Raw genomic sequence first — 55,747 nt, 5'->3', positions numbered from 1 at the left:
ATGGGCTGAGGCTGGACGACTATCACTCCTTTTCGACGGAGTTACCGACAGCGGCAATGGCTGCGGTAGAGGCTGCCTGGGGCAGAGCGGAAGATGGGACAGACTTTCGCGAGGCGCCCCCCTCTGTCCTGCCGGACATCTCCCCCACATGGGGGGAGATTTTGCCCGCACCTCCGCTTTCGCCAATTTCCAAGGCTACAGAACGGGCGCCAGCGGTGAAGCTGCCAATCTCCCCCCTCGTGGGGGAGATGTCCGGCAGGACAGAGGGGGGCGCTCAAGCGCCAGCCGCCGCAAGCTTCCCCTTCCGCGCCGCGCATTTCGGCAACATCACCGTGGCCCTCGCTCCCGACCGCGGCCGTTCCGCCGACCGCCGCGCCGACTACCACGATCCGACGCTGCCTCCGCGCCACGCTTTGATCGCCTTCGGCCTATGGCTGCGCAGATCGCTCGGCGTCCATGCCTTGATCCATGTCGGCGCCCACGGCACGCTGGAATGGCTGCCCGGCAAGACGGTGGCGCTCTCGCAAGCCTGTTTTCCCGAGATCGTGACCGGCTGCCTGCCCGTCATCTATCCCTTCATCGTCTCCAACCCCGGCGAAGCGGCGCAGGCCAAACGACGCATTGCCGCGGTCACGCTTGGTCATCTGCCGCCGCCGCTGACAGGCGCCGGACTGGACGAGGGCCAGCACAAGCTCGAGCGGCTGGTCGACGAATATGCCCAGGCCGACGGCCTCGACCGCCGCCGCCGCGACCGTCTCGCCAGGTTGATTGTCGAAACCGCGCAAAAGACCGGTCTCGCCTCCGAAGCCGGCGTCGCCGCGACCGACGCGCCCGATGAAGCGCTGCGCCGCATCGACGCCTGGCTCTGCGACCTCAAGGATTTCGCCATCAAGGATGGGCTGCATGTCTACGGCCGCGTCCCAGGCGACGAGCCGGACCCCATGCGCCGGCAAAGCGCGGAAGCCGAGAAGGCCGGGCTGCTCGCCGCGCTCGATGGCCGCCACGTCAAGGCTGGCCCGGCCGGCGCGCCCGCGCGCGGCCGCTCCGACGTGCTGCCGACAGGCCGTAACCTGTTCACCTCGGACCCGCGCACCATGCCGACGCCGACCGCCTATGATCTCGGCAAGGTGGCTGCCGAGGAAGTGGTGCGCGGCTACATGCAATCGCATGGCGACTGGCCCCGCTCCTTGGTCATCGATCTCTGGGGCTCGGCCTCGCTGCGTACCGGCGGCGAGGAGATTGCGCAAGGCCTGGCGCTGATGGGCTGCCGGCCGCAATGGGATGCTGCCACCGGCCGCATCACCGGCATCGAGGTGCTGCCGCCGGCTACGCTCGGCCGCCCGCGCGTCGACGTCACCTGGCGCATATCAGGCCTGTTCCGCGACATGTTCCCGACCCAGATCGCACTGATCGACGCCGCAGCCAAAGCCGTTGCCGCGCGCGACGAGGACGATTCGGAAAATCCGCTCGCCGCCAGGACCCGCGCCGACGGCAAGGTCAGCCCGCGCATCTTCGGCACCTCGCCCGGCACTTACGGCGCCGGCGTCGAGGAGATTTTGTCCAGCGGCGACTGGGCGGCGCGCGAAGAGATCGGCCGCGCCTATCTCGACGCCACTTCGCATGCCTACGGCGGTGCCGGCGGCGAAGGCGTCTCGGCACCCGGAGCGTTTGAAGGCCGCATCGCCGAGGCCGATCTTCTCGTCCACACTGGCGACGACCCTGGCCGCGACATTCTCGAAGGCTCGGCCGACGTCGCCTTCATCGGCGGCTTTTCGGCCGCCTTGGCCACACTCGGCAGGAACGCCGACGTCATCGTGCTCGACACCACGGATCCGCAAAAGCCGAAATCGCGATCGGTTGGCGAGGCGGTGTCGCGCGTGGTGCGCGCCCGTGCCGTCAACGCCCGCTTCATATCAGGGCAGATGCGCCACGGTCCGCGCGGCGCCTCCGAATTCGCCGAGACGGTCGATCGGCTGGTCGGCTTCGCCGAGACCACCCATGCCATTTCAGGCGCGCTGATCGAGGCGGTGCATGATGCCTATCTCGGCGATGCGGAAGTCCGCGCCTTCATCCTGCGCGAAAATCCCGCCGCCGCCAAAGTCATCGCCGAGCGTTTCCTATCGGCGCGCCGGCGTGGTCTCTGGCATCCCTTGCGCAATTCCATCGACGACGATCTCGCCGCACTGATTGTCGAGGCCAACGCGCTCGGGGTCGCGGCATGAACGCCTTCTCGCGCCGTGGCGCCTGCCCTGCCTTGTCGGCGCCGATGCAGACAGGCGACGGCCTGCTGGTGCGGCTTAATCCGGTCACTGAAGGCTTATCGCCGAAGCTCTTGATCGAGCTGGCCGAATCCGCCCTGCGGCACGGTAACGGCATCATGGAGGTGACGGCGCGCGGCAGCCTGCAGATACGCGGCCTGACGGCGGAAAGCGCTGCCTTGCTGGCGGCGGAGGTGGATGCATTGGGAATCGCGGTGCGCACCGGGGTGCCGATCGAGACCGGCCCGCTGGCCGGCATTGACCCGCAGGAGATCGCCGATCCGAGGCTAATGGCTGGGCGCATTCGGATGGCCGTTGAAGAAGCCGGGCTAGCAACAAGGTTGGGGCCGAAGGTTGCGGTGATCGTCGACGGCGGCGGGCAACTGACGCTGGACGGCGTGGCGGCCGATGTCAGGTTGAAAGTGGTGCGGTCCGATATAGCCAGCCGTTGGCTTGTGTCCGTCGCGGGTGATGGGCAGACCGCGAGGTCGCTCACTGTCGCGGATGAAGATGCGGCGCGCGACATTGCCGTCGCGGCGCTGCGGATGGTTGCCGAGAAAGGCCGCGAGGCGCACACACGGGATTTGTCGGGGCGGCAATTGGCGTCTCTTGCAAGCTGGCACTCTACGGCGCCCCCCTCTGTCCTGTCCGGCAGGACAGAGGGGGGCGCCGTAGAGCATAGTCGCCTGGCGATCGGCCTCTTCAACCTGAACAACGGCCACGCCCTCGGCATCGGCCTCCCCTACGGCAGCATGCCGGCGGACAAAATCATCGGCCTCGCGCAAAGCGCCCTCGCCTTCGACACCACCGAAATCCGCCTCGCCCCCGGCCGCGCCCTGCTGTTCCTAGGTCAGCCGGCGGACACCAGTCAGCCTCTACAGCAAACCGCCACGACCCTCGGCTTCGTCACCTCCGCCACCGACCCCCGCACGCGCATCGCGGCTTGCCCCGGCGCGCCGGCCTGCGCGTCCGGCCGGATCGCGACCCGTGACATCGCCGAGGCGATCGCCGCCGAAAACGCCGACACCCTCGACTTCACCCTGCACATTTCCGGCTGCGCAAAAGGCTGCGCACATCCGGGCCCGGCAGCACTCACAATTGTCGGCGACGAAAACGGAGCCGGACTTGTCGTGAACGCGACGGCAAAGGCTCTTCCTGCCGGCTACAGGCCGGGCTATGACGCCGCGCGCGGCATCAGCCGCGTCGCGGCGATGATCCACAGCGCACGATTTCAAGGCGAAGCCGCCGCCGCTTGCCTGACAAGGCTGGGCACGGCCGGCATCGCCGAGACCTACAAACAGGAATGAGCATGGCCGCCTACGACTACATCCACGACGGCACGGCGATCTACGAGCGCTCCTTCGCCATTATTCGCGCCGAGGCCGATCTCTCGCGCTTCTCGGAGGCCGAGGCCGACGTCGCCATCCGCATGATCCATGCCTGCGGCCAGGTCGAGGCAGCAAGTCATTTCGTTTTCTCCAACGATTTCGTCACCGCCGCCCGCACCGCTTTGGCGGCCGGCGCGCCGATCTTCTGCGACGCTGAAATGGTCTCGCATGGCGTCACCCGAGCCCGGCTGCCGGCCGGCAACGAGGTGATCTGCACCTTGCGCGACCCGCGCACGCACGACATCGCCAGGGAGATCGGCAATACCCGCTCGGCCGCCGCGATCGACCTGTGGGGCGAGCGCATGGCCGGTTCGGTCGTCGCCATCGGCAACGCGCCAACCGCGCTGTTCTATCTCCTCGAGAAGCTGCGCGACGGCGCGCCCAAGCCAGCAGCGATCATCGGCATGCCGGTCGGTTTCGTCGGCGCCGCCGAATCCAAGGATGCGCTGGCCGAGAATTCCTATGGCGTGCCCTACGCCATCGTGCGCGGCAGGCTTGGCGGCAGCGCCATGACCGCCGCCGCGCTCAATTCGCTAGCGAGGCCGGGCCTGTGAACGCGTTTCCCAAAGGCCGTCTCGTCGGCGTCGGCACCGGTCCCGGCGACCCCGAATTGTTGACGCTGAAGGCCGCGCGGACCTTGGCCGAAGCCGATGTCGTGGCCTATTTCGCGAAACGCGGCAACAACAGCAATGCGCGCGCCATCGTCGAGGCGCGCTTCCGGCCCGACATGGTGGAACTGCCGCTGCTCTATCCCGTGACCACCGAGATCGACAAGGATCACGACGATTACCGCTCGCAGATATCAGGGTTCTACGAGGAGTCGGCAGACAGGGTCGCCGAGCACCTCGACGCCGGCAAGATGGTTGCCGTGCTGTCCGAAGGCGATCCGTTGTTCTATGGCTCCTACATGCATCTGCATGTGCGCCTCGCCCATCGTTTCCCGACCGAAGTCATCCCCGGCGTCACCGCCATGTCCGGCTGCTGGTCGCAGACCGGTGTGCCGATCGTCCAGGGTGACGACGTGCTAACCGTACTGCCCGGCACGATGAGCGAGTTTGAATTGACCCGCCGTCTCGCAGACACCGATGCCGCCGTCATCATGAAGGTCGGCCGCAACCTGCCCAAGATCAGGCGCGCGCTGGAAGCGACCGGCAAGCTGACGCGCGCAGTCTATGTCGAGCGCGGCACCATGGCCGGCAGCGTCTCGATGCGGCTTGCCGACAAGCCGGACGACAAGGCGCCCTATTTCGCCATCGTGCTGGTCGCCGGCTGGTCCGGCAGGCCTGGCTTGGCTGGAGCGCAGGCATGAGCGGCCGTCTCACTGTCATCGGTCTCGGACCCGGCAATGCCGACCAGGTCACGCCGCAAGCCAGCCACGCTATCGCCGAGGCAAAATTCTTCTACGGCTACAAGCCTTATCTCGACCGGCTCGAGCTGCGCCCGGACCAGACCCGCGTCGCTTCCGACAACCGTGAGGAACTCGCCCGTTCCAAGGATGCCCTGACCAAGGCCGCCGAGGGCCACGACGTCGCCGTGGTGTCCGGGGGCGATCCCGGCGTGTTTGCCATGGCCGCGGCGGTCTGCGAGGCGATCGAGGCCGGTCCGGCCGAATGGCGTGCGGTCGATGTCGCCGTCGTGCCTGGCGTCACCGCCATGCTGGCGGTCGCTGCCCGCATCGGCGCGCCGCTCGGCCACGATTTTTGTGCCATTTCGCTTTCCGACAATCTGAAGCCATGGGATCTAATCGAACTGCGCCTGCTGGCGGCGGCCGGCGCCGGCTTCGTCATCGCGCTCTACAACCCAATCAGCAAGGCGCGTCCCTGGCAGCTTGGCCGCGCCTTCGAATGCCTGACCGCCATCCTGCCCGGCACGACGCCGGTGATCTTCGGCCGCGCCGCCGGCCGCCCGGACGAACGCATCGAGGTCTATCTGCTGGCCGATGTCGACGCAGAAAAGGCGGACATGGCGACCTGTATCATCATCGGTTCGCCGGAGACCCGGATCATCAAGCGCGGCGACAAGCCGGCGCTGGTCTACACGCCTCGCTCGGCATCGGGCTCGACAAAATGACGCACCATCGCGGCCAGCGCTTCGACGGTTTCAGCAGAAGGCACGTCCGGCAGATCGGGCCTGCGCACCATGATCACCTCGATGCCAAGCATCCGCGCCGCGGCAATCTTCCCGTATGTCGCTGCGCCGCCGCTGTTCTTCGACACCACGACATCGATGCGATGCTTTTCGAGCAGCACGCGCTCGTCGGTCTCGCCAAACGGTCCGCGCGCCAGCAGATAGTCAGCGTCGGGCACAACCAGCTTCGGCTCGACCGGATCGACGCTGCGGATGAGATAGTGGTGCTGGGGTGCGGCCTCGAATGCCGCGACCTCCTGTCGGCCAAGCGCCAGAAACACACGGCGCGGCACATCGCCAAGCGCCCGCGCCGCGCCGGCAACGCTGTCGACCTCAAGCCAGCGGTCGCCTTCGACGGCCTCCCAGCCCGAGCGCCGCAAGGCAAGGATCGGCACGCCGCTCTTGCGCGCGGCCATTGCCGCATTGGCGGAGATTCGCGCCGCGTAGGGATGCGTGGCATCGATCAGCAGGTCGATGGACGTCTGCCTGAGATAGGTGGCCAGACCATCGGCGCCGCCGAACCCTCCACTTCGCACGGGCACGCCCTGCGCGACGGGACTTTCCGTACGGCCGGCCAGCGAAAGCGTGACGAGGAAATCCTCCGCCAGTTTTCCGGCCAATTGGCGCGCTTCTGTTGTGCCGCCGAGGATCAGAATCTTCTTCATGGGCACCATGCTAAACATCGTCGGCGCTGCCCCTCACCCTTACCCTCTCCCCGTGAAGAACGGGAAGAGGGAGGCGTCGGCGCCGAAGCTTCTCCCTTCTCCCCGTCACCATACGGGGAGAAGGTGCCGGCAGGCGGATGAGGGGCGGCGCGACATGTCAAAAAATCAGCCAACGCCAAAATGGCTCACCATCGTCGGCATCGGCGAGGACGGTTTAGCCGGTCTCGGCGACGAGGCCAAGCGGCGGATCGCCGAGGCGGAGTTCATCTTCGGCGGCAAGCGGCATCTGGCGCTCGTCGCTTCCTTCGCCACGGGCAAGCCGCGTCCCTGGCCGGTTCCGTTCGATGCCGGGATGGCCGACGTCCTGGCGCTTGCCGGCAGAAACGTCTGCGTGCTCGCCTCCGGCGACCCGTTCTTCCACGGGGTCGGCGCCACCCTCGCCCGCAAGGTCAACCCGCGCGAGATGCATGTCATCCCAGCGCCGTCGGCGATTTCGCTGGCCGCCGCCCGTCTTGGCTGGGCGCTGCAGGATATCGAGATCATCTCGCTGCACGGTCACCCGATTGACCTGATCCGCCCGCTGCTGCAGCCCAACGCACGCATCCTGGCGCTGACATCGGATGGCGATGCACCTGCTGCAATTGCCCGCCTGCTCACCGAACTCGACTTCGGCGCTTCGCGGTTGACGGTCCTGGAGGCGTTGGGCGGGCCGAAGGAGACATTGCGTTCGGTTCGTGCCGATGCCTTCGATCTGGAAAACATCAATCCGCTCAACGTGCTGGCCATCGAAATCGATTCGGCCCCGCAGGCGCGCGTCCTGCCGCTCACATCAGGCCTTGCCGATCATCTGTTCGAGCATGACGGCCAGATCACCAAGCGTGAAATCCGCGCCGTGACCCTGTCGGCGCTGGCGCCGAGGCGCGGCGAATTGCTGTGGGACGTCGGCGCCGGCTCAGGCTCCGTCGGCATCGAATGGATGCTCGCCCAGCCCTCGATGCGCGCCATCGCCATCGAGGCCGATCCGGCCCGCGCCGCCCGCATCGGCCACAACGCCGTTGCCTGCGGCGTTCCCGGCCTCGTCATCGTGGAAGGCAGCGCGCCCAAGGCGCTTGTAAAACTGGAGACGCCCGATGCCATCTTCATCGGCGGTGGCGGCAGCGACGCCGGCGTCTTGAACGCCGCCATCAAGGCTTTGCGCGCCGGCGGCCGTCTTGTCGCCAACGCGGTGACGCTGGAAATGGAAGCCCTGCTCCTCGCCCAGCACACAAAGCGCGGCGGCGATCTCACACGCATCGCCATCTCCCGCGCTTCGCCGGTCGGCTCAATGCAGGCATGGCGGCCGGCCATGCCTGTCACGCAATGGAGCTGGGTAAAGCCATGATGGTCGCGGGCATCGGCAGCCGAAAGGGCGTCACCGTCCAGGAGGTGCTCGCGGCGATAGAAACCGCGCTCGAAGCGCACGGCCTGGCGATGTCGGCTCTTTCGGCACTGGCCACCGCGGCGCTCAAAAAGGATGAAGACGCGATCGCCGCCGCTGGTCGCAAGCTGAACCTTCCCGTCATCATCGTCGACGAGGCGACCCTTGAGGCCGCCTCGCCGCGGACGCTCAGCAACTCCAGCCTCTCGCGGGACCTCGCCGGCACGCCATCGGTCTCGGAAGCCTCGGCCCTTGCCGTCGCCGGCAAGTGCAGCAGCCTGCTTGGCCCGCGCACCGTGCTCGGTGCGGTCACCTGCGCCATCGCCATCAGCGGAGACGCGCCATGACCGTCCATTTCATCGGCGCCGGCCCAGGTGCCGCCGACCTCATCACGCTGCGTGGCGCAAGGCTCTTGGCGAGTTGCCCGGTCTGCCTTCACGCCGGCTCCATCGTCGCGCCGGAATTGCTGCAGCATTGCGCGCCGGGAACAAGATTGATCGACACCGCGCCGATGTCGCTGGACGAGATCGAGGCTGAATATGTGGCCGCCCACAAAGTCGGCCATGACGTTGCGCGCCTGCACTCCGGCGACCTGTCGGTGTGGAGCGCCGTCGCCGAGCAGATCCGCCGGCTGGAAAAGCATGGCATCCCCTACACGCTGACGCCGGGCGTCCCTTCCTTCGCGGCCGCCGCCGCCGCACTTCGCCGCGAACTGACCATTCCCGAAGTCGCGCAAAGCCTGGTGCTGACCCGCGTTTCGGGGCGTGCGTCGAAAATGCCGCCCGGCGAAACCTTGGCCGGCTTCGGCCGCACCGGCGCCACGCTGGCCATCCATCTTGCCATCCACGCCATCGACCGCGTCGTCGCCGAACTGACGCCGCACTATGGCGGCGATTGCCCGGTCGCGATCGTCTTCCGCGCCTCCTGGCCGGACGAGCGCGTGCTGACCGGCACGTTGGAGACCATCGAGGCGCTACTGGCCGCCGATCCGATGGAGCGTACGGCGCTCATCTTCGTCGGTCGCTCGCTGGCGGCGGAAGGCTTTGGCGAGAGTTCATTGTATGACGCCCATTATCAGCGGCGTTTTCGCGGACGGGACGGATTGTGAGCGGCAGCACTGGAAATAAGGGCGAAAACGCCACGCTCGAACAGGCGCTCGCGCGGCTGAACTTCAAGCCGCGTCCGCTTGAGCCGGGTCATGTCTGGTTGGCCGGCGCCGGCCCCGGCGATCCGGGCTGCCTGACCCTGGAAGTGCTGGCGGCGCTGGCCGAAGCGGATGCGCTGGTCTACGACGCTCTGGTTTCGCCTGATGTCGTCGCGGTTGCCGATAACGCCGAGCTTTTCTTTGCGGGAAAACGCGGCGGCCAACCCTCGATGAAGCAGGACGACATCACCGCTTTGTTGGTGCGGCTGGCGCGCGAAGGCCGCCGCGTCGTCAGGCTGAAGGGCGGCGACCCCTATATTTTTGGCCGTGGCGGCGAAGAGGCGCTGGCGCTGGCGCGCGAAAACATCGCGTTTCGCGTGCTGCCGGGCCTGACATCGGGCCTCAGCGCGCTGGCGGCCACCGGCATCCCGGCCACCATGCGCGGCATCAACAAGGCTGTCATTCTTGCGACCGGCCACGCCGCAGGCACCGACGACGACATCGACTGGGCGGCCATCGCCCGCACCGGCCAGCCCGTGGTGGTCTATATGGGCATGGCCAATCTGCCGCTGATAGCAGCCGCCCTGCTCGACGGCGGACTGGCGCCGTCGACGCCGGCGGCCGTAATCGTTGCTGCGACCACCCCAAAGGAGCGAACCGTCGTCGCCACGCTCGCCACCATTGCCGAGGCAGCGGCGGCCGCCGGGCTCGCCTCGCCGGCATTGATCGTCGTCGGCGGCATCGTCGCCATGCGCGCGGCATTGGCGGCGCAGGCATGACGGCGCGCGCGATCATCATCGGCGCGCCGCGCTCCGGTTCGGGCAAGACAAGCGTCACCATCGGCATCCTGCGCGCGCTCACGCGGCGCGGCCTGAAGGTTCGTGGCGCCAAATCCGGCCCGGACTACATCGACCCCGGCTTCCACACCGCCGCCACCGGGCTATCCGGCGTCAACCTCGACAGTTGGGCGATGTCGCCGTCGCTGCTCAATGCGCTGGCCGCACAGGCAGCCGACGATACCGACTTCGTCATCCTCGAAAGCGCCATGGGCTTGTTCGACGGCATCCCGGCCTCGCCGGGGCGCACCGGTTCCGCCGCCGATCTCGCCCGGCTTTACGGCCTGCCGGTGCTGCTGGTGCTCGACGTGTCCGGCCAGTCGACCACGGCGGCGGCCGTCGCCAAGGGTTTTGCGACTTACGATCCGGACGTGCGCATGGCGGGCGTCGTGCTGAACCGGCTGGGCAGCGAGCGCCACCGGCGGCTCTCCGGCGACGCCATCGAGGCGATCGGCCTGCCCGTCGTCGGCGCCATCCTGCGCGACCCCTCGCTCAATTTGCCCGAACGCCATCTCGGCCTCGTCCAGGCCGGCGAATATGATGACCTGATGGCGCATCTCGACCGGCTCGCCGACATGGCCGAGAAGTCGCTCGACCTCGACGCTGTCATGGCGCTGGCAGCACCCCTCGCCCCGGCGGTTGGCGACTTCGCCGACGCGCTGCGGCCGCCCGGCCAGCGCATCGCACTGGCCGAGGATGCCGCTTTCACCTTCCTCTATCCGCATGTCGCCGCCTGTTGGCGCAAGGCCGGCGCGGAGATCGTTCCGTTCTCGCCGCTCGCAAATGAAGCGCCCGACGAGGATTGCGATGTCTGCTGGCTGCCCGGTGGCTATCCCGAGCTTCACGCCGGCAAACTCGCAGCTGCTACGAATTTCCACGCGGGAATGGCGCGTTTTGCCGCGAAGAAGCCGATCCATGGCGAGTGCGGTGGCTTCATGGTGCTTGGTGAAGCGCTGGAGGATGCCTCCGGCGAAACGCATCGCATGCTCGGCCTGCTCGGCCATTCCACCAGCTTCGCCAGGCGCAAGATGAATCTCGGCTACCGTGAGGCACGGCTGCGCGCCGACTGTCCGCTGGGGCCGCAAGGCGCGCTGATCCGGGGTCACGAATTCCACTATGCGCAGATGACGGCGACCGGCAATGACGAGCCGCTGGCAGACCTCGCCGACGGCCAGGGCAATCCGCTCGGCGCATCCGGCTACCGGCGTGGCCATGTCAGCGGCACCTTCTTCCACGCCATCGCGCGGGCCTAGAACCATGAAGTTCCGAAGAATCACCCTGTCACCTCGGCAAGTCCTCGACGACATCGCCCTTTGCCTGGTCTTCTTCACGCGCCTGCCGCTGCCCGTGTTCGATTTTCGTGGCCGCAGCCTCTCCGCCGCGATCTGGGCCGCTCCTATTGCCGGCCTCGTCGTCGGCTTGATCGGCGCCATCGTCTTTGCCACGGCGGAACGCTTTGGCCTTGCCATAGGACCGTCGGCCGCCCTGGCCCTTGTTGCAACCGTGCTCACCACAGGCTGCCTGCACGAGGATGGGCTCTCCGACGTCGCCGACGGCTTCGGTGGCGGCAAGTCGCGCGGACGCAAGCTCGAGATCATGCGTGACAGCCGCATCGGCGCCTATGGGGCCATGGCACTGGCGCTGTCGCTGCTGATCCGCTGGAGCACGCTTTCGGAACTCCCCGATCCCACGCAAGCCCTCTTCGCCCTGGCGGCGGCGCATGCGGCTTCGCGCGGCGTGCTGGGCGCCTTCATGCATCTCTTGCCGGCGGCGCGGTCCGACGGCCTGTCGGCCGGGGCCGGCGCAGTCTCGCTCGAAATGGCAATTGCCGGCGCCGTGATCGGCGCTATTCCGCTGCTCCTGCTTGGCCCCGGCGGCGCCATCGCCGCGCTCATCCTCCTTGGCCTGCTGTTTGCTGCCTTCCACGCCCTTTGCCTCAACCAGATCGATGGCCAGACCGGCGACACGGTTGGCGCCTTGCAGCAATTGAGCGAAATCGTAGTGCTTCTCGTCGCTTCCGTAGCTCTTTCCTGACCCCCTCGACCTGATTCCCTTCTGGAGACCTTGCCCCCATGCCCTTCAAATCCCTCGATGAACTGCGCGCAGCCTGTCTCGACCTGCCAGCCGGCAGCGAGGCCGCGGCCAATACCGTTGCCCGCCGCCAGGATACACTGACCAAGCCGCAAGGCAGCCTCGGCCGGCTCGAATCGATCGCCGCCTGGCTGGCGCGCTGGCAAGGCCGTGACATGCCGAAGCTCGACCGCGTGAAAGTCTTCGTCTTCGCCGGCAACCACGGCGTCACCGCGCAAGGCGTGTCGGCCTACCCTTCGGAAGTCACCGTGCAGATGGTGGCCAATTTTGCCGGCGGCGGTGCCGCCATCAACCAGCTCGCCCGCATCGCCGGCGCCGAGCTCGACGTCATCCCGCTCGACCTCGACCATCCGACCGGCGACTTCACGCAGACATCCGCGATGGACGAGAAAGCTTTTCTCGCCGCAGTGTCCGCAGGCCATGACGCGGTGACCAAAGACATCGACCTCGTCTGCTTTGGCGAAATGGGCATCGGCAACACCACGCCGGCCGCCGCCATTTCGGCTGCCCTGTTCGGCGGCGGTGCCGAAAAATGGACCGGACGCGGCACCGGCGTCGACGATGCCGGCCTGAAGCGCAAGGTGGTCGCCATCGAAGCCGGCCTGAAGCGCCACGCCGCAGCCCTTGCCGATCCGCTGGCGATCGCAGCCTCCCTTGGCGGGCGCGAACTCGCCGCTATTTTCGGCGCCACGCTCGCCGCGCGGCATCTGGGCATACCCGTGCTGCTCGATGGCTTCGTCTGCACCGCCGCCGCCGCGCCGCTGGCGAAACTGCACCCGACCGGCCTTGCTCATACGATCGCCGCACACGTCTCCGCCGAATCGGGCCATCGCGGCCTGCTCGAAGCGCTCGCCCTGCCGCCGCTGCTCGATCTCGGCATGCGGCTCGGCGAAGGCTCCGGCGCGTGCCTGGCCGTCAACATCGTGCGCTCGGCGCTGGAGTGCCATGCGAGAATGGCGAGCTTTGCCGAGGCGGGAGTGTCGGAGAAGTAATCCGTCAAACTTTCAACGTGATTGAGCCAAAATAATAACGCCGTTTTGATTGTTTCATGAGACCAGTAAATCTCATGTGGAGATCAGACGATGTATTTGAAGGCGATAACTGTCATTGCGCTGCTTTGCGGCACTGTTGCGCCGGCTTTATCGCAGTATGTCGATGAGAATGGCCGCTTCCGGCGCGCCGGCGACGACGGGCTGGCCAAAATCCAATCCAGTCTGACCATGACCCTTCCCGTCAAGGACGACGAGGATGTCGCGGCGCAGCAGCAAACCGCGCTGCGTTCATTCTACAAGGTCGCGGCCGGCAGTTGCGCCATGGTGCTCGATACCGTTGCCGACACATGCGAGGTCACCAGCGTGACCACGAACGTCAACGCCAGGGATCGCAGCATGGGAGGTGCTGCGGGATCGCAGATGACAGTGACCGGGCAGATCGCCATGAAGGTCAAGTTCAAGGCCAGCATCGGCAAACCGGCGCAGTAAGGCACCTGCAGCCCAGCCACCCCACCTGGTTCATCACTGAGGCCTGTTCAAGCGCTCAACGCCGACCAACGTACATATTTCGTCGAGACAACGATCCAAATTCTCGTGAATTTCGGTACCCGTGAACCGAAGGACGGTCCAGCCTTGTCCATATAGCCAGCGATCTCGTTTTGCGTCATGGGCCCAACGCACGGGCAGTGCGGCGTTGCCCGACATCCTCGCGATATGATGCGCCCATGCGCGGACGCCTTGTGTACAAATCCTCATAAATTTTCGGATGCCCCCAAGGGGGGCTCGCGATTTCCTGGCTCGGGCCTACTGAAATTTCGACCGCAAGAAGAAGCGCCGGGCGCCGCTCGCCTTTCTGCAGGCTCCCGCGAACTTACATTAGCAAGAAAGAATATATTAACGGCTGTGATGCAGCCTTGCATACGGGGACGGGAAACACCTCCTCATCGGACGTTCCAAACGCGCGCCCTCAGGCGCCGGGACGCTCGACCAATGCGGAGCAAACGCATGAGTGTCGGAGCAGCTCTCGAACTATTGCTGCGGTTGATTTATAACCGAGCCATGAAGTTGGCGGCGTTGCCGGAGGATGAAAGGGATACACACTACGATCTTATCCGCCGTTCATGCTGCGAAGCAGCCGAGCACATCGGGCAAAACCCCGACAAGGCAGCCATCACGGCAAACGATATGGTTGAGTTTATTCGCGCACTGGTGGGAATCATCGAAGTGGGCCGTGGATCAAACCAAGGGCCAAGCACAGATCGGCCGCCGCCAGCGCGACATTTTGGCAGCCGGGAGAACGGCATGACGCGCATCTAGATCCAGGATGCAATTTCGGTGCTGGCCCAAAATATCTGGACATACCGCGGACACGGACTTCCGCCTGCATCCGCCAGGGTCCCTCACCTCGTCCAACAAATTGATTTTGTTAGAATTTGGTGGGTGCGCACAGGATTGAACTGTGGACCCGCTGATTAAGAGTCAGCTGCTCTACCAACTGAGCTACGCACCCACTCGGCCGGCAAAAACCGGCGTTGGCGGCCATATAGCCGCCGATGCCGATCCTGTCCAGCCCTGCTGGAATCATTTCCCGACAAATCGACCGAGGCCTCTCCCGGTCAAACGAAAAGCTTGCCTTCCGCCACCTTGATCGCATTGCCGCCAATGCGCGCGGACGCCAGTTTTCCACCCTGTACGGTCAGTTCGAGGCGGATGCGCGATGGCCGCCCCATCTCCAGTCCCTGCTCGATCCATAGCTGCGAAACCCCGTCCGTCGGGCCGTCGAAATGCATGATGGCGCCGGCGAAAGCGGCCGCAGCGGAGCCCGTCGCCGGGTCCTCATAGGACGGCGTGCCGGGCACGATCATGCGCACATGAAAAGCGCTTTCGTGATTCACCGTCTCGCGGCAATAGACGTACGGACTGGCGAAGGCCCATTCGGTCTTGCGCGGTGCCAGTTCCGACCACGCCTGGTTGTCCAGCCTGATCCGGCCCGCCGCCTCGAGGTTGGCGACCGGAATGGTCACATAGGGCACGCCCGCCGACCAGAAGGCGACACGGTGATTCTCGAAGCCGATCTCGTGCGGCGCCAGGCCAAGCGCCGCCCCGACCGCCTCCGGATCGGCATCGAGCTTCAACGGCTCCGGCAGTTTCGCCAGGTCGAATTCGGCGAAGGTGGCGCCATCGTGCTTGCTGACCGCGCAACGCACCGGGCCGATGTTTTCTTCCAGCACGAAGATGCCGGCTCCGCCCTCACCGGCCAGTTCCGCCAGCGCGATAGCCGAGCCCACCGTCGGGTGGCCCGCGAATGGCATTTCATAGTCGGGCGTGAAGATGCGGATGCGGTTTCGGTGCTTTGGGTTATCAGGCGGCAGCACGAATACCGATTCGGACAGGTTGAACTCGCGCGCGATGGCCTGCATCGCGGCGGTGTCCAGACCTTTGCAATCCAACACCACCGCCAGCGGGTTGCCGGCCAGTCGCTGGGTCGTAAACACATCGTAAAGCAAGTAATTCCGGGTTTGCATTCCTGCCTCAATCCCAACATGGGCGAAATTTAATTTGATATTTGAACCGGTAAGCCTGATCTGTGCACAGATAGGGACATTACGCATCACAGGGGTCCGACGTGGACCAGATTGTCAATCTGCCAAAGACGGAATCGGATTCCGCCATCGAGACGGCGCTTGGACTCGACAGACAAGGTCTGCGCAAGACGCGCCGGCGTGGCTGGCTCTATGCGTTGCTGGCGCTGATCGTCCTCGTCGCGGCTTTTGCGGGCTATCAATGGTACGCCGGCACGCCGACCAGGATAGACTACACGACAGTGCCGGCGGCCAAGGCCGACCTTACCGTCCAGGTGTCGGCGACGGGCACGCTGCAGCCGCTCACCCAAGTCGACATATCAAGCCAGCTCTCCGGCATCATACGCTCGGTCGCGGTCAATGAGAACCAGCAGGTGAAGAAGGGCGACGTGCTGGCGGCGCTCGACACCGCCAAGCTGCAGGTCCAGATCGAACGAGCCGAAGCGTCCGCGAAAGCCGCGGCTGCCAATGTCGAGGACGCCAAGGTAACGCTGGCCGAGAACGAAAGCGCGCTTGTCCGCGCGGCCGCGTTGACCAAGCGCGGCATGGCCACCGACCAGTCGCTCGAGGCGGCGACCGCGACGCGCGACCGCTCCAGGGCGGCGCTCGACAGCGCCGCGGCCAATCTGGCCATCGCCAATGCCGACCTGAAATCGCAGCAGACCGACCTGGCCAACAGCACCATCTACGCGCCGATCGATGGCATCGTGCTGACCCGTTCGGTCGACCCCGGCCAGACGGTAGCCTCTTCGCTGCAGGCGCCGGTGCTGTTTATCATCGCCGCGGATTTGAGGAACATGGAGCTGGTGGCGGCGGTCGACGAAGCCGACATCGGTGCGGTCAAGTCAGGCCAGCACGCCCGCTTCACCGTCGACGCCTTCCCCGACCGGCCGTTCGATGCCGAAATCCGCGACATCTCCTATGCCTCGGTCACGACGGATGGCGTCGTCACCTACAATGCGCGGCTCGAGGTCGACAACAGCGAACTTCTGCTGCGCCCGGGCATGACCGCTACCGTTTCGGTGGTCACCCGGCAGGCCAAGGATGTGCTCACCGTGCCCGCCGGCGCCTTCCGCTACCGCCCGGCGCAGCAGGCCGCGCGCGGCTGGAGCCTCAGCGACCTGTTCACCGGCCGCATGGGCCGCCCCAACCGCCAGCGCCAGGCGGCGAAGCCACCGACCGATGGTTCTCGCACGCTCTATGTGCTGGAGAACGGCCGGCCGCATCCGGTCAACGTCAAGATCGGCTCGACCGATGGCGAACTGACCGAGATCACCTCCGGCCTGGAGGAAGGCGCGCAGATCATCACCGCCTCGCAATCGCGGAGCTGAGGCCGTGGCCGCGCCCCTCATCACCTTCGACAAGGTCTGGAAGAGCTACGGCCAGGGCGAAGGCAAGGTGCATGCACTGGCCGGCGTCGATCTTGCCATCCGGCGCGGCGAATTCGTCGCCATCATGGGTCCGTCGGGTTCCGGCAAATCGACGGCGATGAACATCATCGGCTGCCTCGACACACCGACGGCCGGAACCTATTCCTTCATGGGCGTCGATGCCGGCCGGCTCGACCGCAACCGCCGCGCCATGCTGCGCAACCTTTATGTCGGCTTCGTCTTCCAGGGCTACAACCTGCTGGCCCGCACCACCGCGGCCGAAAATGTCGAACTGCCGCTGATCTATCGCGGCGTCGCCGCCCGCGAGCGCCGCTACCTTGCCATGCAGGCGCTGGCCCAGGTCGGCCTCGTCGGCCGCGAACACCACACGCCAGCGGAGCTCTCCGGCGGCCAGCAGCAGCGCGTGGCGATAGCGCGCGCCATCGTCACCAGGCCAACGCTGCTCGTCGCCGACGAGCCGACCGGAAATCTCGACACTGCACGCACCCATGAAATCATGGAGTTGCTGACGAAGCTGAACAAGGAGCTTGGCCTGACCATCGCCATGGTCACACACGAGGCCGATGTCGCCGAATATGCCGAGCGCACCATCCGCTTCCTCGACGGCCACGTCGCCTCCGACACCGCGAAACTGGAGACGGCATAACCATGATCTGGGAAACCGTCCGCCTCTCGCTCCGCTCAATCCGCCGCAACGTGCTGCGCTCGTTCCTGACGCTGCTCGGCATCGTCATCGGCGTCGCCGCCGTCATTGCCATGCTGACCATCGGCTCCGGCACCACGCAAAAGGTCAAGGCCGACATTTCCAAGCTCGGCAGCAATCTGCTGGTCGTGCGAGCCGGGCGCCCAGCCGGTCCCGGCGGTCCGGGCGGGCTCGACCAGGCGGTGCGGCCGCTGGCGGAAAAGGACCTGGCGGCGCTGGTCGCGCATCTCACCGGCGCGCGCGCCATTTCGCCGGCCTCGCAAAAGCAGGTCCGCGTCATCTTCGGCACCGAAAGCCTGACTTCAGGCGTTACCGGCACCGACAGCGCCTATCTCGACGCGCGCGACTGGAAGCTGGTGTCCGGCCGTCCGTTCAGCGATTCCGAAACCCGCTCGGGCACCGGCGTGTGCCTGATCGGCGAGACGGTGCGCCAGCAGTTCTTCGGCGCCGGCGATCCCGAGGGCGAGATCATCCGCGTCAACCGTACCTCATGCAAGATCATCGGCCTGCTCGAACCCAAGGGCTATACCGGCTTCGGCCAGGACCAGGACAATGTCGTGCTGATGCCGCTCGCCGCCTATCAGCGCCGCATCGCCGGCAACCGCGATATCGACAACATCTACATCGCCGCCGACGACCGCACGCCGACCACCGAATTGCAGCCGCGCGTCGAGGACATTTTGCGCGATGCGCGCCGCATAACTCCCGACCGCGAGAGCGATTTCGGCATCCGCGACATGACCCAGATCGCCGATGCCATGGCCAGCGCCACCACCACCATGACCGGCATGCTGGGTGCGGTCGCCGGCGTCAGCCTGCTTGTCGGCGGCATCGGCATCATGAACATCATGCTGGTGTCGGTCACCGAGCGCACCCGCGAAATCGGTATCAGGCTCGCCATCGGCGCGCATGAAAAGCACATCCTCATTCAGTTCCTGGTCGAGGCGACCGTGCTGTCGCTGCTCGGCGGCATTATCGGCATCCTGATTGGCCTGGCGCTGGCCGGCCTCGCCTCGATGACTCTGACCATACCCTTCGCGCCAAGCCCGGCAGTCATCCTGCTCGCCGTCGGCTTCTCCGCGCTGATCGGCATGGTGTTCGGCTTCTTCCCGGCCCTGCGCGGCGCCCGCCTCGATCCGATCGACGCGTTAAGGCACGAATAAGCGTCGACACGCCGGCCGGTCTTCTGATCTATTGCTCGCCTACGGCTTAGGATGGAACGCCCGGTTATATCGCTGCTTCCCACGGATTGACGGTGTTCAACCCGGCGGCCGCGAATGGACCGGTGTCGCGTGTGGCGATCGTGAGACCGTGCGCTACGGCAGTGGCCGCGATGTAGCCGTCCGCGTTGCCGATCGCCTTGCCCGCGGCTCTCGCCTGTACCATGAGGTTGGCATAGGCGCGCGACGCATCGAGGTCGAAGGGCAGAATGCGGCCAGCAAACAGCGGCAACGCGTCCTGCTCGAGACGATCCTGCAGGATCGTGCGGCGCTTGCCGGCAGGCATCGCCGCGATGCCGAAACGCAACTCGGCTACGGTGACAGCCGAGAGATACAGGGTTTCGACCGCCTGGGCGTCGATCCACCCGATGACGCGGGGATCGGGTGCAGGTCTCCACGGCTCGGAAATGACATTGGTGTCGATGAGGATCATTCGAATCTCACCGGCCCGCCCGGTGTCTTGTCGCGGAGCTGCTGCAAGGCATCGACGTCCCCATCCGACAATCCGGCCTCGCGGCCGATGGCGGCGAGCAGGGAGCCGAGTTTGACCCGACTGGGTGGCCGCACGGCCGTTTCCAGGATTTCACGCATTTCGGCTTCGGTGCTGCGGCCGTGATGCGCTGCCCGCACTTTCAGGGCGCGGAGCGTTTCCTCTGGCAAATTGCGGATAGTGACAGCACTCATTGATATCATCCAAAGCTACAATGATGTCATTGATAGCAATATCGCAAATCTGCTATCATTACGCAACAGCCCGTATAGCTGTTCATCTGCAAGAGCCGCTCGGACCATCGCGCTGCCGATCCGTGACAACGGCACGGAATTTAATTTCCGTTCGCGAAATGCCACTCGATCAGCGGCTTCATGTGCCGCGATAACCCGTCCGGCAGGTCGCCGGCATGGCGGATGACCACCGGTCCCTCGATCTCCGGATCGGCTTCGGTGGCGACGAAGGCCGAGATTCGGCGCGCAATCTCGTTGGCCGACCCATCGACATGATAACGGCGGAAGATGACGGTGCCGCTTGCCGCCGACAGGGCGTGCCAGCGCACGCCGCGCCTGGCATCCGACAGGTCGAGGCCGGTCTCCTCGCGCACCTCGCGGATCATGTTGAAATCGACATCGACCAGCCCATCACGGAAATCGATCGGCTCGAACGAGCCGGCGGCGAAATAGACGCTGCCGGCACCCACTGTGTGTCGTCCCATGCGGATCGCCACCAGCGCATTGTCCCCGGCCACCAGCATGGCATGGCCATAGGCGTGCTCGGCGCCGGAATTTTCCCGTCGCTTGCGCCAGAGCATGAAGGTCGAGTAGTTGACCGCATGGCAGCGGCCAACGAGGCTGCGGTCGCGATAGGCAAGTTCTGAAAGCAGAACCACCGTGCCATCGAACAGCGCCGGATTGGCCGCTATCTCCTGCCGCCAGTTCTCGGCGATCGCCTCGGCATTATCCACCGCGAAGGGATGCGGTCGGGCATCGAGGCGCACATCGATGGCGTCGACCGGCAGGATGACATTGCGCGGAAGATCAAAACTCATGTCGGCTCAGGCCCTATCCTGCCCACATCCTGCCCATCAGACCATGTCCAGCGTGATCGCCACCGGGCAATGGTCCGAAGCCTTGGGCCGATCCCACCCGGTGCGCGGGAAGCGCTCGACTTCCTGGCCGGTGGGAAAGATCGTGCGCCAGGGTTGGCCGTTGCGGATGATGTCGGGTACCGCGGTGGCGTTCTTCGCCGCCAGCCCCTTCGACAGCAGGATGTAGTCGAGTTGGCACAGATGCCGCTCTTGCGGCCCGCGTGTGTGATAGAAGCTCCATCGGTTCATTTCCGGCCGCCGCTCGACGACGTTTTCGCAGAAGCCGCCCGCTGTCAGCACATTGATGCAGGACAGGTTCTCGTCGACTACCTGGAAACGGTAGCCGTCGATCTCATCGCCGGCGATCTTCACGCGCTGGCGGTAGTCGTTCATGTCGCCGCAGATCGCCCAGCGCTTGTCGGCGGCCACGGTCTTGTCGGCAGTCTCCGCACCGAAACGCTCCTCGATGATGCGCCGCACGGCCTGCGCCTCGGCGATGCGCACCGGCATCGTCGCCTCACGTCCGTCGAGCCCGTTGCGGGCCGACCCCATCGACTTGAAGTGCACGAGATAGAGCGTCAGCGGCACAGCGCCCACGGTGACATCGACTTCCAGGCAGTCGCGCCGGAAGATGCGTTCATTGGCCTGGCTGCCGAGGGCTGCAAGCTCCGGCGTGTGCAACCCGAACTGCTCGTAGGTGACATAGGCGTGGCTGGTCATGCGCACGAATTCGATCGGCTGTCCCTGCGCGGTTTCGTTGCGCATCATCAGGGCGACATCGATGCCGCGCGAATCATTGCCCGATGTTGTGTATTTCTGGCGGTAACCCTGCCCCACCATCTTGAACAGATAGCCATATTCGAAGGCCTTCAGGGCCTCGATGTTGTCGACCTCCTGCATGCAGATGATGTCGGCACGGGTGGCGGCGATGGCCAGCGCCGTCAGCTGGCGCGTATCGTCGGATTGCGCGATGGCACGCGCCTGTTCCAGCATCCTATATTCGGCCTCGCTCTGGATATCGAACAGCGCCAGCGTCCGGTCTTCGTTGAGCTGGTTGCGATAGCCGGAAAAATCGAACCTGTTCATCAGGTTCTCGACATTGAAGGTGGCAAGGCGCAGCGACATGCCCCGACCTTTGCCTGCAAGCGACAGCCAACACAAGAGTCAAGGCGCATGCCCGTCATGGTTGACGGAACCTTTCCGTTCATCTTCCGTTCATAGGAAAAGTCCCATCAATAGGCCTCTTCCCGGGTGTCGGCGTGGGGCCTTTACTCCTTGGAGAGTGAAATGAAACCGCTCTTTTCTTCCTTCCGGTCCGGGCTGATAAGCCTCGGCCTTGTTGCGGGGCTGACGGTGCCGTCGCTCGCCGGCCCGATCCTGCAACCCGATCTCTCGACCGCAACCGCGACGCCCGCGCCGCAGATCATCCCCGTCCGCGACAGCTGGGCCGGCGGTAACGATCGCCCGATCTGGCGCTGGCGCAACGGCGGCGGCGACTTCAGATTCCGCTCCGGCAACTTCAGCGGTCAACGTCATTTTTCCCGTAACTGGAACGGCGGCAACTGGAATGGCAATAACAACTGGCGCTGGCGGCATCATCGTCGAAACTTCGATGATGGTGAGGCAGCCATTTTGGGTCTAGGCCTCGGCCTTGGATTGGGCAGCCTGGCCTATAACAACTATTATGATCCCTATTACTATGACTCCTATCCGCGGTACTATCACCCGCATCGCTACTACCGTGCGGGTCGGCTTTCCAGCGCCCATGTCCAGTGGTGCTATAACAGGTACCGGTCGTATCGAGCCTGGGACAACACGTTCCAGCCCTACAACGGCCCGCGCCAGCAGTGCCGGTCGCCTTACGGTTGAGCTGTAATCGAACCTGGCCATCTGAAATAAAAGCGGCGCCTCGCGGCGCCGTTTTATTGGTCGGGCCTGGATCGTTCAGTTCTTGGCTTTGTCGACCAGCTTGTTCTTGGAAATCCACGGCATCATCGCGCGCAGCTTGGAGCCGACTTCCTCGATCTGGTGGCTGTCGTTCATGCGGCGGATGCCCTTGAAGCGCGACATGCCGGCGCGGTATTCCTGCATCCATTCCGAGGTGAATTTTCCCGTCTGGATGTCCTTCAGCACACGCTTCATCTCGGCCTTGGTCTCGGCGGTGATGATGCGCGGACCCGAGACATATTCGCCCCACTCGGCGGTGTTGGAGATCGAATAGTTCATGTTGGCGATGCCGCCTTCATAGATCAGGTCGACGATCAGCTTGACCTCGTGCAGGCACTCGAAATAGGCCATTTCCGGCGCGTAACCGGCTTCCACCAGCGTCTCGAAGCCGGCGCGGATCAGTTCGACCAGGCCGCCGCACAGAACGACCTGCTCGCCGAACAGGTCGGTCTCGCATTCCTCGCGGAAATTGGTCTCGATGATGCCCGAACGGCCGCCGCCGACGCCGCAGGCGTAGGACAGAGCGAGGTCGAGCGCATTGCCCGAGGCGTCCTGGTTGACGGCGACCAGGCACGGCACGCCGCCACCCTTCTGGTATTCGCCGCGCACCGTGTGGCCCGGGCCCTTCGGCGCGATCATGACGACGTCGACGGTCGACTTCGGCTCGATGAGGCCGAAATGCACATTGAGGCCGTGAGCGAAGGCGATCGCGGCACCGTCGCGGATGTTCGGCGCGATTTCGTTCTTGTAGATGTCGGCCTGCAATTCGTCGGGCGTCGCCATCATCATCAGGTCCGCCCATTTGGCGGCGTCGGCGACGCTCATCACCTTGAGCCCGTCGGCCTCGACCTTCTTGGCGGTCGCCGAGCCGGCCTTGAGGCCGATGGCGATCTCCTTGGCGCCGGAATCCTTGAGGTTGAGCGCATGCGCCCTGCCCTGGCTGCCATAGCCGATGATGGCGACCTTCTTGCCCTTGATCAGGTTGAGATCGGCATCACGATCGTAATAGACACGCATTTTACTTCCTTCCCGTTTTGAAGAGAGCATGATGCCGAAAAGTGTGAAGCGGTTTTCGGACGACATCATGCTCCATCTCTTGATGTAGAGCCGGATTCAGATTTCAGGTCGATTTGACCTGAAATCATCCGGCTCTATGGGCCTTGAGGCCCGGTTTTTGCTCCGAAAAGAGCGAGAAACTGTTGCGTCGCGCGGATGGCATCGCCGCCGATCGCCGCCTCAGTCAATTCCAGCCGGTCACCGAGCAGCAGACGGATCTGCACATCCCGGCCAACCAGCCCGAAAAAGGTACGGAACGCCGTCTCGGCATCCGCAAATTCAACGAGCCCGGCCTGCCGGCCGGCCTCCAGCACCGGCTTCAACCGCTTGGCCAGTGCAAAGCGCCCATTCTCCAGCACGACGGCGCCGAGATTGTCCTTACCCGAACCCGCATGACCGACCGCCACCCTATTGAGCGCGATCGAGGTATCGCTTGAAATGACCTTGAGCCAGTCGCGGGCAAAGCGCTCCAGGCTCGCCGCCAGCGAGACAAGGTCGAGCCCCTTGCCGTCGACCTGCGCCACACGCACCTTGGACGCCTGCCACTGCACGGTCGCGGTCAGCAGGCCGTCGCGGTCACCGAACCATTTGTAGAGCGTTTCCTTCGAACAGCTCGCTCGCCGCGCGACGGCGGCCATGGTCAGGTTGTCGCCGTCCTCGACCAGCAACCGCAAAGCCGCATCCAGGACGGCCTGCTGCCGCTCCGTCAGCGTCTCGCTGTTGTCGATGTCGGGCACGCTGTGCAACACGTTCTTCCCTCGGCACCCGAAGCAGGTCGATGAATATGGCCTGCCGTACCGTACGTTACGGTTCGGCATATTGCGCAATCCGAAGATCGGCGCAAGGGCAAAGAAGAAAATATCTGCCGATGCCCGCGCGGCCGCGCCATGCGCGTGCTCAGTCCGCGGCGGGCGGATGGCGCAGCTGGCCAAGCAGTTCCGAGATCATGCTCAGCTCATCCGATGAAAGCTTGGCACCCACCAGTTCGGCGATCGAACGTCCGTAGACCGCCCACATCCGGCGGCGCGTCTCACGTCCCCTGGCCGTGATGCGGATGGTTTGCCCACGCCCGTCATCGGCCACCGGCAGTTTTTCGACCAGACCGTCGGTCTCGAGCCGGGCCAACAGCCGCGAGATGTTGTATTGCGCAAAAAGGGTGCGCTCGATCAATTGAAACGGGCGCAAGCCGCCCTCGCCGGCCTCGGCAAGCTCGTGCAGCACGTCGTACCATGGAAGCGGCGGCAGGCCGCCCTCCTTCAGAGCCTCCTCGGCGCGTTCCATCAATTGGCGCGAAACCCGCATCAGGCGGGCCCAGACCTTGATTGCATCCGGCGAAGGCATCTCTGTCATGGCTGCACCATAAGAGATAGATGCAATTGCATCAAGCTTGACGATCAATGCAAGCGCATCTACATAGATGCAATTGCATCGATATCGAGAGGCACATCCCCATGCGGCATCCCGACACCCTCAGTCTCGTCAGCCACCCCCTTTGCCCCTATGTCCAGCGTGCGGCGATCTCGTTGGCCGAGAAGGGCGTCCCGTTCGAACGCGTCGACATCGACCTCGCCAACAAGCCGGACTGGTTCAAGGTGATCTCCCCGCTCGGCAAGGTGCCGCTGCTGCGCGTACGGCAAAATGGCGACGAGACGATGATCTTCGAATCCGCGGTCATCCTCGAATTCCTCGAGGAAACACAGGCCAATCCGCTCCACCCGGCCGACCCTTATGCCCGCGCCCGGCACCGCGCCTGGATCGAGTACGGCTCAGCCATCCTCAACGCCATCGGCCGGTTCTATTCAGCGCCGAGCGAGGCCGGCTTCCTCGCCGAGTCCAGTGCGCTGTCGGCGATGTTTGGCCGCCTTGAGGCTGAACTCGCTGACGATACCCTGCGGAGCAGGCCATGGTTCGCTGGCAGCCGCTTTTCACTCGTCGATGCAGTTTACGGTCCGGTCTTTCGCTACCTCGACGCCTTCGACCGCATCGGCGATTTCGGCATCCTGGACGGCAAGCCGCTTGTCCAAGCCTGGCGCGAGGCGTTGAGCGAACGCACCTCGATCAAGGGCGCCGTCGCGCCCGACTATCCGCAGCGCCTGCATGCTTTCCTGCGGGCGAAGGAGTCTTTTCTCTCGAGTCTCATTCGGCAAGGCGATCCGGCCACCGCGCTTCGGCAAGCCCAGCCCGCCTGAACGGATCGATCACCGTGCCGGCCACCATCGAAGCCAGGAACCGCGTCTGCTCAAGCCTGTGTCGAGTCGAAGGCAGTGCGCGCGTCGCGCACCGCGTCGTGGTTGTTTTCAGCCCACTGCAACAGATACTGCAAAGCGTCGAACATCGATCGCCCAAGGTCGGTCAGGCTGTATTCGACACTGGGCGGCTTGGTTGGAAACACTTCGCGATGCACATAGCCGTCGCGCTGCAGATCGTAGAGCGTCTGGGTCAGCATGCGCTGCGAGATATCGGGAACCAGCCGCCGCAGCTCGCCGAAGCGATAGGGCTGCTCGGCAAGGGCCGCCGTCAACAGCGAACTCCATTTGCCATTGAGTCCCTGGATGACGTCGCGGACCGGGCAATCCGCGATGTTTCCGCCGTCGGTCATCGCTTTGTAGACTTCGAGTTTGGATTTCAGATTGACGGTCCGGCTGTCCATGGCTGGTTCCCTGCGTGTGCCTACCTCCCGAAAAACTGCCTTCTTTACGGCGGTGGGTCAATTCCTATTTTAGTGCTGGTCTCTTTTTGAGACCGCCACCCGAACCGCCCTTCCGGCGCAATGTCAGGATCCTCCATGACCGCAACTCTTCTCGTCACCGGCGCGTCCGGCCAGCTCGGCCGCAGCGTCATCAACCATCTTCTGGACACGTTCGAGATACCGGCGGCCCGGATCATCGCCACGACCCGCACGCCCGCCAATCTTGCCGACCTGTCGGCGCGCGGCGTCACCGTTCGCGAGGCCGATTTCGACGATCAGGCCTCGCTTGCCAAAGCCTTCGCCGGCGCCGACCGGGCGCTGATCATTTCGACCAACGAGCTGGCGATCCAGGGAAAGCGCCGCGAACAGCAGCTCGCGGCGGTCGCTGCGGCCAGCAAGGCCGGCGTCGGCCACCTGCTTTACACCTCGCTGCCCAACACGGAGCCGGGTTCACCGGTGCTCTTCGCGCCCGACCATTACGACACCGAACAGGCGATCAAGGCCAGCGGCATCCCCTACACGATCTTCCGCAATGGCTGGTATGACGAGAACCTGTTCATGGCGGTGCCGCAGATCCTCGCCTCGGGCCACTGGTATACGTCCGCGGGCGACGGCGCCATTTCCTATGGCGCGCGTGACGACCTCGCCGCGGCCATTGCGGCGGGGCTGGCTTCGGACGCGACCGAAAGCAAGACCTACACACTGACCGGACCCAGGGCCTATACATCAGCCGAAGTCGCCGCACTCGTTACCGAAGTCACCGGCAAACCGATCCAGGTCATTCAGCTTTCGGACGAGGCCTTGGCCGAGGGGATGAAAGGCGCGGGCCTTCCCGAGCCCATCGCCCGGCTTCTCGTATCCTTCGATGCTGCCACGCGCGCCGGCGACCTTGGCATGGTGACGGACTCCGTCGAAAAGCTTTCCGGTCGGAAGTCGGTACCGCTGAAGCAGTTCCTCGAGGCCAACAAGGCCGCACTGGCAGACTGAAACGCGCGCGGCGGGAAGTCTTTCTCCCGCCGCGCTATTTCGGGGTTTTGACCAACCCAAGCCGGATCAGGCTTTCTCCGGTGGCGGCCAGCGCGTCCTCGCGCGAGCGCGGCGCCCAGCCGAGCATGCGCACGGCCTTGGCGTTGGTGGCGTTCTTGACCTTGCCGAGTTCCGTCACCAATTGCGCGGCTTCCGCGTTGAACAGCCCCACCGCCCGCACAAGCCAATCGGGAAGCTCCCGCGTCGAGACCCGCGAGGCGGCGGCGCCGAGCCGCGTCTTCACAGTCCGCGCGATCGCCCGCACCGTCATGAAATCGCCAGCGACGGCCAGAAACCGCTCGCCCTTGGCGGCGGGATTGGTCATGGCGCGCACGTGCAGGTCGGCCACGTCGCGCGCATCGACCACGCCGAAGGACAGGCGCGGCAATCCCGGCATGGCACCGTTCATCATGCGCTGGACAAATTCGGTGGACGTCGAATGGTCTGATCCGAGGACAGGCCCGAAAATTCCGACCGGATTGACGACCGCCAACTCCAAACTGCCACCCTCGGCGGCGATGAAATCCCAAGCCGCGCGCTCGGCGAGCGTCTTCGACTTCACATAGGCGCTGACCTTGGCCGTTGGATCGGTCCAGCTCTCCTCGGTGAAGGGCCGGCCGTCGGGCGGCATCTTGCCATAGCCGATGGCCGCGAAGGACGACGTCAGCACGACGCGCCTGACGCCGGCGTCTCGTGCAGCCTTGAGCACACGCAAAGCGCCTTCGCGGGCCGGAACGATCAGCTCGTCCTCGTGTTTGGGCACGCCGGGCGGGAACGGTGACGCGACATGCAGGACATAGTCGCAGCCGGCGACGGCGTCGGGCCAGCCAGCGTCGCTCATGAGGTCGGCGATGGCAAAGGAGAGCCTGTCGCCCGGCTCAGCGCCGCCGGCCTTCAGCATGGCGATAACGTCGGCTTCGCGCTTGGCGGAGCGTACCGTCGTGCGCACGCGATAGCCCGCCTTCAACAGGGCAAGGATACAGTGCGCGCCAAGGAAACCCGATCCGCCGGTGACAAGCACCAATTCGCCGCTCATCTCAGCCCTCCCCATTCAGGTCGAGACGATCGAACTCGTCAGATCGCCACCTGTGTGCCGATTTCTACCACACGTCCGGTCGGGATCTGGAAATATTCAGTGGCGTCCGCCGCCGTGCGCGCCAGGCCGATGAACAGCCTGTCCTGCCATACCGGCATGCCGGAATTGGGCGAAGCCTTGAGCGAGCGCCGCGACAGGAAGAAGGACGTCGTCATGATGTCGAACTTCCAGCCCTGCTTGCGGCAGATCGCCAACGCGCGCGGGATGTTAGGCTGTTCCATGTAGCCGAAGGTCAGCGTCACCCGCATGAACAGCTCGTTGACCGTCTCCATCTTGACGCGGTCGCTGTCGGGCACCACCGGCTGAGGGGCGGTCACCACCGAAAGGATGACATTCTGTTCGTGCAGCACCTTGTAGTGCTTGAGGCTGTGCATCAGCGAGGTCGGCGCGCTGAGCGGATCGCTGGTCAGGAACACCGCAGTGCCGGATACCAGCTGCGGCTTTTTCTTCAAAAGGTTGCCGGCGAGGAAATCGAGCGGGATCTCGTTGCGGCGGGTCTTGTCGAACAGATAGCGGCTGCCGCGCACCCAGGTCCACATGCCCAGCACGATGGTGAAGGCCACGACCAGCGACGCCCAGCCGCCTTCGAACACCTTGACGATGTTGGAGGCGAAGAAGCCGATGTCGATGAAGGCGAACAGCACCGTCAGCGGAATCGCCAGCGACAGCTTCCATTTCCAGATACGGGTCATGACGACATAGAGCAGCACCGTCGTCACCAGCATGTTGCCGGTCACCGAGATGCCGTAGGCGGAGGCCAGCTTGCTGGACTCGCCGAAGCCGACCACCAGCATCATCACCACCAGGGCCAGCAGCAGGTTGACGCGCGGCATGTAGATCTGGCCGGACTGCTTTTCCGATGTGTGCAGGATTTCCAGCCGCGGCAGCATGTTGAGCTGCACCGCCTGCCGGGTCAGCGAAAAAGCCCCTGAAATGACCGCCTGGCTGGCAATGACGGTAGCCGCCGTCGCCAGCACCACCATCGGGATCAGCGTCCAACCCCCGTTCATCTCGAAGAACGGATGGCCGACCACGCCGCCATTCGCCAGTATGAAGGCGCCTTGCCCGGCATAATTGAGCAGCAGGCAAGGGAAAACGATCGCCAGCCAGGCAAGCACGATCGGCTTGCGGCCGAAATGGCCGAGATCGGCATAGAGCGCTTCCGCGCCGGTCACGGCAAGGAAGACGGCGCCGACCGTCACGAAGGCGACGTCGGGCGAATTGATCAGGAAAGCGACGATATAGTGCGGGCTGACGGCCCACAGGATTTCCGGATCGACGATGATGTGATTGATGCCGGATAGACCGATGGCCAGGAACCACACCGCGGTCACCGGCCCGAACACCAGCCCAACGCCGCCGGTACCGAAGCGCTGGACGGCAAACACCACGGCGAGGATGACCAGCGTCAATGGCACGACATAGGGCTGGAAAGTGGGGGTGACGACATTCATGCCCTCGACCGCCGAAAGCACCGAAATCGCCGGCGTGATGACCGCGTCACCGAAAAACAGCGAGGCGCCGACGATGCCGATGCCGAGAATCACCGCCGAGCGCTTCGGAAAACTGCCGCGGGCCAGCGCCATCAGCGACAGCACGCCGCCCTCGCCGCGGTTGTCGGCACGCAGCACGAACATGATGTACTTTACCGTGACGGTAATAGTCAGCGACCAGATGATCAGCGACAGCACGCCGAGAATATCGGCACGGGTCGCGACATCGCTGCCGGACGAAGCGTGCAACGCCTCCCGGAGCGCATAGATCGGGCTGGTGCCGATATCGCCATAGACCACGCCGAGTGCGCCCAGCATCAACACCTTGGTGCTGTGCTGCTCGATTTCGGGATGGCTCGATTGGTCGACGGGTTCTGCCTCACTACCAGCATTGGCAAGGGCCATGCACGACACTCCGATAAACGCGCGGTGCTCTACGCTTGCTGCAGTGCAATATCAAGTGCCGTAGCGTTATGGCACTCATGTCGGCAGCGCGCGGCTCTTGCGGGGCGACTTCTCGCGGAGGGCAGACCCGCGGCCCGGCAAGCGCGTGTCTGTTAAATGGCGACCTGCGTGCCGATTTCAACGACGCGGCCGGTGGGTATCTGGAAATACTCCGTCGCATCGGCCGCCGAGCGCGCCAGGCCGATGAACAGCCGGTCCTGCCACACGGGCATGCCGGAATTGGGCGAAGCCTTGAGCGAGCGCCGCGACAGGAAGAAGGACGTCGTCATGATGTCGAACTTCCAGCCCTGCTTGCGACAGATCGCCAACGCGCGCGGGATGTTGGGCTGTTCCATGTAGCCGAAAGTCAGCGTCACCCGCATGAACAGCTCGTTGACCGTCTCCATCTTGACGCGTTCGCTGTCGGGCACGACGGGCTGGGGCGCCGTCACCACCGAGAGGATGACGTTCTGCTCGTGCAGCACCTTGTAGTGCTTGAGGCTGTGCATCAGCGCGGTCGGCGCGCTGAGCGGATCGCTGGTCAGGAATACGGCGGTGCCCGAGACCAGCTGCGGCTTTTTCTTCAAAAGGTTGCCGGCGAGGAAATCGAGCGGGATCTCGTTGCGGCGGGTCTTGTCGAAGAGATAGCGGCTGCCGCGTATCCACGTCCACATGATCAGCCCCATCAGGCAGGCAACGGTGATCGAGACCCAGCCGCCTTCCACGATCTTCACGACATTGGCCAGGAAGAAGCCGCTGTCGATGATGCCGAACAGCAAGGTCAGCGCCAGGGCGAGCGCCAGCCTCCATTTCCACATCTTGCGCATCACCACGAACAGCAGGATCGTCGTCATCAGCATTTCGCCGGTCACCGAGATGCCGTAGGCGGATGCCAGCGAACTCGAACTGCCGAAACCGACCACCAGCAGCATCACCCCCAACGCGATGAGCAGATTGACGCGCGGCATATAGATCTGCCCGGACTGCATTTCCGAGGTATGCTGGACCTCGATACGTGGCAGAAGGTTGAGCTGCACCGCCTGCCGGGTCAGCGAAAAAGCACCCGAAATGACCGCCTGGCTGGCAATGACCGTCGCGGCCGTTGCAAGTCCCACCATCGGCATCAGCGCCCAGTCGGGCAGCATCTGGAAGAATGGATTGGTCGGTTTTCCGTCATTGGCGAGCACAAAGGCGCCCTGCCCGAAATAGTTGAGCAGCAGGCAGGGGAAAACCACGGAAAACCATGCCAGCACGATCGGCTTGCGTCCGAAATGGCCGAGATCCACGTAGAGCGCCTCGGCCCCGGTTACAGCCAGGAACACAGCGCCGACAGTGACGAAGGCGGCGGTGGGTGTGCTGGCCAGATAGGCGACCGCGTAATAGGGATTGATGGCCAGCAGGATCGATGGATCATCCATCAAGTGCCAGAGGCCCGCGACACCGATGGCCAGGAACCACAGCGCCGTCACCGGCCCGAACACCGCCGCCACCTTTCCCGTGCCGAAGCGCTGCACGGAAAACAGGATGGCAAGGATGACCAGCGTGATCGGCACCACATAGGCGTCCAGCTTCGGGGTCACCACCGTCAGGCCTTCGACCGCCGACAGCACCGAGATGGCCGGCGTTATGATCGAATCGCCGAAAAACAGCGCCGCGCCGCAAAGACCGATCACGAGGATCAGCCGGGCGCCCTTGGGATAGGCGCTGCGTGCCAACGACATCAGCGACAGCGTGCCGCCTTCGCCCTTGTTGTCGGCGCGAAGCACGAAGGCGACGTATTTGATGGTTACGATGATCGTCAGCGCCCAGACGATAAGCGACAGCACGCCAAGCACGTGAACGCGCGTATCGATGCCGGCTGAGGCGTGAAGCGCCTCGCGAAAAGCGTAAATCGGACTTGTGCCTATATCGCCATAGACGACACCGAGCGCGCCCAGCATCAGGACCTTGGTACTGTGCTGCTCGACCTCCGAATGGCTCGACTGCTCGACGGTTTCAGCCTCGCTCCCGCTATTGGCAAGGGCCATCGACCACTCTCCGAAAAGCGCGCGTTGCTCTATGCATGCTGCGATACGATATCAAGTGCACGCGATGGCTGCCATACCAATACGAAGCATTACCCCTACCAGCCGCAAGCGCTGAGAAACCGACCCACTGTGCCGGCCATGCCATACTCCAACGCGTCGGCTGTCAACCCATGTCCGATCGACACTTCGGCCAATGCCGGAATGCGCCTTGCCAGATCAGGCAGATTGGCCACCGTCAGATCGTGCCCGGCATTGACCTGGAGGCCGGCGGCAAATGCCGCGTCAGCGGTTCTCCCCAACCTTTCCAATTCCTTGGCCGCTTTAGCGAAATCGGAATGGTAGCTGCCATAGGGGCCGGTATAGAGTTCGATACGATCGGCGCCCGTGTCGCGCGCGGCCCCTATGCCGGCGGGATCCGCGTCGGAAAACAGCGAGACCCTGAAACCGCCCTTCTTCAGACGCTTGACGATCGGCGTCAGGAACGCCGCATCGGCAACGAAGTTCCAGCCATGGTCGGAGGTTGCCTGCGCGGGATCGTCAGGCACCAGCGTCACCTGTTCGGGCTGGTGCTTTTCCACGAGCGCCAGGAAATCCTCGCTTGGGTAGCCCTCGATATTGAATTCCGCCTGCGGGAACTCATCGTCGATCAGCGCCCTGATCTCGGGCAGGTCGGAATGCCGGGTGTGACGTTCGTCGGGGCGCGGATGCACCGTCAGCCCATGCGCTCCGGCGGCAAGGGCAAGGCGGCCGACACCGATCACGCTTGGCCATGGCAGGTCGCGCCGGTTACGCAGCATGGCGATGGCGTTGAGGTTGACAGAAAGCTTGGCGGGCATGATTTGGCGTCCGTGAAACAGGCGATCGAGGCGCGCCACGCTCATTCGTTTCGGCGCGACGCATTTTGAAACGGCGCATCTATAGCGTCTTTGACGGGAACAGATAGGGCCTTTCCGGTGTTCCAGAAGACCAACATATTCCGCGAAAGGGAGGTTCCACCTTGAATTTCCTCCAATCCGTGCCGGCGATTCGCCGCATCGACACCAGCCGCGACGACCTCTTTGCCATCGATGTGGTCGGCCATGTCTCGGCTGCGGATGCCGAGAACCTGTTCGGCCTGCTGGAGGCGGCCTATTTGCTCCATCAGAGAATCGACGTGGCCGTGCGCATAATCGATCACGAGGGCGTCGACTGGGCGGATATCTCCGATGAGACCATCAAGAAGGGTGCCGTCCAGGCATTGGAACATATTGGCCGTTGCGCGGCGATCGGCGCCCCTGACTGGACGTCGAACGCGCGACGCGCCTTGCCCGATTCGTCGCCCGTCGAATTCAGGTATTTCAAGCTCGAGGACGAAGCTGCTGCCTGGGAATGGCTCGGCGCGCAGCCGACGAGTGAGGAGGCCACACCCGCTCCAGAAAAACAATGAAACGCGGTTTCCGTCTCCCCGCTTCTATCTGACGATGGTCAGTCGTTCTGCGGCCCGGGTGATGGCCGTGTAAAGCCAGCGCTGGCGCGTTTCCTTGAAGGCCCAGCTTTCGTCGAACAGCACGATCTCGTTCCACTGCGAGCCCTGTGCCTTGTGCACCGTCAGCGCATAGCCATAGTCGAAATCGTCGAAGCGCTTTTTCTGCTGCCAGGGGATTTCGGCGTCCGGATCCTCGAACGCCGCCTTGAGCAGCTTGATCTTGGCGACGCCGCGATCCGGATCGTCCTCTTCGGGCGAAACCAGAAGGTTGATGCCGGGCTTCACCGTCTCGCGCGACGCCGTCATCACCTTCCACAGCGAGCCGTTGAGCAGGCCTTTGGCCGGATCGTTGCGCAGGCACACCAGCTTGTCGCCCGCTTGTGGGTAATCGGCATTGAAGCCTTTCAGTTCGCGCAGGCGCTGGTTGTAGCGCCGCCGCGTGCGGTTGGTGCCGACCAGCACCTGGTCGGCCCTCAGCACCAGTTCCTGGTTGACGTCTTCCTTGCCGATCACCTGCGCGGTGCCATAGTCGCCGCGCATGAATTCGCGGCCCTCGCGCACGTCGAGCGCCAGCCGCAGGATCGGATTGTCGCGCGCCTGCCGGTGGATTTCGGTCAGCAAGAAGTCGGGCTCGTGATCGGTGAAGAAGCCGCCGCCCGAGATCGGCGGCAACTGGCCGGGATCGCCCAGCACCAGGATCGGCGTTCCGAAACTCATCAGGTCGCGGCCAAGCTGCTCGTCGACCATCGAGCATTCGTCGATGACGACCAGTTTCGCGCGCGAGATCGGGCTCTGCCGGTTGAGCGAAAAGGTCGGCGACATCGAGGTCTTGCCGGTCACCTCGTCGGCTACCGATTCCTCGCCCTTGGGCCGGTAAATGAGCGAATGGATGGTGCGGGCGTTGACCGCGCCCTTGGAGCGCAGCACTTGCGCCGCCTTGCCGGTGAAGGCGGCGAACTGCACCTGGCCGTCGACATGCTCGGCAAAATAGCGCGCCAGCGTCGTCTTTCCGGTCCCGGCATAGCCGAAAAGCCGGAACAACTGCGGCTTGCCGGTCTTCAGCCAGCGGGCGACCGCCTGCAGCGCCTCATCTTGTTGGGGTGAAAATTCCATCTGATCGTGTGACCGGATTCGCAAGGCAAAGGCAAGATAGCCGCCACCAGCATCGACACAGCCGGTGGCGACTGCGGTTCAGGCTATCAGCCGCAAGCAAGAACGTAAAGGGAACGAAAAAAGCAGCCGCGCAACTTCAGCTGGCAGCGCGCGGATCGTTCTCCAGCAGGATCGGCTTGCCATGTGGCGTGGCATGCGCGGCGCGCTCCCAGGCCTGCGCCATCGAATCGACATCGGGCTTGGCGGCCAGCGCCTTGGAGGCAAGCAGCCCTTCCAGCGCCGCCAGCCAATGCTCGTAATAATCATGGCCGTCCGCCGCGGCACCTGGCTTCTTCACCTCGGCCGACAGGGCATCCGCCCACTCGCCCCACGAAAACAGGCCCTTGTCGTGCAGCGCCACCGTCATGGCGAACGCTTCGGCCTGCCATGGCTCGGCGAAAACCGGTGCGTCGAGGCCAGCGGGCAAACTGGCGGCGGGCCCCTTCTTCGCCTCAGACCGGCTCAAGATAACTCTCCCAGGCGTCGATTGAGACGGTCAGTGTCGGGTCGGCGCTCTCGCCCCAGATTTCCGTGCCATCGAAAACCACGGTATAGACCCACTGCGGATTCTCGCCCTGCCCATGCGCGTTGCTGTCGGGAAAGACGAAGCCGTCGCGCACCGCCTCGATCGTGCCCTGCTTGTCCCGCGCATAACGCGGCAGCCTGGTATGACCGGTCGGGTTGATGTTTTTGGTTCGCACCGAATCACCGGCCTTGAAGCGCGGCGCTGTCTCGACCGGCCGGTCACAAGGACCGCCCTTGGCCAGAACGGCCGGCACATTCTCGGCCTTCAGCACCCGTTTCGGGGTCGCCGCCGGATCGATCGCCTCGCCTGCCCTGAGGTCGCGCTCGCTGACGAAGCCGTGCCGCTTGAGCAGGGTCTCCAGCGCCTTGATCCAGATTTGATAGTAGCTCGAGCCATAATAGTCGGCCGGATGCAGCGATTCCCGCGCGTGCCGGCTCTCGTCGATGTTCCAGGCCCCCATGCCGCCGGCGCAGAGCGTCACGCCGAGCGCCCGCCTCTCCCATTCCGCATGGAAATAGGGTTCATCCTTTTCGGGCGAGATCGGGCCGAATCCCATCTGTCCGCCGAGATCCTGCGGCCCGTTCATGCCGGTTGCCTCGCCAGAGCGGTGCCGATCATCGCATCGCGGCTGACCAGTTCGGCCAGCCGCTCCTCGCTCCAGCCTTCGGTGCGCTCGGGCCGCATCGGCACGACGAGATAGCGCAGTTCCGCCGTCGAATCGCAGACGCGTATCTTCGTCCCGGCCGGCAGCACCAGCCCGAATTCCTCGAGCACGCCGCGCGGATCGATCACCGCCCGCGACCGGTAGGGCGGCGCCTTGTACCACACCGGCGGCAAGCCAAGCACCGACCAGGGATAGCAGGAGCACAGCGTGCAGACGACGAGGTTGTGGGTATCCCCGGTGTTGAAAACCGCCTGCATGTGCTCGCCTTGGCGCCCGCTATAGCCCAGCGATTCGATCGCCGCCGTCGCATCGCGCTTCAGCCACTCGGCAAAGGCGGGATCGCTCCACGCCTTGGCCACCACCCTGGCGCCGTTGCGCGGGCCGATTTTCGTCTCGTAGGTATCGACGATGACGTCGATCGCGGCCGGATCGATCAGCCCCTTGCGGGTCAGGATGGTTTCGAGCGCCCGCACCCGGGCGGCAAACGGATCGAGTTCGTTGTCATGGTCATGATCGTGGGACATGACGGCAAATTACGGTTCCGACCCGCCGGCCGCAAGCTCCATGGCTTGGGCCAACGGGGGCCGGCGTCTTGCCTGCCCTGCTACTCGGCGGCCGTCTTCTGCGGCTCAGCCGGGATGTCGTCATTGGTGCCGAACAGCGAAGGCTGATCGCCTTCTTCGACCAGATGCATCTCACCCTTGCGCTTTGGCAAGAGACCGACGAGCCAGCCGGAGAAGTTCTCCATATAGACGTAGATCACCGGCGTCACGAACAGCGTCAGCGCCTGCGAGGCGAGCAGGCCGCCGACGACGGCTACGCCCAGCGGCTGGCGAAGTTCCGCGCTGGCGCCGGTACCGAGCGCGATCGGAAACGTGCCCATCAGTGCCGCCAGCGTCGTCATCATGATCGGCCTGAACCGCATCAGGCAGGCCTTGTGGATGGAGTCCGTGGCCGACATGCCTTCTCGTCGCAGTTCGAGCGCGACGTCGACCATCATGATGCCGTTCTTCTTGACGATGCCGATCAGCATCAGGATGCCGATCACCGCGATGACCGACAGGTCCATGCCGGCGAAGCGCAGCGCAACGAGCGCTCCCAACACCGCCGATGGCAGGCCCGTGAGAATGGTGAGCGGGTGGATGAAGCTCTCATAGAGGATGCCGAGCACGATATAGATGGTCAGGATCGCGCCGCCGATCAGCAGGCCCTGGTTGGCAAGTGAATCCTGGAAGGTCTTGGCCGTGCCGGCAAAAGTGGTCGAGATCGCCTTCGGCATGCCGATCTGCTCTTTGATCGCGTTGATGCGCGTCACGCTGTCGCCGAGCGCCACGCCTTGCGGCAGATTGTAGGAGATCGTCACCGCCGGGAGCTGACCGAGTTGGTTGACGGTCAAAGCTCCAGCCGTGCGATCGACCCGGGCGAAGGCGCCAAGCGGCACCAACCTGCCGCTCGCCGTCCTGACCTGAATGGCCAGCATCCGCTCCGGCGACCATTCGATTTGCGGATCGAGCTCCATGACGACCTCGTAGCTGTCGGCCGAACCGAAGATCGTCGAGACCTGTGCGGTGCCGAAACCGCCATAGAGACTTGAACGCAGCGTATCGGTGTCGATGCCGAGTTGGGCGGCCTTGTCACGGTCGACCACCAGCGTTGCCTGCAGCGCATTGTTCTGCAGATCGCTGGTGACGTCGGTGAAGGTCGCGTGGTCCGCCGCCATGGCGTCGTCCATCTTCTGCGCCCAGATATCGGCCTGCGCCGTATCGAGGCCTTGCACGACAAGCTGATAAGCGCTGGCGGAGGAACGCGAACCGAGCCTGAGGTTCTGCACCGGCTGCATGTAAGTTTCGATACCGGCCACACTGGAAAGCTGCCGCCTCAGATCGGCCTGCACCTTCTCGATGTCGGGGCGCTGGCTCTTATCCTTGAGCTGCACATAGAGACGGCCCTGATTGAGGGCGCTGCCCCCACCGCCGACTGACCAGGCCACATGTGTTACGTATGGGGAATGCGAGAAGACATCGGCAACCTGGCTCTGCAGTTTGACCATGGCGTCGAAGGAAATGTCCTGCCGGGCAATCGTCGTCACCGACACTTGGCCGATATCCTCTTGTGGGAAAAAGCCTTTTGGAGAAATCTGGATCAGCCATACCGACAGTGCAGCCGTTCCGATGAAGACCAGAAACACTAGGAAGGTGTGCCGCAGGCAGAAGGTCAAAATCCAGTCATAGCTGCGTGTGAAAAGATCATGCCTGTGGCCACCGCCATGTGCCTCACGGTCGGCCTTGCTGACAGACAGCAGCCGCGAACAAAGCATGGGCGTCAGCGTCAGCGACACGAACATCGACGCCAGGATCGCGACGGTCACCACGACGGCGAATTCGTTGAAGATGCGCCCGATCACACCGCCCATCAGAAGCACGGGAATGAACACAGCCACCAGCGAGATCGAGATCGAGATGATGGTGAAACCGATCTCGCGCGCGCCTTTCAGCGCCGCGTCGAACGCTGACAGCCCATCCTCTTCCATGTGACGGAAGATGTTCTCGAGCATCACGATGGCGTCGTCGACGACGAGCCCCACCGCCAGTGTCAGGCCCATCAATGAGATATTGTCGATGGAAAAGCCGAACAGGAACATCGCGCCGAGCGTTGCGATCAGCGAAATCGGCACCGCCACCGCAGGAATGATCGTCGCGGTGACACGGCGCAGGAACACGAAGATCACCATCACCACCAGCGCGATGGTCAGAAGCAGCGTGAACTGCACGTCGTTGACGGCCTGGCGGATCGATGTCGAGCGGTCGTTGAGAAGCTTGATCGAGGCAGCTGCCGGCATCTGATCCTGGAACGAGGGCAGCATCGCCTTGACCTTGTCGACCACGTCGACCGTGTTGGCGTCGGGCTGGCGCTGGACTGCGAGGATGATGGCGCGGGTGCCATCATACCAGCTCGCCGTCGTGGTGGTCTGAACCGAATCGATGACACGTGTCACCTCCCCCAACCGCACGGGATGGCCGTTCTTGGTGGCGATGATGAGGTTGGAGAAGCCGGCAGCGTTGGTGAGCTGGGTGTTGGCGGTGATGGTGAGCTGCTGCTTGTTGTTCTGCAGCACGCCGAGCGGCGTGTTGCTGTTGGCGGATGCGATCGCCGTCTGCAACTGGTCGATCGAGATGCCGCGCGCCGCCAGCGCGGTCGGATCAATCTGGACACGCACCGCATATTTCTGCTGGCCATAGATCGAAACCTGCGCCACACCATCGATCGTCGAAAGCGAAGGCGAGATGACATTTTCCGCGAAAGCATCGAGATCCGTCAGCGGGACCGTATCGCTGACCAGCGACATCAAAAGGATCGGCGCGTCGGCCGGATTGACCTTGCGGTAGCTGGGCGGGGCCGTCATCTCCGGCGGCAGTTGCCGCTGCGTGCGCGCGATTGCCGCCTGGACGTCGGCCGCGGCCGCGTCGATGTCGCGGTTGAGCACGAACTGGATGGCGATCGAAGTCTGACCGAGCGAGTTGGTGGTCGAAATGGAATCGATGCCGGCGATGGTCGCGAACTGCTTGATCAGCGGCGTCGCCACGGATGTGGCCATGGTTTCCGGCGATGCACCAGGCAGCTGTGCCGACACGTTGACCACCGGGAACTCCGCGCTCGGCAGTGCCGCCACCGGCAGGAACTTGTAAGCGAAAATACCGCCCAGAATGAGGGCGAACGACATCAGCAGCGTTGCGACGGGCCTGCGAATGCAGAATTCGGAAATCATTGGGCCGCCTCGCCGGCGTTGGTCGCCTCGGCCACCTTGGGCGCGGCATTCGCCGTGGCCTTGCCTTCATGCACCGCCGCACCGTCCTTCAGCCTTGTCTGGCCTTCGGTGACGACCTTCTCACCGCTTTTCAGCCCTTGGCTGATGGCGCTGTTCTGGCCTTCGGTCAGCGCCACCTGCACCGGCCGCATCTCGACGGTGTTGTCGGGCTTGACCACATAGACGAACGACCCCTTCTGGCTGGGCTGGACCGCGACGGTCGGAACCGAGGTCATCCGCGGCATGACGCCGGCGTCGAGCACGACGTTCACATACTGGCCGGGCCATAGCGAAAGATCGGCATTGGGAATGCTTGCCCGTGTGGCGATTGTGCCCGACGCGGTGTCGACGCTGGAATCGACGAAATCGAGCGTGCCCTTGCCGATCGGCGTCGGGTCGCCGCTTTGGGTCAACGTCACGGCGTTCTGCTGTGGATTGGCAAGCGCCTTGTGCAGCAGCGCAAGGTCGCTTTCCGGCAGATTGAAGTTGACCTGCAGCGGGTCCATCTGGGTGATGGTCACCAGCGGCGTCGCCGTGCTGCTGTTGCCATTGCTGACAGTCACGAGGTCGCCGACGGCGACATTCACGGCACCCAGCCTGCCGGCGATCGGCGCGGTGATGGTGGCAAAGCCAAGCTGGACATTGTCCGCGTCGATCGTCGCCTTGTCGGCATCGACGGTCGCCGCCGCCGCCTTCTGCGCGGCAACGGCCTGATCGTAAGTCTGCTGCGTACCGGCCTGTTTGGCGACAAGGTCCTTGGCGCGCTGAAGATCGGAACTCGAACTGGCGAGCAGCGCCTGGTCCTTGGCAAGTGTTGCTTGGTCCTTGGCGAGTTGAGCCTTCAGCGCCCGGTCGTCGAGCGAGAACAGGAGGTCGCCTGCCTTCACCATCTGCCCGTCCTTGACGTCGATCGACACGATCTGGCTGGAGACGCGCGCGTTGATGTTGACCACGGCCGGAGAGGAGACGAAGCCGATGGCATAGCGGCGGATCGGAAAGTCGGCCGTCGTTGCCGTCGCCGAAACGATCGAGGCCGAACGGGCGCCACCGCCGCCACCGGACTGTTTGCCGCCTGCCGGCTTGTCGGCCGCCGGCTTGTCTGTCGCGGCGACCTGCTTTGCGCCGATGATCTGCCGTGCCTTGTTCAGCGCGTCTGGCGACAGATAGAGCCAGGCCGCGCCGACACATGCGACCGCAAGCAATAATAGAATGACTTTTCCACGCATCGACAAAAAGACCTCTCCGTCCGACACGCCATAGCCAGGTGGTCGTATTCTAGCGCAATTCACGGCTCATTGCCGCGATTTCGCCGAATAGATAGGACGCGGGTTTGTCGGAAAAGGGCCAAAACACGGCATTACGAAGATTTAATGTGCACTGCACAATAGTTGTGCAGCCGGGCCGATGGGACACATTCAGCGTCGTGAGACGAGATCACGCACTTTCGTCCGGCCTCAACCAGGCCGGCTTTGGGGGCTTTCATGCCGTGAGTTACTTGGCAAGCCATCTCGTCGAAGCCATCGGGCGCCACGTTGGTTACGTCGCTTTTATGGCTAACTAGCCTGCGAGGCGTGCCTCGGCATGATTGTCCTTTGGTACGGCCTCCGCCGTCAATCTGAGCCCGAGTGCCCTCATGACGCCGAGCAGGGTTGAAAGTTTGGGATCGCCCTTGTCGCTTAGAGCCTTGTACAGCGCCTCACGTGTCACGCCAGCGTCTTTGGCAATGGATGTCATGCCCCGAGATCTGGCCACGTTGCCGAGCGCATGGGTGATAAGGGCGGGATCGCCGTCTTCGAAGGCCGCTTCGATATAAGCGAAGATTTCCTCCTCGCTGTCGAGGAATTCTGAAGCGTCCCATTTGGTGGTTTCGATGGTCATTTGACCTCCTTCGCCATGCCGATGGCTTTCTTGGTGTCAGCCTTTTGTGATGACTTGCCGCCGCCGCAGAGCAGGATAATGATCGTGTTGCTCGCCTTGACGAAATAGATGCGATAGCCCGGACCATGGTCGACCCGCAATTCGCCGATGCCATCGAAAACTTGGCATCGCCAAGGTTGCCAAGCTCGACACGATCGATCCGAATCTGAATGCGAGCCTTGGCGCGGACATCCTTGAGGGACTTGAACCAGCCGGCGAATTCAGCTGTTTTCCGGACTTCGATCATGGATCGCTTTGTAATCCATAGTTCACAAATGGTCAAAATGGATGTGAACCAGAGTTTACAGAATGCCCCCGCTTTGTGCGTGCCGCGCCTGAAGGCCTTAACTTACCGCAGCATTGGCCAAAGCGTCGCCGCCAGCAGCACGCCCATGGCTATGTTGAACCATTTCAGCCGCATCGGGTCGGACAGGAAACCGCGTAACGCCGTACCGAATCCCGCCCAGACCGAGACGCTGGGAAGATTGACCACGGTGAAAGCCATGCCAATCAGGACGACGGACAGGAACGGCCGCTCCGGATTGGTGTAGACGGCCATCGCGGTGATCGCCATCACCCAGGCCTTGGGATTGACCCATTGGAAAGCCGCCGCATCGATGAAGCGCATCGGCCGCGTATCCGTCTCACCCTTGCCGCCAAGCGAGCGTGACATCGCGATCTTCCAGGCCAGGTAGAGCAGATAGACGGCGCCGGCTATCTTCAGCCCGGTGTGCAGCGTCGGGAACGCGGTCAGCACCGCGCCAAGCCCGAAGCCGACGGCGAGCAACAGGACGAGAAAACCGATGCTGATGCCGAGCAGGTGCGGCACGCTTCTGACCAGTCCGAAATTGACGCCGGAGGCCAGCAGCATGAGGTTGTTCGGCCCCGGCGTGATCGACGTCACGAAGGCATAGACGAGCAGTGCGAGGAATGCATCGAGTGACATCGGGCTCACTAGCGCAATTCCAGGAAAAGTGCGTAGCGGTTTTCCATCCGAAATTGCGTAAAAACAGGAAGGTCAGCAATATTGACTTAGATACCCGAAGCACCTGCCGCAACAGCAATCCGTTGGTCCACTCGCGGCCGCTGGCTGCCCATGATCATGAAGCCGGCAACCGCCTGTCAACGACAGCCATGCCCTGCTCCCTGCCGCGTAGCCGGCGCAACCCCTTCCGCCTTGGCGTATTCTCCGGCAGCTTTACGCCGTGAGCGAGACCGAGGCCGGCAAGAACCCGGATGAAGATCCAGCCAAGGTCGATCTGCCCCCGCTCCAGGCCGAGCCGCGCCGATTCGGGAAAGGCGTGATGATTGCCGTGAAAACTCTCGCCGAACGTGACCAATCCGAACCGTGGCAGATTGTAGCCCTGCACCGCCACGCCGTCCACGCACCATCCCTGGTCCCCGCCTCGATGCGCGAAATGGCCGACCAGCCAATGTCCGGTGAGGGATACCGAAACACGCACCGCGATGCCCCAGACGACCCAGCTCCAGCCGCCGACAGCCAAGAACAGAACGGCCCATGGCAGCTGCTGCAGCATCCATGTGCGTTCCAGGAATTTGTAGAACCGGTCATTCCTGATCGACGGCTCGATGACGAAATCGGGCGGATCGCGCAAGACGACCGCGCAATGCATCTGCCAGAAAGCGTCGATGAAAAACGGCCGGCGGTGCGCATGCAGGTCGTGGCAAGCCGTCTGGCGCTGTGCCCAGTCACGGATGTCATGCGCATGGATCATCCCGAAAGGGCCGGCCATGCCGACCAGCACGCCGAGATAGACCAGCGCGTGTTCGATCCAGATATGGACCTTGAAGGAGCGATGGATGAGCAGCCGGTGCATGCCGACCGAATGCCCGGCGCAGATGGTCACCGCGCTCGTGACGACGAACAGGAGAAAGGCGCTCCAGCTGAAGGTAAGCGGTCCGAACACGATGGCGACAATCGTCATCGCGCCGACCCAGATCGACTTGGCCGGCATCCAGACAACCCTGCCATCGCGTGCGTCGCTGTCTTGTCGAGAAATCATTCTGCCCGTGGATATGGTCTTCATCGGGAACCCCTCCTCGCATGAACATTTTCCGAACCACAGCCTTGCCTTTTGGCGTCCCGGCCAGTATTTAGGCAATAAGCTAATCATCTATTATGCCGGATTAGGTATTTAGGCAATAGTCTAAATGACGTTCGGGAAAATACCGGCAGGCGTCTCGACGATGTCTGCGATTACGAGGTGCGCACAGTGGTCGAGAAAGCAGAACAGGAGGCTGAGGCCGGCATCGGCGGCAGCGGGGCGATCCAGCGTGTGTTCGAGGCGCTGTCGTCGGCGCCCCGGCGCAGGATTCTCGCCTACCTCGCCCACTCGTCGCTGACTGCGGGCGAGATCGCGGCGCGCTTCGACATGTCGAAGCCATCGATCTCGCAGCACCTGAACATTCTGGAGACGGCCGGCCTCATCGCCAGGGAGCGTCAGGGACAGTTCATCCACTACTCGCTGGTCGAGAACAATCTGGTGAACACCCTGAACGGCTTCGTTCAGGATGTCTGCCCGGTGTCGCGGCCGCTGAAAAGGGAAAGCAAGGCCCTGGCCAGCGGCAAGGTCGAGGCCCCATCGGCAAAACCCGAGGACTGATCCGTGTCGGCCTACATCCCCTGCGAGCCGCGGTTCATCGCCGCCACGCCGGTGCGGCAGATCTCGACCAGGCCGAGCGGCTTCATGATGGCGATGAACTGGTCGATCTTGGAGCCCTTGCCGGTGATCTCGAAGATGAAATGCTCGGTGTTGGCGTCGATGACACTGGCGCGGAAGGCGTCCGCCAGGCGCAGCGCTTCGACCCGGGCCTCGCCGGTGCCGGCAACCTTGACCAGCGCCAGTTCCCGCTCCAGCGGCCGCTCCTGCCCGAACTCGTGCGAACGCACGGTGAGATCGACGACGCGGTGGACCGGCACGATGCGCTCGAGCTGATGCTTGATCTGTTCCAGCACATGCGGCGTGCCGCGCGTCACGATGGTGATACGTGACAGGTGTTTTTCATGCTCGGTCTCCGAGACAGTCAGGCTCTCGATATTGTAGCCGCGCCCGGAAAACAGGCCGATGACCCGGGCAAGCACGCCCGGTTCGTTATCGACCAGCACGGAAAGCGTGTGGTTTTCCGGCCTCTCCGTCTCCTTGGCGATGAAGTAGGCGGACCCGGTGGGTTGAAGGTGCTGTGCGTTCATGACATGAATCTCAAATTCTGGACCTAATTATCTGTTTTCGCACGGCTTCTTTTGACAAGCCCTGCCTCGGCTCGTCGTCTACACCAGTTCCCTGCCCTTGGCGTCGACGGCATTGGCAACCGCCTCGTCGGTCGCCTCGTCGGGCAACAGCATCTCGTTATGCGCCTTGCCCGAAGGGATCATCGGGAAGCAGTTGGCGAGCGTTGCCACGCGGCAGTCGAACAGCACCGGCTTCCTGACCGAGATCATCTCCTTGATCGCGTCGTCCAGTTCGTCGGGCTTGTCGCAGCGAATGCCGTGACCGCCATAGGCCTCGGCCAGCTTGACGAAGTCCGGCATCGCCTCGGTGTAGGAATGCGACAGACGATTGCCGTGCAGCAGCTGCTGCCACTGCCGCACCATGCCCATATACTGGTTGTTGAGGATGAAGATCTTGATCGGTGCATCGTGCTGCACCGCCGCGCTCATCTCCTGCATGGTCATCTGCACCGAGGCGTCGCCGGCGATGTCGACGACCAGTGCATCGGGATGCGCGATCTGCACGCCGAGCGCGGCCGGCAGGCCGTAGCCCATCGTGCCCAGGCCTCCCGATGTCATCCAGCGGTTCGGCTTCTCGAAATGATAGTGCTGCGCCGCCCACATCTGGTGCTGACCGACCTCGGTGGTGATGTAGGTGTCCATGGTCTTGGTCAGTTCATAGAGCCGCTGGATGGCGTATTGCGGCATGATCACGTCGTTGTTCATCTTGAAGGCGAGTGAATCGCGCGCGCGCCATTTGGCGATCTGCTCCCACCAGGGATAGAGCGCCTTCTTGTCGGTCTTGGCGGTTGCCCGCCACAGCCGCACCATGTCTTCCAGCACCCGGCCGACATCGCCGATGATAGGCACTTCGGTGTGGACGTTCTTGTTGATCGAGGACGCATCGATATCGATATGGATTTTTCGCGAGTTCGGCGAAAACGCATTCAGCCTGCCGGTGATGCGGTCATCGAAACGCGCGCCGATGCAGATCATCACGTCGCAATCATGCATGGCCATGTTGGCTTCGTAGGTGCCGTGCATGCCCAGCATGCCCAACCAGTTCTTGCCCGAGGCCGGATAGGCGCCGAGACCCATCAGCGTCGAGGTGATCGGGAAACCGGTGAGATCCACCAGTTCGCGCAGGAGATGGCTCGCTTCCGGGCCGGAATTGATGACGCCGCCGCCCGAATAGATGACCGGCTTCCTGGCGGTAGCCATCAGTTCGACCGCGGCCTTGATCTTCTCCAGGTCGCCCTGGACTTTCGGCTGGTAGCTGGTGCGCGGCGCGATCTGCGGCGGGACATAGAAGCCCTTGGCGAACTGCACGTCTTTCGGGATGTCGACCACGACCGGACCGGGACGGCCGGTCGTCGCGACATGGAAGGCCTCGTGGATGGTCGCGGCGAGCTCGTTGACGTCCTTCACCAGCCAGTTGTGCTTGGTGCAGGGGCGCGTGATGCCGACCGTATCGCATTCCTGGAACGCGTCGGAGCCGATCAGCGAAGTCGGCACCTGGCCGGTCAGGCAGACCAGCGGGATCGAATCCATCAGCGCGTCCTGTAGCGGCGTCACCGCATTAGTGGCGCCCGGGCCCGATGTCACCAGCATGACGCCGGCCTTGCCGGTCGACCGCGCATAGCCCTCGGCGGCGTGGCCGGCGCCCTGCTCGTGCCGCACGAGAATATGCTCGACCTCGTCCTGCTGGAAAATCTCGTCATAGATCGGGAGAACGGCGCCGCCCGGATAGCCGAAGACATGCTTGACGCCATTGTCCTTCAGCGCCTGCACCACCATTTCGGCGCCAGTCATTTCCCTACTTGGCATCTCGCGCCGCTCACTCTGTCCATTGCTCATCGGTCTGGTCCCGTACTGTCGCCATTTGGGCGTTGCTGGTCGTTTAGTCGTGTTTCAGGCAATAAAAAAGGCCCCCGAGGGAGCCTGTGTGTGCGCATGGGAGGTCTTCGCCCGGCGGTTACACCGCCTTGCCCACGCGCCTTCCTACGAGAATGAGTGCCGTTTTCATGGTGGCGGACCATAAAGGCGAACGCGCGGGGTCGTCAATGGGGTACGGCACGAATTCACTCGCCTGTGAGATAGGGCTCCGCCACGCGCTACCATAGTACAGTTGAGCCCGTCCCATCGACGCACCACTATCCCGGGCTGACGACGTGCCTGGGAGGAGACGCGTTGCCGGCGAATGGGAGTCCCTTCCCCAGGTAGGGAGGTCCTGGCCGGCCGCTTGCTGTTCCAGTGGAAGCCTGAACAGGCGCTCTTGGAAACCGACAACCGGAGGAGAAACCATGCTCGAGAGAACACCCACAACGAAGGCGCAAGCGCTGCTCGACAAGTTTGGCAAGGCGCTGGAGACCGGCGACATCGACGCGGCCGTCAACTGTTTCCAGGCGGATTGCTACTGGCGCGACCTCGTCACCTTCACCTGGAACCTGAGGACGATGGAGGGCCAGGATCAGGTGCGCGACATGCTGACGGCGACCCTGGCTGGAACCAAGCCGAGCGAATGGAAAGTGGCCGAAGGCGAGGAGGCGACCGAGGCGGACGGCGTCACCACCGCCTGGATCACCTTCGAGACCGAGGTGGCGCGCGGTTTCGGCCTGGTGCGGTTCAAGGGCGAGCTGATCTGGACCTTGCTCACCACCATGGCCGAACTCAAAGGCCATGAGGAAAAGGCGGGGTTCACCCGCCCGCTTGGCGCCAAACACGGCCACGGCAAGGACAGGAAATCCTGGCGCGAGGAACGTGACGATGAACTCGCCGAACTCGGCCGCAGCAAGCAGCCTTATGTCGTGATCATCGGCGGCGGCCAGGGCGGCATCGCGCTCGGCGCGCGCCTGCGCCAGCTCGGCGTTTCAGCCATCATCATCGAGAAGAACGAGCGCCCCGGCGATTCCTGGCGCAAGCGCTACAAGTCGCTCTGCCTGCACGATCCGGTCTGGTACGACCATCTGCCCTATATCGACTTCCCCAAGAACTGGCCGGTCTTCGCGCCCAAGGACAAGATCGGCGACTGGCTCGAGATGTACACCAAGGTGATGGAACTGAATTACTGGTCCTCCACCTCGGCGAAATCCGCGAAATACGACAAGAAGACCAAGGAATGGACCGTCGTGGTCGAACGCGACGGCGAAGAGATCGTGCTCAAGCCCAAGCAGTTGGTGCTGGCCACCGGCATGTCCGGCAAGGCGAACTGGCCGAAATACAAGGGCCAGGACATCTTCAAGGGCGAGCAGCAGCATTCCTCGACCCATCCAGGTCCCGACAAATACCGCGGCAAGAAGGTCGTTGTCATCGGCTCCAACAACTCCGCCCACGACATCTGCGCGGCACTCTGGGAGGGTGGCGCTGATGTGACTATGGTGCAGCGTTCCTCCACGCACATCGTCAAGTCCGATACACTTATGGATATTGGGCTCGGCGCGCTCTATTCGGAGCAGGCGGTCGAGAACGGCATGACGACACGCAAGGCCGACATGATCTTCGCCTCCCTGCCCTACCGCATCCTGCACGAATTCCAGATCCCGCTTTACCAGCAGATGAAGGAACGCGACGCCAAGTTCTACGCGGACCTGGAAAAGGCCGGCTTCCTGCTCGACTGGGGCGATGACGGCTCGGGCCTCTTCATGAAATATCTGCGCCGTGGTTCAGGCTACTACATCGATGTCGGCGCCTGCGACCTCGTCATCGACGGTTCGATCAAGCTCAAGAGCGGACCAGGCGCCGCGGTTCAGGAGCTGACGCAAACCGGTGTCAAATTCGCCGATGGAACCGAATTGCCGGCCGATCTCGTCATCTATGCCACCGGCTACGGCTCGATGAACGGCTGGGCGGCGGACCTCATTTCGCTGGAGGTGGCGGACAAGGTCGGCAAGGTCTGGGGCCTTGGCTCCGACACCGCCAAGGATCCCGGCCCCTGGGAAGGCGAGCAGCGCAACATGTGGAAGCCGACCCAGCAGGAGGCGCTGTGGTTCCATGGCGGCAACCTCCATCAGTCGCGCCACTATTCGCAATATCTGGCGCTGCAGCTAAAAGCCCGGCAAGCTGGCTTGCCCACACCGGTCTACGGATTGCAGGAGGTTCATCACAAGGCTTAGTCCTGCCTCGAGGGGTTTGAACGAAACCGCGGCGGCGGGAGGGCTGAGCCCGCCGCTCGGATGATCGACAACCGGGGCGAGAGCACTTGCGGCAGCCAAACGCTCGCCGCAGGTCTCCGGCCGGTGTGCGGCCACCGCGCTTTCGCCATCGAAGGAGAAACACATGGCTGTCTCGCGGTGATTGGTCGCGTCAGGCGCGATTGGCGAAGTCGTGCACGACGCGCTGCAGCAACGGCACATAGTCGCGGAACGCCCGCGTCCGCATATTTGCAACCTTGCCGCCCTCGTCCCAGATGCGAACCCGCACCGCTTCCTCGTGGAACGGGTTCTTGCGGAACGCGGCGACCTCGTCGGCACTCATCGGTCCGCCCTGCAGCGACAAGGTGTGAACCGAAGCCGGCGACAGCCTGGAGAAATAGGTCGGGTCCGTGGCGCAGAGATAGCGTTTGGCGGCGACATGCAGCCGGACGCATTCGACGATGACCGGCGGGAAGAACGGCGCCAGCACCTCGCCGCCGGCCTCGTCATGGTGCTTGTCCTCGACATCGTCGGGGGAATAGGTGCCGAACTCGCTGGTGTAGTGGCCGATGTCGTGCAGCAGCGCGGCGGCCACCAGCACCTCGGGCGCTCCGTCCTGTTCCGCCAGCCAAGCTCCTTGCAGCATGTGCTCGGACATCGTCACCGGCTCGCCGAGATAGGATTCGGCACCCCTGCGCTCAAAAATGTCGGCGATGAATTCGACGATGGTGTCCGCGTTCAGATCCTGGCCGCTCATTCCGCGGCCTCCTTGAAGCCGTGTTCGATCGCGGCGAGCGTCGACAGCAGGCCGTCCTTGTCTGCGTAGCATCCCTGCAGCCAGCGCTTGCCGGTGCCGGAAAACGCCTTGCGCGCATGCATGACGCGGGTGTTGTCGACGATGAAGGCCTGGCCGGGCTCGAGCTTGAAGGTGACTTCGAAGGACGGATCCTCGATCAGTTCGGCGAAGCGGCGGTAGGCGCCATAGTAGCGATCCATGTCGGCGAACGGCACATCGACGGTCGGCGCCAGCGAGCGGTTGTTGAAGCGGATGCAGATCAATTCGCCATCGGGTCCGAGCTCGATCATCGGCCGTTTGGACTGCAGCCGCACACCGGACGACCCCGCATATTCGAACCGCGCCGCATGGGAGCTCAACAGCCGAAAACCGTCGGGGTTTTCCGCCTGTAGGGCGGCCGCCACGGCAAAGCCGTCAACGACGCTGGATTCACCGCCCTTCACCGTGTTCTCGATGCAGAACAGGATCTGCAGCGTCGGCACCGGATCGCGATAGGGATTGTCGGTATGCGCCTGCAGGCCGAGATTGGTGTAGGCGAGGTTGTTCGGGTTGACCTCGGCGCGCACTTCGAACCAGCGGCCGTAATTGGTCTCCCTGATATAGCCGAACAGGTCGGATACCTTGCACAGCGCCCCGGATTCGGCCGGCAGCCCGTCCATCACCGCAAAGCCGTAAGTCCTCACCGCCGAAAGCCATTCGCGCAGGACACCGCGGCCGTGGAAGGCCGCCGGATAACTGGCGCGCGGCAGCGAGTTCTGCATCGTCGCCTTGGTCCAGCGCTGGATGACATCGCCTGTCCAACCGGGCTGGCGTGTCTCGTCGCGATCATAGGCGTTTGCATCAAGCCATTGGGCGGGAAAGCTGACCGTTTTTCCCTCCGGTTCGAAGCTGATCTCCAGCGCTTCGGCCTTGATCGAAGCAGCGCCAATTCTCGTACCGGCCGGAATGTCGAGGATGGTGACCAAGCGCTGGCCATTGCCGGCGCTGCGCGTCTTGTCGTCGAGCGCATTGTCGCGCAGCCAGATGGCGTGAAAGCGGGTGCGCCTTCCATCCTGCCAGCCAAGTTCGATTGTTCTGCCTTCGTCGCCGATCAGCGCGTGGGTCAACATGGAGATCAGGTTCCCGTGTCTATCCGCCCATGGCCAGATCCTGGGCTTCGATTGCATGTTGAGCGCACCGCAGGCATAACTCAAATTATCATTTTTTAGCCAAAGGCCGAATTCTCGTAATGGCTCGGAGATTTATCCCCACGCTGCCTCCACTCGACTGGCTGCGCAGTTTCGAGGCCGCGGCACGGCTGTCGAATTTCACCGCGGCGGCTGCCGAACTCGGCCTGACCCAGGCGGCCGTCAGCCAGCATATCCGGCTGCTCGAGGAACGGCTGAAGACGCGGCTGTTCTCGCGGCTGGCGCGTGGGGTCGCGCTGTCGCCCGAGGGCGCCGCCTACCTGCCGCACATCCAGTCGGCCTTCGCCACCATTGGCAGCAGCACCACGGAATTGTTCGAACCGCGCGCCGTGCGGACCGTCCAGATTCGGGCGCCGATCTCGTTTGCCTTGCTGGCATTGGTTCCGGCGCTGCCCGATCTCGCCGAGGCGCTGCCGCGCGTCCAGCTCGATCTGGTGACGATCCACCGCCCGACCGACTACGATCTGCCGGGCTCGGCGCTCGACATTCGTTTCGGCAATGGATCCTTTCCTGGACGCGAGGCCGAGAGGCTGACCGCCGAGCGGCTTGTACCGGTAGCAAGTCCGGCTTTGGCCAAGGCCGCCGACTGGACATCGCTGCCGCTGCTTCTCGTGGCCGGCGCGCGCGAGATGTGGTCGGAATGGTTCGCGGCGGCCGGATTGGCCGGCCATCCCCAGCGGTCTCATCGCTTCGACAGTTTCGTCGCCGCGATGGAGGCGGCGAGCGCCGGTGCCGGCGTGCTTCTGGGGTCGCGCCCGTTGATCGACGCGGCGCTCGACAGTGGGGCGCTGGTCCCGCTTTCCGATTTTGAGCTCCCCAGCACGTCGGGGCATTTTCTGACCAGGCCGTCGACCGCGCACCTGACCAGCGCCGAGCAGGATTTCCGCCACTGGCTGATAAAGCGCCTTGCCGGAAAGGCCCGGACCTGACCGGCGCTACCGCGACGCTGTGCCGATACGCTTCCAGTAGATCAGTGTGCCCGTCAGCCCGCCATGCGGCTTCAGCGCATAATCCGGTACCTCGCCGGCCAGGGTGAAGCCGAGCTTCTCATAAAGTCCTGAAGCACCCTCCTCCGTCGCCGTATCCAGAACCAGCAGCGTGCGCCCCTTCTCCACCGCAAGGCGTTCGGCGGCCCGCATCAGGCGTGTCCCGACACCCCTGCCCCGCTGCTCGACCGATGTCATCAGCTTGGCGATCTCGGCCCGATGCGGCTGGTTGGGCGGGCAGTCGAGCAGCAAGGTGACGGTGCCGACCAGAGCCCCGCCGTCCCATGCCCCAAGCACCACTCTTTGCCCTCGCGCCGCCGCGGCCAGCGACGTCTCCCAGAATGCCCTTGCCGCCTCCGGCGCCAGCGGATGCATGAAGCTGACCGATCCGCCGGCGGCAACCGTTTCGACCAGCAGATCCGTCAGCAGTGCGAGTGTTTCCTGGCTGGCGGTCAACGGCCCGATTTCTATGGCATTCATATCTGGTCCTCTGGAAACGATTGATGGGATCGACAGCGCTGGGTCAATCGAGATGGCGCACACGACGCCGCTTGCGCGCGGCCTTGATGGCGCTGATGCGTTCGGTGTCCTCTTCCCTGAGATGCCGACCGCGCTCGAGGATCTCGAGCGTGTATTCCTCATAGGTCAGGCCCAGCCGTTCAGCCTTGTCCATGCGCATCAGCATCACCTCGCGGCTCGGCGCCTTCCACGCCTTGGCGTGCGCCGCCTGCCAGGCCAGGAAGATGTAAGGATCGCCCTTGCCCCATGGCGGTCCCTTGTAGTCGTCAAGAGGCGGCCCCCCATTGTGGGAGCGCTTTGGCCGTCTTGCCATGATGTCAGCCCCTGACCAGCGCGACGAGATAGTCGGCGCCCGGCTCCAGCGCATGGAAGGTGCAATCCGACGGCGCCCCAAGTGCCAGGCAGTCGCCGGGCTCGAGCCTGTGCACCTGATCCCCCTCGGTGAATTCGAGTTTTCCCGAAATCAGCCAGATCTGTTGCTTGATGAAGGCGTAGGAAGCCGCCGGCAAGCTGACTTTCGCGCCTGCCGGCAGATGGACCTTGATCAGTTCGAGCGGCATGTCGCAGGCCGGCGACAGATGCCGCCTGACATAGCCCGTATCGGGGTCGCGCCACACCGGCTGGTCGGCCGTGCGCAGCAGCCCGCCGCCTTGCAATTCCGCGCGCGCGATGAGGGTCGAGAGCGTCATGCCGAAGGCCGCCGCGATGCGCACCAGAAGCGCGGCGGTCGGGCTGGTCATGCCGCGCTCGATCGTGCTCAGCATCGCCTTGGAAACGCCGGACCTCTCGGCGAGTTCGGCCAGCGACCAATCCCGCATGATCCTCTCGGCGTGAATGCGCCTGCCGATGGTCGAGGAAATATCGTTCGCTATATCATCCATTCGTCCATTATAGCGAAATAGGGAACTCGAGTGAAGAGCCATCTCACGATAATTTTCACCCGGACCTTAATCCTCTCTACACCATCCGACCTCATCCGACCTTAACCCCGATCCTGTAGGGTCCGGTCTCCAGGGAAATGGGGATTGGCCTGTCCATGTATGTCGAACGCGAGGCTTCCGTCGGAGAACCGACATCGCAGGAGCGCCGCAACGCAGAGCAGAACGTTCGGCGCATCCTGGGCAACGTCGTGCAATGCGACGGCGCGCGCGCCACCATCAGCGCCTATGCCGAGGATGTCGACGGCGCGGTCACCGGCCTGTGGACGGTCGGCAAGATGATCTCCATCAATCTGGGCACCACGCGCACCGTTGGCCTGGTCTATGCGATCGGCAAGTCGGATCGCGCCTGGAGCAATGAGGGCCAGAACGCCATCGAGGTCAGCATCGAGCTGATCGGCGAAGTGCGCGACGGCGCCGAGCCCGGCGCCAAGCCGATCTTTGACCGCGGCATCACGAGCTATCCGCATATCGGCGCCGTCGCGCACCGCATCCGCACCCGCGACCTGCAGGCAGTCTATGACCTGGCCGGCCGCCATTCCCTTACCATCGGCTCGCTGGCGCAAGACGAGGCCATCGCCGCCAACATCGCGATCGACGATACGCTGGCGCGCCATTTCGCCATTGTCGGCACGACCGGCGTCGGCAAGTCGACCGCCGTGTCGCTGCTGCTGCGCAAGTCGATCGCGGCGCGACCCGACCTGCGCATCCTGATCCTCGATCCGCACAACGAATTCGCGGCCTCGCTACCCGAATATTGCGTCAGGGTCGATTCCAAGACACTCGACCTGCCGTTCTGGATGTTCACGCTGGAGGAATTCGCCGAGGTGCTGTTTCGCGGACGCGAAACGGTGCCGGAAGAGATCGACGCTCTTCGCGACCTCGTTCCGATGGCCAAAAACCTCTATCGCAACCCCAATTCCGGCGCCTACCTCAGGCGCGGCAGCGATGCGCTGACCGCCGATACCCCGGTGCCTTATCGCATCGCCGACCTGCTCAAGCAGATCGACGAGCGCATGGGCTTGCTCGAAAGCAAGAACGATCGCCCGACGCTCAAATCGTTGAAGACGCGCATCGAATCCGCGGCTGCCGATCCGCGCTACCGCTTCATGTTCAATTCGCGCCTCATCGAGGACACCATCCACGAGACGATCGGCAACATCTTCCGCGTGCCGCATCATGGCCGACCGGTAACCTGCTTCGAGATGGCCGGGATGCCTTCGGAAGTGGTCAATTCCGTCTGTTCGGTGCTGGCGCGCCTAGCCTTCGACCTTGCCTTGTGGAGCGAAGGCAAGCTGCAACTCCTGTTTTTATGCGAGGAAGCGCACCGCTACATGCCGGCCGATGCTCGTCTCGGCTTCGCGCCGACCCGGCATGCGCTGTCGCGCATCGCCAAGGAAGGCCGCAAATATGGCTGCTATCTCGGCGTCGTCACCCAGCGCCCTGGCGAGCTCGACCCGACCATCCTGTCGCAATGCTCGACCTTCTTCGCCATGCGGCTCGCCAACGAGCAGGACCAGGCGATCATCCGCTCGGCAATAGCCGATTCGTCCGCCTCCACGCTCGCGTTCCTGTCCTCCATGGGCCAGCGCGAAGCAATCGCCTTCGGCGAAGGCGTGGCGACGACCATGCGGCTGAAATTCGAAAGACTGCCCGCTCACCTGCTTCCCGGCACGGCCAAGCGCGACGAAGAAATGACGTCTAAAGCCGGCGAGGTCGATCTGGTGGCGATCGTCGAGCGGCTGCGCAACGTGCCGAAACCGCAGAGCCAGGCGATGGCCTTCGCCGAGGTGGTCGATTCCGGCCGGCAGGCCGGCGACCCCGACTATCGTAAAGCGCCAGCGGCGGCGCGCGTGCAGTCGGACGAAGATTTCGACACGCGCTACGGCCTCAAACCCGCCACCTTCGGCCTGCGCCCGCAGAACGATTGAGCTTAACCCCTGCTTTCGCGTCAAATTTCCGTGGTTCTGCTTCGCTGGACAGCTTGGGTAAATCCCGTCAGGAAATTCGTCAGGCTGAGTCGATTGGTGTCGACTTCGAGAACCGGAGCGGAGCGGACGTTTGGTCCGTGAGCACCGGAAGCGCAGAAGTCGGCATCAAGCGGCCAGCATCACGAATTTAGTGACGGGATTTCAGGCGCAGACGCGATTGCGGCCTTGCCTCTTGGCTTCGTAGAGCTGGCGGTCGGCGCGGCGATAGAACTCCTCCGCCGTTTCCTTGCGGTCCCAGACGGCAAGCCCGACGCTGGTCGTGATCTTGAG

General features: G+C 63.9%; 58 protein-coding genes and 1 tRNA gene (2 of these 59 running past the window's edge). 25 read left to right on the top strand and 34 right to left on the bottom strand.

From position 1 onward, the window contains the following. The 5 genes in view from FJ970_RS15930 to FJ970_RS15910 are tightly spaced (at most 2 nt apart) and all read left to right on the top strand, a layout consistent with a single transcriptional unit that may run on beyond the window. Positions 1-2,222, top strand: partial view of a cobaltochelatase subunit CobN gene (locus FJ970_RS15930; protein WP_227791800.1) — the 3' portion only. Its footprint begins 1,306 nt before the window's first position; the window shows 2,222 of its 3,528 coding nt (coding positions 1,307-3,528); its start codon lies beyond the left edge, outside the window; the stop codon is at positions 2,220-2,222. Next, the gene (gene cobG, locus FJ970_RS15925; RefSeq protein WP_140758039.1) at positions 2,219-3,565 is read left to right on the top strand and encodes a precorrin-3B synthase; all 1,347 of its coding nucleotides are present in this window, start codon (positions 2,219-2,221) and stop codon (positions 3,563-3,565) included. Before FJ970_RS15930 ends, cobG begins: the two co-directional genes overlap by 4 nt. Before the next feature lie 2 nt (positions 3,566-3,567). Then, complete coding sequence (locus tag FJ970_RS15920; protein ID WP_140758040.1) at positions 3,568-4,200, top strand: precorrin-8X methylmutase; 633 nt, start codon at positions 3,568-3,570, stop codon at positions 4,198-4,200. After that, entirely contained in the window at positions 4,197-4,955 is a 759-nt protein-coding gene (locus FJ970_RS15915; protein ID WP_140758041.1) for a precorrin-2 C(20)-methyltransferase, read from the top strand. Before FJ970_RS15920 ends, FJ970_RS15915 begins: the two co-directional genes overlap by 4 nt. Then, positions 4,952-5,716, top strand: coding sequence for a precorrin-3B C(17)-methyltransferase (locus FJ970_RS15910; protein WP_140758042.1), 765 nt, complete (start codon positions 4,952-4,954; stop codon positions 5,714-5,716). The genes FJ970_RS15915 and FJ970_RS15910 overlap by 4 nt, the downstream gene beginning before the upstream one ends. Here the strand turns inward: FJ970_RS15910 and FJ970_RS15905 are convergent. Then, entirely contained in the window at positions 5,680-6,438 is a 759-nt protein-coding gene (locus FJ970_RS15905; RefSeq protein ID WP_140758043.1) for a cobalt-precorrin-6A reductase, read from the bottom strand. The two genes, FJ970_RS15910 and FJ970_RS15905, sit on opposite strands and share 37 nt — an antisense overlap. Positions 6,439-6,592: 154 nt before the next feature. Here FJ970_RS15905 and cbiE point away from each other — a divergent pair, with 154 nt between their 5' ends. From cbiE to FJ970_RS15865, 8 genes are all read left to right on the top strand, one after another. Continuing rightward, positions 6,593-7,819 (top strand): precorrin-6y C5,15-methyltransferase (decarboxylating) subunit CbiE, encoded by a 1,227-nt coding sequence (gene cbiE, locus FJ970_RS15900; RefSeq protein ID WP_140758045.1) that lies wholly within the window; start codon positions 6,593-6,595, stop codon positions 7,817-7,819. Beyond that, positions 7,816-8,202 (top strand): cobalamin biosynthesis protein, encoded by a 387-nt coding sequence (locus tag FJ970_RS15895; RefSeq protein WP_140758046.1) that lies wholly within the window; start codon positions 7,816-7,818, stop codon positions 8,200-8,202. Before cbiE ends, FJ970_RS15895 begins: the two co-directional genes overlap by 4 nt. Further along, entirely contained in the window at positions 8,199-8,963 is a 765-nt protein-coding gene (gene cobM, locus FJ970_RS15890) for a precorrin-4 C(11)-methyltransferase (RefSeq protein WP_140758047.1), read from the top strand. The genes FJ970_RS15895 and cobM overlap by 4 nt, the downstream gene beginning before the upstream one ends. Further along, positions 8,960-9,778 (top strand): uroporphyrinogen-III C-methyltransferase, encoded by an 819-nt coding sequence (gene cobA, locus FJ970_RS15885; RefSeq protein ID WP_140758048.1) that lies wholly within the window; start codon positions 8,960-8,962, stop codon positions 9,776-9,778. The genes cobM and cobA overlap by 4 nt, the downstream gene beginning before the upstream one ends. Further along, a complete protein-coding gene (locus FJ970_RS15880; protein ID WP_140758049.1) occupies positions 9,775-11,088 on the top strand; it encodes a cobyrinate a,c-diamide synthase in 1,314 nt (437 codons plus the stop codon). Before cobA ends, FJ970_RS15880 begins: the two co-directional genes overlap by 4 nt. 4 nt (positions 11,089-11,092) lie before the next feature. After that, entirely contained in the window at positions 11,093-11,869 is a 777-nt protein-coding gene (gene cobS, locus FJ970_RS15875) for an adenosylcobinamide-GDP ribazoletransferase (RefSeq protein ID WP_140758050.1), read from the top strand. A 38-nt stretch (positions 11,870-11,907) separates the two neighbouring features. After that, complete coding sequence (cobT, locus tag FJ970_RS15870; RefSeq protein WP_140758051.1) at positions 11,908-12,918, top strand: nicotinate-nucleotide--dimethylbenzimidazole phosphoribosyltransferase; 1,011 nt, start codon at positions 11,908-11,910, stop codon at positions 12,916-12,918. A gap of 90 nt (positions 12,919-13,008) precedes the next feature. Further along, the gene (locus FJ970_RS15865; protein ID WP_140758052.1) at positions 13,009-13,407 is read left to right on the top strand and encodes a hypothetical protein; all 399 of its coding nucleotides are present in this window, start codon (positions 13,009-13,011) and stop codon (positions 13,405-13,407) included. 33 nt (positions 13,408-13,440) lie between these two features. Here the strand turns inward: FJ970_RS15865 and FJ970_RS33905 are convergent, their stop codons facing one another. Beyond that, positions 13,441-13,623, bottom strand: a complete 183-nt coding sequence (locus FJ970_RS33905; protein WP_181178464.1) for a DUF559 domain-containing protein — start codon at positions 13,621-13,623, stop codon at positions 13,441-13,443. A gap of 300 nt (positions 13,624-13,923) precedes the next feature. Here FJ970_RS33905 and FJ970_RS15855 point away from each other — a divergent pair, with 300 nt between their 5' ends. Beyond that, on the top strand, positions 13,924-14,235 hold the full coding sequence (locus FJ970_RS15855; protein ID WP_140758054.1) for a hypothetical protein: 312 nt from the start codon (positions 13,924-13,926) through the stop codon (positions 14,233-14,235). 117 nt (positions 14,236-14,352) lie between these two features. Here FJ970_RS15855 and FJ970_RS15850 read toward each other — a convergent pair. Then, positions 14,353-14,428 (bottom strand) — tRNA-Lys (locus FJ970_RS15850). A 106-nt stretch (positions 14,429-14,534) separates the two neighbouring features. Further along, entirely contained in the window at positions 14,535-15,443 is a 909-nt protein-coding gene (locus tag FJ970_RS15845) for a PhzF family phenazine biosynthesis protein (protein ID WP_140758055.1), read from the bottom strand. 101 nt (positions 15,444-15,544) lie between these two features. Here FJ970_RS15845 and FJ970_RS15840 point away from each other — a divergent pair, with 101 nt between their 5' ends. The 3 genes from FJ970_RS15840 to FJ970_RS15830 are packed head-to-tail and all read left to right on the top strand — an operon-like array spanning position 15,545 to position 18,757. Next, on the top strand, positions 15,545-16,831 hold the full coding sequence (locus FJ970_RS15840) for an efflux RND transporter periplasmic adaptor subunit (protein WP_140758056.1): 1,287 nt from the start codon (positions 15,545-15,547) through the stop codon (positions 16,829-16,831). Between the two features lie 4 nt (positions 16,832-16,835). Continuing rightward, the gene (locus FJ970_RS15835; protein ID WP_140758057.1) at positions 16,836-17,537 is read left to right on the top strand and encodes an ABC transporter ATP-binding protein; all 702 of its coding nucleotides are present in this window, start codon (positions 16,836-16,838) and stop codon (positions 17,535-17,537) included. 2 nt (positions 17,538-17,539) lie between these two features. Beyond that, positions 17,540-18,757, top strand: coding sequence for an ABC transporter permease (locus tag FJ970_RS15830; protein WP_140758058.1), 1,218 nt, complete (start codon positions 17,540-17,542; stop codon positions 18,755-18,757). Between the two features lie 64 nt (positions 18,758-18,821). On the opposite strand, the gene FJ970_RS15825 is transcribed toward FJ970_RS15830, so the two are convergent. The 4 genes from FJ970_RS15825 to FJ970_RS15810 all read right to left on the bottom strand — a co-directional run bounded on the left by FJ970_RS15825 (position 18,822) and on the right by FJ970_RS15810 (position 21,519). Next, positions 18,822-19,247, bottom strand: a complete 426-nt coding sequence (locus tag FJ970_RS15825; RefSeq protein ID WP_140758059.1) for a type II toxin-antitoxin system VapC family toxin — start codon at positions 19,245-19,247, stop codon at positions 18,822-18,824. Beyond that, positions 19,244-19,498, bottom strand: coding sequence for a FitA-like ribbon-helix-helix domain-containing protein (locus FJ970_RS15820; RefSeq protein WP_140758060.1), 255 nt, complete (start codon positions 19,496-19,498; stop codon positions 19,244-19,246). The genes FJ970_RS15825 and FJ970_RS15820 overlap by 4 nt, the downstream gene beginning before the upstream one ends. A gap of 140 nt (positions 19,499-19,638) precedes the next feature. Continuing rightward, complete coding sequence (locus tag FJ970_RS15815; RefSeq protein WP_140758061.1) at positions 19,639-20,355, bottom strand: hypothetical protein; 717 nt, start codon at positions 20,353-20,355, stop codon at positions 19,639-19,641. 36 nt (positions 20,356-20,391) lie between these two features. Then, a complete protein-coding gene (locus FJ970_RS15810; protein ID WP_140758062.1) occupies positions 20,392-21,519 on the bottom strand; it encodes an endonuclease/exonuclease/phosphatase family protein in 1,128 nt (375 codons plus the stop codon). 162 nt (positions 21,520-21,681) lie between these two features. On the opposite strand from FJ970_RS15810, the gene FJ970_RS15805 reads away from it, so the two are divergent. After that, the gene (locus tag FJ970_RS15805) at positions 21,682-22,263 is read left to right on the top strand and encodes a BA14K family protein (protein WP_140758063.1); all 582 of its coding nucleotides are present in this window, start codon (positions 21,682-21,684) and stop codon (positions 22,261-22,263) included. Between the two features lie 75 nt (positions 22,264-22,338). Here FJ970_RS15805 and ilvC read toward each other — a convergent pair whose 3' ends face one another. The 3 genes from ilvC to FJ970_RS15790 all read right to left on the bottom strand — a co-directional run bounded on the left by ilvC (position 22,339) and on the right by FJ970_RS15790 (position 24,747). Next, entirely contained in the window at positions 22,339-23,358 is a 1,020-nt protein-coding gene (gene ilvC, locus FJ970_RS15800) for a ketol-acid reductoisomerase (protein WP_140758064.1), read from the bottom strand. A 134-nt stretch (positions 23,359-23,492) separates the two neighbouring features. Then, the gene (locus FJ970_RS15795) at positions 23,493-24,146 is read right to left on the bottom strand and encodes a TetR/AcrR family transcriptional regulator (protein ID WP_140758065.1); all 654 of its coding nucleotides are present in this window, start codon (positions 24,144-24,146) and stop codon (positions 23,493-23,495) included. A 148-nt stretch (positions 24,147-24,294) separates the two neighbouring features. Then, a complete protein-coding gene (locus FJ970_RS15790; protein WP_140758175.1) occupies positions 24,295-24,747 on the bottom strand; it encodes a MarR family winged helix-turn-helix transcriptional regulator in 453 nt (150 codons plus the stop codon). Positions 24,748-24,848: 101 nt separating this feature from the next. Here FJ970_RS15790 and FJ970_RS15785 point away from each other — a divergent pair, with 101 nt between their 5' ends. Further along, positions 24,849-25,586, top strand: a complete 738-nt coding sequence (locus FJ970_RS15785; protein WP_140758066.1) for a glutathione S-transferase family protein — start codon at positions 24,849-24,851, stop codon at positions 25,584-25,586. A gap of 50 nt (positions 25,587-25,636) precedes the next feature. Here FJ970_RS15785 and FJ970_RS15780 read toward each other — a convergent pair whose 3' ends face one another. After that, positions 25,637-26,047 carry a winged helix-turn-helix transcriptional regulator gene (locus tag FJ970_RS15780; RefSeq protein WP_140758067.1) on the bottom strand — a complete coding sequence of 137 codons (411 nt, stop codon included), beginning with the start codon at positions 26,045-26,047 and terminating at the stop codon, positions 25,637-25,639. A gap of 135 nt (positions 26,048-26,182) precedes the next feature. Between FJ970_RS15780 and FJ970_RS15775 the strand changes: the two genes are divergently transcribed. Next, complete coding sequence (locus tag FJ970_RS15775; protein WP_140758068.1) at positions 26,183-27,073, top strand: SDR family oxidoreductase; 891 nt, start codon at positions 26,183-26,185, stop codon at positions 27,071-27,073. A 34-nt stretch (positions 27,074-27,107) separates the two neighbouring features. Here FJ970_RS15775 and FJ970_RS15770 read toward each other — a convergent pair whose 3' ends face one another. The 4 genes from FJ970_RS15770 to FJ970_RS15755 all read right to left on the bottom strand — a co-directional run bounded on the left by FJ970_RS15770 (position 27,108) and on the right by FJ970_RS15755 (position 33,008). Further along, positions 27,108-28,148 (bottom strand): SDR family oxidoreductase, encoded by a 1,041-nt coding sequence (locus FJ970_RS15770; protein ID WP_140758069.1) that lies wholly within the window; start codon positions 28,146-28,148, stop codon positions 27,108-27,110. A gap of 38 nt (positions 28,149-28,186) precedes the next feature. Beyond that, positions 28,187-30,106 (bottom strand): potassium transporter Kup, encoded by a 1,920-nt coding sequence (locus FJ970_RS15765; protein WP_140758070.1) that lies wholly within the window; start codon positions 30,104-30,106, stop codon positions 28,187-28,189. A gap of 152 nt (positions 30,107-30,258) precedes the next feature. Next, positions 30,259-32,172, bottom strand: a complete 1,914-nt coding sequence (locus FJ970_RS15760; protein WP_140758071.1) for a potassium transporter Kup — start codon at positions 32,170-32,172, stop codon at positions 30,259-30,261. Positions 32,173-32,267: 95 nt separating this feature from the next. Then, positions 32,268-33,008 carry a pyridoxine 5'-phosphate synthase gene (locus FJ970_RS15755; RefSeq protein WP_140758072.1) on the bottom strand — a complete coding sequence of 247 codons (741 nt, stop codon included), beginning with the start codon at positions 33,006-33,008 and terminating at the stop codon, positions 32,268-32,270. Between the two features lie 161 nt (positions 33,009-33,169). On the opposite strand from FJ970_RS15755, the gene FJ970_RS15750 reads away from it, so the two are divergent. Continuing rightward, the gene (locus FJ970_RS15750) at positions 33,170-33,598 is read left to right on the top strand and encodes an STAS/SEC14 domain-containing protein (RefSeq protein ID WP_140758073.1); all 429 of its coding nucleotides are present in this window, start codon (positions 33,170-33,172) and stop codon (positions 33,596-33,598) included. Positions 33,599-33,622: 24 nt separating this feature from the next. Here the strand turns inward: FJ970_RS15750 and FJ970_RS15745 are convergent, their stop codons facing one another. The 10 genes from FJ970_RS15745 to FJ970_RS15700 form a co-directional block, all read right to left on the bottom strand. Then, positions 33,623-34,750, bottom strand: a complete 1,128-nt coding sequence (locus FJ970_RS15745; RefSeq protein ID WP_140758074.1) for an ATP-dependent DNA helicase — start codon at positions 34,748-34,750, stop codon at positions 33,623-33,625. Between the two features lie 136 nt (positions 34,751-34,886). Then, positions 34,887-35,255: a nitrile hydratase accessory protein gene (locus FJ970_RS15740; RefSeq protein WP_181178466.1), complete on the bottom strand. Its 369-nt coding sequence runs from the start codon at positions 35,253-35,255 to the stop codon at positions 34,887-34,889. Then, the gene (nthB, locus tag FJ970_RS15735; protein WP_140758075.1) at positions 35,242-35,901 is read right to left on the bottom strand and encodes a nitrile hydratase subunit beta; all 660 of its coding nucleotides are present in this window, start codon (positions 35,899-35,901) and stop codon (positions 35,242-35,244) included. Before nthB ends, FJ970_RS15740 begins: the two co-directional genes overlap by 14 nt. Then, positions 35,898-36,503, bottom strand: coding sequence for a nitrile hydratase subunit alpha (nthA, locus tag FJ970_RS15730; protein ID WP_140758076.1), 606 nt, complete (start codon positions 36,501-36,503; stop codon positions 35,898-35,900). The genes nthB and nthA overlap by 4 nt, the downstream gene beginning before the upstream one ends. A gap of 80 nt (positions 36,504-36,583) precedes the next feature. Next, on the bottom strand, positions 36,584-39,745 hold the full coding sequence (locus FJ970_RS15725; RefSeq protein ID WP_140758077.1) for an efflux RND transporter permease subunit: 3,162 nt from the start codon (positions 39,743-39,745) through the stop codon (positions 36,584-36,586). Beyond that, positions 39,742-41,010 (bottom strand): efflux RND transporter periplasmic adaptor subunit, encoded by a 1,269-nt coding sequence (locus FJ970_RS15720; RefSeq protein WP_140758078.1) that lies wholly within the window; start codon positions 41,008-41,010, stop codon positions 39,742-39,744. The genes FJ970_RS15725 and FJ970_RS15720 overlap by 4 nt, the downstream gene beginning before the upstream one ends. 331 nt (positions 41,011-41,341) lie before the next feature. Further along, a complete protein-coding gene (locus tag FJ970_RS15715; protein ID WP_140758079.1) occupies positions 41,342-41,662 on the bottom strand; it encodes an addiction module antidote protein in 321 nt (106 codons plus the stop codon). Then, entirely contained in the window at positions 41,659-41,802 is a 144-nt protein-coding gene (locus FJ970_RS33800; RefSeq protein ID WP_321575678.1) for a hypothetical protein, read from the bottom strand. The genes FJ970_RS15715 and FJ970_RS33800 overlap by 4 nt, the downstream gene beginning before the upstream one ends. A gap of 248 nt (positions 41,803-42,050) precedes the next feature. Further along, a complete protein-coding gene (locus tag FJ970_RS15705; protein WP_140758080.1) occupies positions 42,051-42,647 on the bottom strand; it encodes a LysE family translocator in 597 nt (198 codons plus the stop codon). 154 nt (positions 42,648-42,801) lie between these two features. After that, positions 42,802-43,749 carry an acyl-CoA desaturase gene (locus tag FJ970_RS15700; RefSeq protein WP_140758081.1) on the bottom strand — a complete coding sequence of 316 codons (948 nt, stop codon included), beginning with the start codon at positions 43,747-43,749 and terminating at the stop codon, positions 42,802-42,804. A 186-nt stretch (positions 43,750-43,935) separates the two neighbouring features. Between FJ970_RS15700 and FJ970_RS15695 the strand changes: the two genes are divergently transcribed. Next, entirely contained in the window at positions 43,936-44,325 is a 390-nt protein-coding gene (locus FJ970_RS15695; RefSeq protein WP_140758082.1) for a metalloregulator ArsR/SmtB family transcription factor, read from the top strand. A gap of 11 nt (positions 44,326-44,336) precedes the next feature. Here the strand turns inward: FJ970_RS15695 and ilvN are convergent, their stop codons facing one another. Together ilvN and FJ970_RS15685 are read right to left on the bottom strand one after the other, a co-directional pair. Next, entirely contained in the window at positions 44,337-44,912 is a 576-nt protein-coding gene (ilvN, locus tag FJ970_RS15690; RefSeq protein WP_140758083.1) for an acetolactate synthase small subunit, read from the bottom strand. 78 nt (positions 44,913-44,990) lie between these two features. Continuing rightward, the gene (locus tag FJ970_RS15685; RefSeq protein WP_246682545.1) at positions 44,991-46,742 is read right to left on the bottom strand and encodes an acetolactate synthase 3 large subunit; all 1,752 of its coding nucleotides are present in this window, start codon (positions 46,740-46,742) and stop codon (positions 44,991-44,993) included. A 491-nt stretch (positions 46,743-47,233) separates the two neighbouring features. On the opposite strand from FJ970_RS15685, the gene FJ970_RS15680 reads away from it, so the two are divergent. Next, positions 47,234-49,042 (top strand): NAD(P)/FAD-dependent oxidoreductase, encoded by a 1,809-nt coding sequence (locus FJ970_RS15680; protein WP_140758085.1) that lies wholly within the window; start codon positions 47,234-47,236, stop codon positions 49,040-49,042. 190 nt (positions 49,043-49,232) lie between these two features. On the opposite strand, the gene FJ970_RS15675 is transcribed toward FJ970_RS15680, so the two are convergent. Together FJ970_RS15675 and FJ970_RS15670 are read right to left on the bottom strand one after the other, a co-directional pair. After that, positions 49,233-49,817 carry an HD domain-containing protein gene (locus tag FJ970_RS15675; protein ID WP_140758086.1) on the bottom strand — a complete coding sequence of 195 codons (585 nt, stop codon included), beginning with the start codon at positions 49,815-49,817 and terminating at the stop codon, positions 49,233-49,235. Further along, positions 49,814-50,965, bottom strand: a complete 1,152-nt coding sequence (locus FJ970_RS15670) for a gamma-butyrobetaine dioxygenase (RefSeq protein WP_140758087.1) — start codon at positions 50,963-50,965, stop codon at positions 49,814-49,816. The genes FJ970_RS15675 and FJ970_RS15670 overlap by 4 nt, the downstream gene beginning before the upstream one ends. Positions 50,966-51,084: 119 nt before the next feature. On the opposite strand from FJ970_RS15670, the gene FJ970_RS15665 reads away from it, so the two are divergent. Then, positions 51,085-51,972: a LysR substrate-binding domain-containing protein gene (locus FJ970_RS15665; RefSeq protein WP_140758088.1), complete on the top strand. Its 888-nt coding sequence runs from the start codon at positions 51,085-51,087 to the stop codon at positions 51,970-51,972. Positions 51,973-51,978: 6 nt separating this feature from the next. Here FJ970_RS15665 and FJ970_RS15660 read toward each other — a convergent pair whose 3' ends face one another. Genes FJ970_RS15660 through FJ970_RS15650 form a run of 3 tightly spaced genes read right to left on the bottom strand, consistent with a single transcriptional unit; the run spans position 51,979 to position 53,429 of the window. Beyond that, positions 51,979-52,509: a GNAT family N-acetyltransferase gene (locus FJ970_RS15660; protein ID WP_140758089.1), complete on the bottom strand. Its 531-nt coding sequence runs from the start codon at positions 52,507-52,509 to the stop codon at positions 51,979-51,981. 43 nt (positions 52,510-52,552) lie between these two features. Continuing rightward, positions 52,553-52,861 (bottom strand): hypothetical protein, encoded by a 309-nt coding sequence (locus FJ970_RS15655; RefSeq protein ID WP_140758090.1) that lies wholly within the window; start codon positions 52,859-52,861, stop codon positions 52,553-52,555. A gap of 4 nt (positions 52,862-52,865) precedes the next feature. Further along, positions 52,866-53,429 (bottom strand): helix-turn-helix domain-containing protein, encoded by a 564-nt coding sequence (locus FJ970_RS15650; RefSeq protein ID WP_140758091.1) that lies wholly within the window; start codon positions 53,427-53,429, stop codon positions 52,866-52,868. Between the two features lie 155 nt (positions 53,430-53,584). Here FJ970_RS15650 and FJ970_RS15645 point away from each other — a divergent pair, with 155 nt between their 5' ends. Beyond that, on the top strand, positions 53,585-55,417 hold the full coding sequence (locus FJ970_RS15645) for an ATP-binding protein (protein WP_140758092.1): 1,833 nt from the start codon (positions 53,585-53,587) through the stop codon (positions 55,415-55,417). 201 nt (positions 55,418-55,618) lie between these two features. Here FJ970_RS15645 and FJ970_RS15640 read toward each other — a convergent pair whose 3' ends face one another. Continuing rightward, positions 55,619-55,747: the 3' end of a GGDEF domain-containing protein gene (locus FJ970_RS15640; RefSeq protein WP_140758093.1), read on the bottom strand. Its footprint extends 666 nt past the window's final position; only the last 129 of its 795 coding nucleotides appear in the window; its start codon lies beyond the right edge, outside the window — the gene reads right to left on this strand; its stop codon occupies positions 55,619-55,621.

It is taken from the genome of Mesorhizobium sp. B2-1-8, from assembly GCF_006442545.2.
Taxonomy (GTDB): Bacteria; Pseudomonadota; Alphaproteobacteria; order Rhizobiales; family Rhizobiaceae; genus Mesorhizobium.
Note: the sequence above shows the minus strand (reverse complement) of the source record. Positions and strands in the feature narration are given on the sequence as shown.

Coding starts and splice junctions, on each gene's coding strand:
- cobG (WP_140758039.1), top strand. CDS start 2,219: ATGAACGCCTTCTCGCGCCGTGGCGCCTGCCCTGCCTTGTCGGCGCCG.
- FJ970_RS15920 (WP_140758040.1), top strand. CDS start 3,568: ATGGCCGCCTACGACTACATCCACGACGGCACGGCGATCTACGAGCGC.
- FJ970_RS15910 (WP_140758042.1), top strand. CDS start 4,952: ATGAGCGGCCGTCTCACTGTCATCGGTCTCGGACCCGGCAATGCCGAC.
- FJ970_RS15905 (WP_140758043.1), bottom strand. CDS start 6,438: ATGAAGAAGATTCTGATCCTCGGCGGCACAACAGAAGCGCGCCAATTG.
- cbiE (WP_140758045.1), top strand. CDS start 6,593: ATGTCAAAAAATCAGCCAACGCCAAAATGGCTCACCATCGTCGGCATC.
- FJ970_RS15895 (WP_140758046.1), top strand. CDS start 7,816: ATGATGGTCGCGGGCATCGGCAGCCGAAAGGGCGTCACCGTCCAGGAG.
- cobM (WP_140758047.1), top strand. CDS start 8,199: ATGACCGTCCATTTCATCGGCGCCGGCCCAGGTGCCGCCGACCTCATC.
- FJ970_RS15880 (WP_140758049.1), top strand. CDS start 9,775: ATGACGGCGCGCGCGATCATCATCGGCGCGCCGCGCTCCGGTTCGGGC.
- cobS (WP_140758050.1), top strand. CDS start 11,093: ATGAAGTTCCGAAGAATCACCCTGTCACCTCGGCAAGTCCTCGACGAC.
- cobT (WP_140758051.1), top strand. CDS start 11,908: ATGCCCTTCAAATCCCTCGATGAACTGCGCGCAGCCTGTCTCGACCTG.
- FJ970_RS15865 (WP_140758052.1), top strand. CDS start 13,009: ATGTATTTGAAGGCGATAACTGTCATTGCGCTGCTTTGCGGCACTGTT.
- FJ970_RS33905 (WP_181178464.1), bottom strand. CDS start 13,623: ATGTCGGGCAACGCCGCACTGCCCGTGCGTTGGGCCCATGACGCAAAA.
- FJ970_RS15855 (WP_140758054.1), top strand. CDS start 13,924: ATGAGTGTCGGAGCAGCTCTCGAACTATTGCTGCGGTTGATTTATAAC.
- FJ970_RS15845 (WP_140758055.1), bottom strand. CDS start 15,443: ATGCAAACCCGGAATTACTTGCTTTACGATGTGTTTACGACCCAGCGA.
- FJ970_RS15830 (WP_140758058.1), top strand. CDS start 17,540: ATGATCTGGGAAACCGTCCGCCTCTCGCTCCGCTCAATCCGCCGCAAC.
- FJ970_RS15825 (WP_140758059.1), bottom strand. CDS start 19,247: ATGATCCTCATCGACACCAATGTCATTTCCGAGCCGTGGAGACCTGCA.
- FJ970_RS15820 (WP_140758060.1), bottom strand. CDS start 19,498: ATGAGTGCTGTCACTATCCGCAATTTGCCAGAGGAAACGCTCCGCGCC.
- FJ970_RS15815 (WP_140758061.1), bottom strand. CDS start 20,355: ATGAGTTTTGATCTTCCGCGCAATGTCATCCTGCCGGTCGACGCCATC.
- FJ970_RS15810 (WP_140758062.1), bottom strand. CDS start 21,519: ATGTCGCTGCGCCTTGCCACCTTCAATGTCGAGAACCTGATGAACAGG.
- FJ970_RS15805 (WP_140758063.1), top strand. CDS start 21,682: ATGAAACCGCTCTTTTCTTCCTTCCGGTCCGGGCTGATAAGCCTCGGC.
- ilvC (WP_140758064.1), bottom strand. CDS start 23,358: ATGCGTGTCTATTACGATCGTGATGCCGATCTCAACCTGATCAAGGGC.
- FJ970_RS15790 (WP_140758175.1), bottom strand. CDS start 24,747: ATGACAGAGATGCCTTCGCCGGATGCAATCAAGGTCTGGGCCCGCCTG.
- FJ970_RS15785 (WP_140758066.1), top strand. CDS start 24,849: ATGCGGCATCCCGACACCCTCAGTCTCGTCAGCCACCCCCTTTGCCCC.
- FJ970_RS15780 (WP_140758067.1), bottom strand. CDS start 26,047: ATGGACAGCCGGACCGTCAATCTGAAATCCAAACTCGAAGTCTACAAA.
- FJ970_RS15775 (WP_140758068.1), top strand. CDS start 26,183: ATGACCGCAACTCTTCTCGTCACCGGCGCGTCCGGCCAGCTCGGCCGC.
- FJ970_RS15770 (WP_140758069.1), bottom strand. CDS start 28,148: ATGAGCGGCGAATTGGTGCTTGTCACCGGCGGATCGGGTTTCCTTGGC.
- FJ970_RS15765 (WP_140758070.1), bottom strand. CDS start 30,106: ATGGCCCTTGCCAATGCTGGTAGTGAGGCAGAACCCGTCGACCAATCG.
- FJ970_RS15760 (WP_140758071.1), bottom strand. CDS start 32,172: ATGGCCCTTGCCAATAGCGGGAGCGAGGCTGAAACCGTCGAGCAGTCG.
- FJ970_RS15755 (WP_140758072.1), bottom strand. CDS start 33,008: ATGCCCGCCAAGCTTTCTGTCAACCTCAACGCCATCGCCATGCTGCGT.
- FJ970_RS15745 (WP_140758074.1), bottom strand. CDS start 34,750: ATGGAATTTTCACCCCAACAAGATGAGGCGCTGCAGGCGGTCGCCCGC.
- nthB (WP_140758075.1), bottom strand. CDS start 35,901: ATGAACGGGCCGCAGGATCTCGGCGGACAGATGGGATTCGGCCCGATC.
- nthA (WP_140758076.1), bottom strand. CDS start 36,503: ATGTCCCACGATCATGACCATGACAACGAACTCGATCCGTTTGCCGCC.
- FJ970_RS15725 (WP_140758077.1), bottom strand. CDS start 39,745: ATGATTTCCGAATTCTGCATTCGCAGGCCCGTCGCAACGCTGCTGATG.
- FJ970_RS15720 (WP_140758078.1), bottom strand. CDS start 41,010: ATGCGTGGAAAAGTCATTCTATTATTGCTTGCGGTCGCATGTGTCGGC.
- FJ970_RS15715 (WP_140758079.1), bottom strand. CDS start 41,662: ATGACCATCGAAACCACCAAATGGGACGCTTCAGAATTCCTCGACAGC.
- FJ970_RS15705 (WP_140758080.1), bottom strand. CDS start 42,647: ATGTCACTCGATGCATTCCTCGCACTGCTCGTCTATGCCTTCGTGACG.
- FJ970_RS15700 (WP_140758081.1), bottom strand. CDS start 43,749: ATGAAGACCATATCCACGGGCAGAATGATTTCTCGACAAGACAGCGAC.
- ilvN (WP_140758083.1), bottom strand. CDS start 44,912: ATGAACGCACAGCACCTTCAACCCACCGGGTCCGCCTACTTCATCGCC.
- FJ970_RS15685 (WP_246682545.1), bottom strand. CDS start 46,742: ATGACTGGCGCCGAAATGGTGGTGCAGGCGCTGAAGGACAATGGCGTC.
- FJ970_RS15680 (WP_140758085.1), top strand. CDS start 47,234: ATGCTCGAGAGAACACCCACAACGAAGGCGCAAGCGCTGCTCGACAAG.
- FJ970_RS15675 (WP_140758086.1), bottom strand. CDS start 49,817: ATGAGCGGCCAGGATCTGAACGCGGACACCATCGTCGAATTCATCGCC.
- FJ970_RS15670 (WP_140758087.1), bottom strand. CDS start 50,965: ATGTTGACCCACGCGCTGATCGGCGACGAAGGCAGAACAATCGAACTT.
- FJ970_RS15665 (WP_140758088.1), top strand. CDS start 51,085: ATGGCTCGGAGATTTATCCCCACGCTGCCTCCACTCGACTGGCTGCGC.
- FJ970_RS15660 (WP_140758089.1), bottom strand. CDS start 52,509: ATGAATGCCATAGAAATCGGGCCGTTGACCGCCAGCCAGGAAACACTC.
- FJ970_RS15655 (WP_140758090.1), bottom strand. CDS start 52,861: ATGGCAAGACGGCCAAAGCGCTCCCACAATGGGGGGCCGCCTCTTGAC.
- FJ970_RS15650 (WP_140758091.1), bottom strand. CDS start 53,429: ATGGATGATATAGCGAACGATATTTCCTCGACCATCGGCAGGCGCATT.
- FJ970_RS15645 (WP_140758092.1), top strand. CDS start 53,585: ATGTATGTCGAACGCGAGGCTTCCGTCGGAGAACCGACATCGCAGGAG.